The 57,671-nt window shown below is 46.5% G+C and carries 50 protein-coding genes (2 of these 50 cut by a window edge); 25 read left to right on the forward strand and 25 right to left on the reverse strand.

Annotated features, from left to right (window positions below):
* Nucleotides 1-153, forward strand: the 3' portion of a protein-coding gene (locus EHQ17_RS02640) for a DUF1564 domain-containing protein (RefSeq protein WP_135595753.1). The gene continues 387 nt to the left of window position 1, outside the view; the window shows 153 of its 540 coding nt (coding positions 388-540); its start codon lies off the left edge, out of view; it ends in the stop codon at nt 151-153.
* A 607-nt stretch (nt 154-760) separates the two neighbouring features.
* Here EHQ17_RS02640 and EHQ17_RS02645 read toward each other — a convergent pair.
* Together EHQ17_RS02645 and EHQ17_RS02650 are read right to left on the reverse strand one after the other, a co-directional pair.
* On the reverse strand, nt 761-1,507 hold the full coding sequence (locus tag EHQ17_RS02645) for a diacylglycerol/polyprenol kinase family protein (RefSeq protein WP_135595754.1): 747 nt from the start codon (nt 1,505-1,507) through the stop codon (nt 761-763).
* A gap of 8 nt (nt 1,508-1,515) precedes the next feature.
* Nucleotides 1,516-1,869, reverse strand: coding sequence for an STAS domain-containing protein (locus EHQ17_RS02650; RefSeq protein WP_135595774.1), 354 nt, complete (start codon nt 1,867-1,869; stop codon nt 1,516-1,518).
* A gap of 45 nt (nt 1,870-1,914) precedes the next feature.
* Here EHQ17_RS02650 and EHQ17_RS02655 point away from each other — a divergent pair, with 45 nt between their 5' ends.
* The 4 genes from EHQ17_RS02655 to EHQ17_RS02670 all read left to right on the forward strand — a co-directional run bounded on the left by EHQ17_RS02655 (nt 1,915) and on the right by EHQ17_RS02670 (nt 5,220).
* Nucleotides 1,915-2,559 carry a hypothetical protein gene (locus tag EHQ17_RS02655; RefSeq protein ID WP_135595755.1) on the forward strand — a complete coding sequence of 215 codons (645 nt, stop codon included), beginning with the start codon at nt 1,915-1,917 and terminating at the stop codon, nt 2,557-2,559.
* 2 nt (nt 2,560-2,561) lie between these two features.
* Nucleotides 2,562-2,912, forward strand: coding sequence for a hypothetical protein (locus EHQ17_RS02660; RefSeq protein WP_135595756.1), 351 nt, complete (start codon nt 2,562-2,564; stop codon nt 2,910-2,912).
* Between the two features lie 18 nt (nt 2,913-2,930).
* The gene (locus EHQ17_RS02665) at nt 2,931-4,412 is read left to right on the forward strand and encodes an LIC12015 family putative lipoprotein (RefSeq protein ID WP_135595757.1); all 1,482 of its coding nucleotides are present in this window, start codon (nt 2,931-2,933) and stop codon (nt 4,410-4,412) included.
* A gap of 400 nt (nt 4,413-4,812) precedes the next feature.
* Nucleotides 4,813-5,220: a helix-turn-helix domain-containing protein gene (locus EHQ17_RS02670; protein WP_135595775.1), complete on the forward strand. Its 408-nt coding sequence runs from the start codon at nt 4,813-4,815 to the stop codon at nt 5,218-5,220.
* A gap of 205 nt (nt 5,221-5,425) precedes the next feature.
* On the opposite strand, the gene EHQ17_RS02675 is transcribed toward EHQ17_RS02670, so the two are convergent.
* Nucleotides 5,426-5,914: an Lcl C-terminal domain-containing protein gene (locus EHQ17_RS02675; RefSeq protein WP_135595758.1), complete on the reverse strand. Its 489-nt coding sequence runs from the start codon at nt 5,912-5,914 to the stop codon at nt 5,426-5,428.
* A gap of 17 nt (nt 5,915-5,931) precedes the next feature.
* The gene (locus tag EHQ17_RS02680; RefSeq protein WP_135595759.1) at nt 5,932-8,052 is read right to left on the reverse strand and encodes an Lcl domain-containing protein; all 2,121 of its coding nucleotides are present in this window, start codon (nt 8,050-8,052) and stop codon (nt 5,932-5,934) included.
* 681 nt (nt 8,053-8,733) lie between these two features.
* Here EHQ17_RS02680 and EHQ17_RS02685 point away from each other — a divergent pair.
* On the forward strand, nt 8,734-9,864 hold the full coding sequence (locus EHQ17_RS02685) for a helix-turn-helix domain-containing protein (RefSeq protein ID WP_135595760.1): 1,131 nt from the start codon (nt 8,734-8,736) through the stop codon (nt 9,862-9,864).
* Between the two features lie 36 nt (nt 9,865-9,900).
* Here EHQ17_RS02685 and clpB read toward each other — a convergent pair whose 3' ends face one another.
* On the reverse strand, nt 9,901-12,477 hold the full coding sequence (clpB, locus tag EHQ17_RS02690; protein WP_135595761.1) for an ATP-dependent chaperone ClpB: 2,577 nt from the start codon (nt 12,475-12,477) through the stop codon (nt 9,901-9,903).
* Nucleotides 12,478-12,760: 283 nt separating this feature from the next.
* On the opposite strand from clpB, the gene EHQ17_RS02695 reads away from it, so the two are divergent.
* The 4 genes from EHQ17_RS02695 (at nt 12,761) to EHQ17_RS02705 (ending at nt 17,366) form a co-directional block, all read left to right on the forward strand.
* Complete coding sequence (locus EHQ17_RS02695) at nt 12,761-14,368, forward strand: sodium:neurotransmitter symporter family protein (protein ID WP_135595762.1); 1,608 nt, start codon at nt 12,761-12,763, stop codon at nt 14,366-14,368.
* Nucleotides 14,365-14,493, forward strand: coding sequence for a hypothetical protein (locus EHQ17_RS20245; RefSeq protein WP_281276470.1), 129 nt, complete (start codon nt 14,365-14,367; stop codon nt 14,491-14,493). The genes EHQ17_RS02695 and EHQ17_RS20245 overlap by 4 nt, the downstream gene beginning before the upstream one ends.
* The gene (locus EHQ17_RS02700; RefSeq protein WP_135595763.1) at nt 14,490-16,466 is read left to right on the forward strand and encodes an ATP-dependent DNA helicase; all 1,977 of its coding nucleotides are present in this window, start codon (nt 14,490-14,492) and stop codon (nt 16,464-16,466) included. The genes EHQ17_RS20245 and EHQ17_RS02700 overlap by 4 nt, the downstream gene beginning before the upstream one ends.
* Before the next feature lie 63 nt (nt 16,467-16,529).
* A complete protein-coding gene (locus EHQ17_RS02705; RefSeq protein WP_425460671.1) occupies nt 16,530-17,366 on the forward strand; it encodes a hypothetical protein in 837 nt (278 codons plus the stop codon).
* On the opposite strand, the gene EHQ17_RS02710 is transcribed toward EHQ17_RS02705, so the two are convergent.
* On the reverse strand, nt 17,347-18,222 hold the full coding sequence (locus EHQ17_RS02710; protein ID WP_135595765.1) for a DUF1176 domain-containing protein: 876 nt from the start codon (nt 18,220-18,222) through the stop codon (nt 17,347-17,349). The genes EHQ17_RS02705 and EHQ17_RS02710 overlap by 20 nt on opposite strands.
* A gap of 479 nt (nt 18,223-18,701) precedes the next feature.
* On the opposite strand from EHQ17_RS02710, the gene EHQ17_RS02715 reads away from it, so the two are divergent.
* The gene (locus tag EHQ17_RS02715) at nt 18,702-19,595 is read left to right on the forward strand and encodes a hypothetical protein (protein ID WP_425460670.1); all 894 of its coding nucleotides are present in this window, start codon (nt 18,702-18,704) and stop codon (nt 19,593-19,595) included.
* Between the two features lie 1,367 nt (nt 19,596-20,962).
* Here EHQ17_RS02715 and EHQ17_RS02720 read toward each other — a convergent pair.
* Nucleotides 20,963-21,754, reverse strand: coding sequence for a tetratricopeptide repeat protein (locus EHQ17_RS02720; protein ID WP_135595766.1), 792 nt, complete (start codon nt 21,752-21,754; stop codon nt 20,963-20,965).
* Between the two features lie 56 nt (nt 21,755-21,810).
* Nucleotides 21,811-23,118: an asparagine--tRNA ligase gene (asnS, locus tag EHQ17_RS02725; RefSeq protein WP_135595767.1), complete on the reverse strand. Its 1,308-nt coding sequence runs from the start codon at nt 23,116-23,118 to the stop codon at nt 21,811-21,813.
* Nucleotides 23,119-23,199: 81 nt separating this feature from the next.
* Between asnS and folD the strand changes: the two genes are divergently transcribed.
* From folD to EHQ17_RS02755, 6 genes are all read left to right on the forward strand, one after another.
* A complete protein-coding gene (gene folD / locus EHQ17_RS02730) occupies nt 23,200-24,054 on the forward strand; it encodes a bifunctional methylenetetrahydrofolate dehydrogenase/methenyltetrahydrofolate cyclohydrolase FolD (RefSeq protein ID WP_135595768.1) in 855 nt (284 codons plus the stop codon).
* Nucleotides 24,055-24,069: 15 nt separating this feature from the next.
* The gene (locus EHQ17_RS02735; protein WP_135595769.1) at nt 24,070-25,035 is read left to right on the forward strand and encodes an acetylxylan esterase; all 966 of its coding nucleotides are present in this window, start codon (nt 24,070-24,072) and stop codon (nt 25,033-25,035) included.
* On the forward strand, nt 25,032-26,447 hold the full coding sequence (gene cysS / locus EHQ17_RS02740) for a cysteine--tRNA ligase (protein WP_135595770.1): 1,416 nt from the start codon (nt 25,032-25,034) through the stop codon (nt 26,445-26,447). Before EHQ17_RS02735 ends, cysS begins: the two co-directional genes overlap by 4 nt.
* Nucleotides 26,432-27,193 (forward strand): 23S rRNA (guanosine(2251)-2'-O)-methyltransferase RlmB, encoded by a 762-nt coding sequence (gene rlmB, locus EHQ17_RS02745; protein WP_135595771.1) that lies wholly within the window; start codon nt 26,432-26,434, stop codon nt 27,191-27,193. Before cysS ends, rlmB begins: the two co-directional genes overlap by 16 nt.
* A 130-nt stretch (nt 27,194-27,323) precedes the next feature.
* Nucleotides 27,324-28,454 carry an esterase/lipase family protein gene (locus tag EHQ17_RS02750; protein ID WP_135595772.1) on the forward strand — a complete coding sequence of 377 codons (1,131 nt, stop codon included), beginning with the start codon at nt 27,324-27,326 and terminating at the stop codon, nt 28,452-28,454.
* 33 nt (nt 28,455-28,487) lie between these two features.
* Entirely contained in the window at nt 28,488-28,964 is a 477-nt protein-coding gene (locus EHQ17_RS02755; protein WP_135595773.1) for a hypothetical protein, read from the forward strand.
* A gap of 261 nt (nt 28,965-29,225) precedes the next feature.
* Here the strand turns inward: EHQ17_RS02755 and hisF are convergent, their stop codons facing one another.
* Genes hisF through hisD form a run of 10 tightly spaced genes read right to left on the reverse strand, consistent with a single transcriptional unit; the run spans nt 29,226 to nt 43,472 of the window.
* On the reverse strand, nt 29,226-29,996 hold the full coding sequence (hisF, locus tag EHQ17_RS02760) for an imidazole glycerol phosphate synthase subunit HisF (RefSeq protein WP_135595496.1): 771 nt from the start codon (nt 29,994-29,996) through the stop codon (nt 29,226-29,228).
* The gene (gene gatA / locus EHQ17_RS02765; protein ID WP_135595495.1) at nt 29,993-31,456 is read right to left on the reverse strand and encodes an Asp-tRNA(Asn)/Glu-tRNA(Gln) amidotransferase subunit GatA; all 1,464 of its coding nucleotides are present in this window, start codon (nt 31,454-31,456) and stop codon (nt 29,993-29,995) included. Before gatA ends, hisF begins: the two co-directional genes overlap by 4 nt.
* Complete coding sequence (gene gatC / locus EHQ17_RS02770; protein WP_135595494.1) at nt 31,453-31,743, reverse strand: Asp-tRNA(Asn)/Glu-tRNA(Gln) amidotransferase subunit GatC; 291 nt, start codon at nt 31,741-31,743, stop codon at nt 31,453-31,455. The genes gatA and gatC overlap by 4 nt, the downstream gene beginning before the upstream one ends.
* 27 nt (nt 31,744-31,770) lie before the next feature.
* Nucleotides 31,771-33,186 (reverse strand): undecaprenyl-phosphate glucose phosphotransferase, encoded by a 1,416-nt coding sequence (locus tag EHQ17_RS02775; RefSeq protein ID WP_135595493.1) that lies wholly within the window; start codon nt 33,184-33,186, stop codon nt 31,771-31,773.
* Nucleotide 33,187: 1 nt separating this feature from the next.
* A complete protein-coding gene (locus EHQ17_RS02780) occupies nt 33,188-36,172 on the reverse strand; it encodes an LPS-assembly protein LptD (RefSeq protein ID WP_135595492.1) in 2,985 nt (994 codons plus the stop codon).
* A 39-nt stretch (nt 36,173-36,211) separates the two neighbouring features.
* On the reverse strand, nt 36,212-37,060 hold the full coding sequence (locus EHQ17_RS02785; RefSeq protein ID WP_135595491.1) for an undecaprenyl-diphosphate phosphatase: 849 nt from the start codon (nt 37,058-37,060) through the stop codon (nt 36,212-36,214).
* A 5-nt stretch (nt 37,061-37,065) separates the two neighbouring features.
* Nucleotides 37,066-37,791 carry a lipoprotein LipL31 gene (locus tag EHQ17_RS02790; protein WP_135595490.1) on the reverse strand — a complete coding sequence of 242 codons (726 nt, stop codon included), beginning with the start codon at nt 37,789-37,791 and terminating at the stop codon, nt 37,066-37,068.
* A 48-nt stretch (nt 37,792-37,839) separates the two neighbouring features.
* Nucleotides 37,840-41,325, reverse strand: a complete 3,486-nt coding sequence (gene mfd / locus EHQ17_RS02795; protein WP_135595489.1) for a transcription-repair coupling factor — start codon at nt 41,323-41,325, stop codon at nt 37,840-37,842.
* Nucleotides 41,322-42,176 carry a pantoate--beta-alanine ligase gene (gene panC, locus EHQ17_RS02800; protein WP_135595488.1) on the reverse strand — a complete coding sequence of 285 codons (855 nt, stop codon included), beginning with the start codon at nt 42,174-42,176 and terminating at the stop codon, nt 41,322-41,324. Before panC ends, mfd begins: the two co-directional genes overlap by 4 nt.
* Nucleotides 42,177-42,191: 15 nt before the next feature.
* A complete protein-coding gene (hisD, locus tag EHQ17_RS02805) occupies nt 42,192-43,472 on the reverse strand; it encodes a histidinol dehydrogenase (RefSeq protein ID WP_135595507.1) in 1,281 nt (426 codons plus the stop codon).
* 97 nt (nt 43,473-43,569) lie between these two features.
* Between hisD and EHQ17_RS02810 the strand changes: the two genes are divergently transcribed.
* The gene (locus EHQ17_RS02810) at nt 43,570-44,331 is read left to right on the forward strand and encodes an exodeoxyribonuclease III (RefSeq protein WP_135595487.1); all 762 of its coding nucleotides are present in this window, start codon (nt 43,570-43,572) and stop codon (nt 44,329-44,331) included.
* Nucleotides 44,332-44,455: 124 nt separating this feature from the next.
* Here the strand turns inward: EHQ17_RS02810 and EHQ17_RS02815 are convergent, their stop codons facing one another.
* Nucleotides 44,456-44,710 carry a hypothetical protein gene (locus tag EHQ17_RS02815; protein ID WP_135595486.1) on the reverse strand — a complete coding sequence of 85 codons (255 nt, stop codon included), beginning with the start codon at nt 44,708-44,710 and terminating at the stop codon, nt 44,456-44,458.
* Between the two features lie 570 nt (nt 44,711-45,280).
* Complete coding sequence (locus EHQ17_RS02820) at nt 45,281-45,682, reverse strand: hypothetical protein (RefSeq protein ID WP_135595485.1); 402 nt, start codon at nt 45,680-45,682, stop codon at nt 45,281-45,283.
* A 283-nt stretch (nt 45,683-45,965) separates the two neighbouring features.
* Between EHQ17_RS02820 and EHQ17_RS02825 the strand changes: the two genes are divergently transcribed.
* Both EHQ17_RS02825 and EHQ17_RS02830 read left to right on the forward strand, forming a co-directional pair.
* Entirely contained in the window at nt 45,966-47,078 is a 1,113-nt protein-coding gene (locus EHQ17_RS02825; RefSeq protein ID WP_135595484.1) for an AraC family transcriptional regulator, read from the forward strand.
* 97 nt (nt 47,079-47,175) lie between these two features.
* A complete protein-coding gene (locus EHQ17_RS02830; protein WP_135595483.1) occupies nt 47,176-48,036 on the forward strand; it encodes a sterol desaturase family protein in 861 nt (286 codons plus the stop codon).
* A 72-nt stretch (nt 48,037-48,108) separates the two neighbouring features.
* Here EHQ17_RS02830 and EHQ17_RS02835 read toward each other — a convergent pair whose 3' ends face one another.
* Nucleotides 48,109-49,008: an alpha/beta fold hydrolase gene (locus tag EHQ17_RS02835; protein ID WP_135595482.1), complete on the reverse strand. Its 900-nt coding sequence runs from the start codon at nt 49,006-49,008 to the stop codon at nt 48,109-48,111.
* 190 nt (nt 49,009-49,198) lie between these two features.
* Here EHQ17_RS02835 and EHQ17_RS02840 point away from each other — a divergent pair, with 190 nt between their 5' ends.
* On the forward strand, nt 49,199-50,578 hold the full coding sequence (locus EHQ17_RS02840; RefSeq protein ID WP_135595481.1) for a glycerate kinase type-2 family protein: 1,380 nt from the start codon (nt 49,199-49,201) through the stop codon (nt 50,576-50,578).
* 5 nt (nt 50,579-50,583) lie between these two features.
* Here the strand turns inward: EHQ17_RS02840 and EHQ17_RS02845 are convergent, their stop codons facing one another.
* Nucleotides 50,584-51,576 (reverse strand): GGDEF domain-containing response regulator, encoded by a 993-nt coding sequence (locus EHQ17_RS02845; RefSeq protein WP_135595480.1) that lies wholly within the window; start codon nt 51,574-51,576, stop codon nt 50,584-50,586.
* Nucleotides 51,577-51,711: 135 nt separating this feature from the next.
* On the opposite strand from EHQ17_RS02845, the gene EHQ17_RS02850 reads away from it, so the two are divergent.
* The 3 genes from EHQ17_RS02850 to EHQ17_RS02860 are packed head-to-tail and all read left to right on the forward strand — an operon-like array spanning nt 51,712 to nt 53,095.
* Nucleotides 51,712-52,122 (forward strand): hypothetical protein, encoded by a 411-nt coding sequence (locus EHQ17_RS02850; protein ID WP_135595479.1) that lies wholly within the window; start codon nt 51,712-51,714, stop codon nt 52,120-52,122.
* 60 nt (nt 52,123-52,182) lie between these two features.
* On the forward strand, nt 52,183-52,659 hold the full coding sequence (locus EHQ17_RS02855; protein ID WP_135595478.1) for a four-helix bundle copper-binding protein: 477 nt from the start codon (nt 52,183-52,185) through the stop codon (nt 52,657-52,659).
* A gap of 4 nt (nt 52,660-52,663) precedes the next feature.
* Nucleotides 52,664-53,095 (forward strand): LIC13259/LIC11441 family protein, encoded by a 432-nt coding sequence (locus tag EHQ17_RS02860; RefSeq protein ID WP_135595477.1) that lies wholly within the window; start codon nt 52,664-52,666, stop codon nt 53,093-53,095.
* 3 nt (nt 53,096-53,098) lie between these two features.
* Here the strand turns inward: EHQ17_RS02860 and EHQ17_RS02865 are convergent, their stop codons facing one another.
* The 3 genes from EHQ17_RS02865 to EHQ17_RS02875 all read right to left on the reverse strand — a co-directional run bounded on the left by EHQ17_RS02865 (nt 53,099) and on the right by EHQ17_RS02875 (nt 56,479).
* Entirely contained in the window at nt 53,099-54,550 is a 1,452-nt protein-coding gene (locus tag EHQ17_RS02865; RefSeq protein WP_135595476.1) for a sensor histidine kinase, read from the reverse strand.
* A 5-nt stretch (nt 54,551-54,555) separates the two neighbouring features.
* Nucleotides 54,556-55,569: an ATP-binding protein gene (locus EHQ17_RS02870; protein WP_135595475.1), complete on the reverse strand. Its 1,014-nt coding sequence runs from the start codon at nt 55,567-55,569 to the stop codon at nt 54,556-54,558.
* A 451-nt stretch (nt 55,570-56,020) separates the two neighbouring features.
* On the reverse strand, nt 56,021-56,479 hold the full coding sequence (locus EHQ17_RS02875; protein ID WP_135595474.1) for a peptidylprolyl isomerase: 459 nt from the start codon (nt 56,477-56,479) through the stop codon (nt 56,021-56,023).
* Nucleotides 56,480-56,672: 193 nt separating this feature from the next.
* Between EHQ17_RS02875 and EHQ17_RS02880 the strand changes: the two genes are divergently transcribed.
* Nucleotides 56,673-57,671 carry the start of an adenylate/guanylate cyclase domain-containing protein gene (locus EHQ17_RS02880; protein ID WP_135595473.1) on the forward strand. It continues 1,878 nt past the right edge of the window, so the window shows 999 of its 2,877 coding nt (coding positions 1-999); its start codon is at nt 56,673-56,675; its stop codon lies beyond the right edge, outside the window.

Consider the following 57,671-nt stretch of genomic DNA (forward strand, 5'->3'; position numbering starts at 1 on the left):
GAAATGATGAATGTAGGAGGCCCAACGTTTCACAAGAACTACAGTTACATTCTCGACCTCAACCTATCCGATAACCGAATCACTCGATACTTACGATGCGAACCAGAAAACATCTTTTACGTCTATAATCCGCCTCATTGGTTCGATTATTAAAAAATAACGATTTCGCAAGAATCCATCCCAACTCCCGCACACTCCAATGGTTCGTAAAAAAAACGAATCTGAAAAGCCGCACTCCAACGGCACGCTCCGCAACAAAACGTTTGTGCCGATCACGCACACTTCCCGGAGACGGTGGATAGCGGGAAGGAAGCGGGAAGGAGAAGTAAAACTCTACCAAGAAGCGGAAAATCCAAATTAGAAAAAATAAATACAGAGAAGAAATAGATTCACAAACTCCCTCTTAAAAACGCGTCCCGTACAAACAACATAAACGAGAATAAACGAATCGAAGATACGTACAGCTTTCAATCAGGATTCTCCGCCTTGAACTAAACAAGAAAGCGAGGATGAAGTTTGAGCAGCCTGCCCCTCTGTTCCTTACTATGAATTCAACGAAGTCCGAACTCTCCCGTGTTATCTGACTAAGAACGGCTCTCCAACACACGGCTTCTTTCGTAAAAGGGGGCGACTGGCTTTAAAGCGCTTTCAGACCTCCGCCTCGGGCTGCCCCTGTCCTAAGTTGAGTTTCAACCGAGCCTGTGCTGTGCCGGAATAATGGCGCAACGCAAGTCGTATCTACCGGGATCCAAACGAAAACTTAGAGTTTCAAAAACAAATCTGCGGGATTCAAAAAGATGGTGGAAGGTTCCACACCCAAAACGAGCCAAGCGGTAAATCCCATTGTCAGGGCCGCAACCGCAGGGATCAAAAGATTATCGTCGATCAAACCGTTCCAATACGTGCCGCAATACAACTCCGTCAACGCAGAAACGAAAATCGCAGGAACCAACAATATTAGATTATTATAAAATACAAAACCGTCCGCTTTCAAAAAATTCTGTTTTCCGTATGTGTCAGAAAAATACATGAATACAAAACCTACGAGCGCACAGGAAAATAAAAACGCGAAAATCCCTTCCACTGACTTGCCGTTTGAAAACCTACGCTTTCCGTAAAACGTTCCCACCCAAGCGGCGGTCGGATCTCCGATCACAAGAAAAAGCATCGAAAGAATCGAAATTTCCGGAGGGAACAAAAACACGACGAACGCACAGGATAAAAAATAAGGAAGCGTTCCGTTCAAACGAGTTTTTTCCTCTTCCTTGAGCAATATCCCGGCCACAGACAAAAAGAAATTCTGAAACGGGGCAAAACGGAATCGTAAAAATTCGATCACAAGAATGATCGCAAGACAAACCAAAAGGGATGCGGAAACTACGGCGCGCGTCGCGTTCGCCAAACCGAACGCGCCGCGAAAAACATCCATATAATAACAAACGGGAACGATCAGTCCCAAAAGATGCCAAAGTTTACGCGCATAGTTGAATCGAACCGAATTAACCACGAATAGTCCTACCTGTTTTTCATAGTCATTTTCAAAGCCGATTCTTCGTCCGGTGCAATCAGAAAAAGGCCGTTGAGCGCTGCCATCTTAATCGCATTTTTCACGGAATCGGTCGGATGAATGAGAACCAATTTATTTCTGGACGTAAAACTCAGCTGATTCATCTCTTTGAGGGATTGAATTCCCCGGGAAGAAATCAGACTCACTTCCTCCAGATCCAAAATGACCGGACCGGACCGAATCGAAGCGGAAAGTTGATCCCTGAATTTTTTCTCCGTAAAGGAGTTGATGGAACCCTGAAGTTTCATAACCTGAACGTTGTCGATTTTCTCGGAAGAAATGATGATCTCGTTCAGAATCATAAGCGCCCGGAAAGTCAATCTATACGTGTTTCTACTTTACGACAAATGGTTTTTCTACTTCTTTCCTGCGTATTTTTAATTTTAAGATCGTATTCCTTTTTTTCTCCGGGAGCCGTAGTAGTGGCGATTTCCTTGATCCTTTTCCGGGGAAAAAAACAAACGACAAACGGAATGGAACCTCCCGTATTTCCGACCGCGCTGACACTGTTTCTTCTCGTCGTATCAGGATTCGACGGATCCAACGCCGGGGATTTATTGGATTTGATCTGCGTACATTGTTCCGGAATTTTATACCTTCGATCCGCACCCTCCCCGAAATTTCCGTTTCCCGGATCCGATGAAAAACAGGAAAGAAACTTCGAAACGGGAAACGGGCGATCACTTCGTCCATCGGTCCTATTACTTTTCTTCTGTATTCTCCTCTTTCGGATCTGGTATCAAAACGAACCTGGATTTTGGAAGGAACTCGGCTTTCTATATCTGTGTAAGACCGGAATTCTCACGGCACTTCTGGGCTTTTTGTGGTTTCGAAACGGAAACTCGAAAACTACGACGATTCTGTTCGTATCGATCCTTTTTTCCGTGTTTCTCGTTCGCCCGTCTCAGGGGATCCTGAATTTTTCGTATTTTCTTTTATTTTCATTCTTGCAAGCCGACCCCGAATCGAAAAATATCAACGCTGGGATCTGAGTATGAAGGTAAAGGTAGCCCATCTTTTACGAAAGATTGAAGAAGTGGACCGAGACATACTCGAACTGGGAAAAATTCGGGAAAGAATTTCCGCAGACCGGGATTATTCCGAAATTCTAAAGGACTCCATCGCCAAAGAAATGGAGAACTTGGAATCGGCTAAGAAAGAAATTCTTTCCTTGAGGATCCAGGAAGAAGCCGGAAAACCGGGGCTTTCCAAAAAAACGGGAACCTCCCCTGCCGAAATGAAAAATCTCTACAGTTCCCGCGAAAAAAACCTAACTCGGGAAATCTCCGTGGAAATCCCGGATCCAAAACCTCAGACGACCCGAAAAACGATTCACAAATACTAAACTTCAAGAAACAATTTCATGAAAAAAAAGAACCTATCTCTCACCGTACTCTCTTCTCTGCTCGTATTGTTTGCGATGAACTGCAGCAGGGATTCAGACGTCTTAGCATCTTTCAAATCGGGAACAGTAACTCGGGAAGAATTAAGAGCGTATTACAAACTCCGCGGAGTGGAACCCGATTCGAATAACGCGTCGGTCGCCACACAAGCCAAAATCGTGGAGGAACTCGGCATTCAGAAAATCGCCGAAGCGCAGAACGGCAGCTCGAACGTCGTAACAAAGGACGAATACGCGCGGATCATGAGTTTTGTGGAACCGCAGATCCTCTTTAACGATTACAGAAAACAATTTTCCGAAAACGTCATGAAATCGGGAATGTTGGAATTTGCGTTCGGCAGAATTCTTTTTATCAAAGCGGGCCCGGACGCAGCGGCGAAAACGGCGTCCTTGTTGCAAGGAATTCAAACCTTGAAGTCCGAATCGGAAGTCGCGGAATTTATCTCCAAAAACACCGACGAAATCCAAAGAAGATCGGTGGGAGGAAGATTAGAACCGCATTGTATCAATTGCGGAGACGATCCCTTTACTTCCCTGTTGAAGGAAGCCGCCGAAAAAAAAGGAACGTTTCTCCAAAAGGAAGCACAAGGAAATTATTATATCCTTCGTGTGGAGCGGATCGAAAAGATATATCCGAAAAAGATCGATAAGTTTTTCCAAAACGAATTGGAAAAAATGAAAAACCTGGCGCTCAAGTCCGTTTCCAAAGAAGGTGTAACCGAAGACGAAAAAAACGCGGCGAAGTTTTATTCGGAACTTGCGGTGAAAGAAAGAGCGAACCAAACCGCGGAGCACTACGGGAATCGTTTTTTAAAAGAAGCCTGGAAACGGGAAATGGATTCTTTAAAGGAACAAAGCGGACTTAAAATCGTGGATTTGACTCCTGAGTTCGTAAAATCATTAAAACCGGAGACGGTTTTGTTGGAAGACAAAACGGGAGCTAAATTTCTCTTCCAAGATTTATTGACCGAGTTTAACAAGATCGCTCCGATTCTGCAAAAACGCAAATCCACTCCGGAAGAGGAGAAAAACGACCAGATCTCCTTTTATACGCAGATTTATCTACCGATCCGAATTTCTTCCAATTCCAAAAACGTGCAGTCTTTGAAAGAAACGAAAGAATTCCAGAAAACTCTACCGATTTTGGGAAGATCGGTTTTGTTTATGTTGATTCGAAATCGTTCCACGGATTCCAACATTCAAGTAACCGAAAAGGAAATACGGGACACCTACGAAGCGGGGAAACTCTACGCATACGCGAAACCATCTGCGACCAATCCGAATGAAAGAGTTCCGGAGGATTTCGGAAAAGTCAAAGACAGAATCAAACACGAACTGACTGAGTCGAAAAAACAATCCCTCTTCCAAGATTACCTTTCCAAACTAAAATCGGAAAACGAATTCAAAATCGCTTCTGAAAGTTTGAAAGCGGGACAAATCTAAAAAGATCGGGCCGTTTTCCACTTCTCGTATCCTTCGATCCTCCAAGTTTGTCTCGGGGATCGAAGGTTTGGATCGATCCTCAAGACCGCCCTCCTCTGCAATACTGCACGGACGAATTTTCAAAAAAAGAGCGAAACACCTTGTCTCCGGACCAGCTTTAGTAAATTCGAAAAAACTAATATACTTTCAAAACTATTCGGAAATGATCCCGGCCGTTGCCGAACGATTTTTTTCTAATTTAGAATACCAGCATTTTACATAGTTCTCATAATCCTTTTGGCTTATTTAAGAAAATCATTGAATTTCCAAGAAGAGCACGTTGGAAATTTTTTCTTGAATTCTTGTCCGATAAAAATAGCTTGGTGGACTAGAGGGGAATTGAATGAAAAACCACATCTATATGCTTCGTAAAAAGCGGGGTATTAAACAATACGATATGGCAAGAGCGCTAGGAGTTTCTCCCAGTTATCTGTCCAAAATCGAAACTGGAAGCCAGGATCCCACGGAAAAATTCAAACAATCCTGTGCAAAATATTTGAAAACCACTCTTGATAAACTGTTTAACGAGATGCCCGTAGAGGACGTATATCCCGAATTTACGGAAGGTCTCACCAATAAACTCTGGGCGAAACGCAGGGAATTGGGCATTAAACAATACGATATGGCGAAAAAACTGAAAGTATCCACGCCCTTCCTTTCTAAGGTGGAACTCGGCCTTTTGGAACCGCCTGAAGATTTTAAAAACATGGCTTCCAAAGCTCTCAAAATGAAAAAAGAAGAACTATTCCTTCAAAAAGTTGAATATTAGAAAAACATTAAATTCCTAATAAAAAAGGGAAGCGTAGCTTCCCTTTTTTATTATTCCGAAAGATCGCGCTCGTTTCCTCGGAACTCCGAAAATTTCTTGGCGAATTCCGGCACAACCGCGGGCAAATGCTAAATCGAAAAAACGGAATCCCATCTTCCTCCATCCCTCCCGCTTTTCCCCGATCGAAAATCTACGCGAACGCTCGTCAACGCACACAACGAACGCGATACGCCGTGGTCTTGACCACCGTATCGTAGGTACCCGCGTTAAACGCGATGAAATACGCGTGATTCCTGTAGGAGCCGGATGGGTGATTCGTAGAAGTCCAGTAGCTTCCCGTCGTCGCCGGGAAAAAGGTCGTATCGATCGCAGGAGCCGCGGCTCTGGAGTAATCCGCCAGAGAAACTAACTCCTTCACGGAAGGCAACCGCCAACCGGTAATTCCGTTCAAGTTTAGACCATTACAATACGCTAATGCGTCGGCCCAGGTATACGTCGTTGCGGTTCCTGTTCCACACGCCGTATACGAATCCCCGGCGGTTCCTTGTCCGGATGCGCACTTTTGCCAAACCAAACCGCTTTTTTGGTCCAAAATCGTTCCGTTTCCCGGATCCGAAAACGGACCCGTATATGCCTGTAGATCGAAAATACCGCAGATAGAAAATACGATGATCGATAAAATCTTTGTCTTCATAAAATTCCCCTTATATATTACGGATTTCCACTTACACAGAGCGCGAAATAACCGTATCCGTCGTTCGAATTGTTTTTGTTATACGTAAACACTCTCGCACCGAAATTCCGGATCACGAACGCGACCGTATTGTTCTGTCGATAGGTCGTGGCGCTCCAAAATCTCTGATTACCGGCACCGTTACTCGGGAATCCCGGAAAACTCGCCGTTGGATAAAAGATATAACCGGAATTCGCGTCCGGAAACGTAATCAAGGAATGAAGGTCGTCCATCGTGGTCAATCTCCAGTTTTTGATTCCAGCATAACCCTGTTTCGAATTTCTTTCGTTCAAAGCGCTGCAACTCGCAAGCGCCTGCGTCCAGTTCACTTCCGTCGGAGTTCCTCCGCAGGTTGCGCCGGTCCATTCCATCCCTTGCACGCAGGTTCTCCAAGTCAGTCCGCTGGTGGAATCGATCGTCACTGGATCGGAGGTAAATCCGCTCAAGAACGTGGGAACTCCGATCACCTGCGCGTTCGGAGTGGCCGTAAACGCCGCGTCTTGTCCCGAACCGGTGCATGCGACCCCGTTCCCGCTCGCGTCGAAACAACCTGGTTGATTGGAATCGATGATATTGCGTAGAGCCACCATCCCTCCCGTAGTATAAACTACGTTCACGAAACCGGCTGCGTCTCCCGCAATCGTATTCCCTGCAACGTCCTTGAGATCGGAAGCGAGAATTCGTATTTTAATCGCGGTAAATTCCGGAAGAATCGTATCCAAATCCAACGCAAGAACTGTTTCCGAAATCCAAGTAGCGCTCAAACTCGTAGGAAGAATCAATTCGGTCGTCGTCGCGCCTCCTCCGACTCCGTAGGTCAAGAACGCGTGTACTTCCACACTCGTATCCGGTTGCATGTTTTCATTGAACGTAAGGATGAGGTTACGATTGAAAACGTCCACATCCACCGCCGAATTCGCGGGAGAAGAGGAAACCAAAGTAGGAGCCGTCGTATCATTGACCAAAGTGAAATCAACGGAATCGGTTTGACCGGAGGCATCGGCAAAACATAACGTTAAAGAATTGCTGCCTCCGGATAAACTCGAATAAGGCACCGTAGTATCGACGGAACCGGGTGTGCTCAACGTTCCGGAAACGAGGACGTCCCCGGGAGGAATGTTCGTGCAATCCGTTCCACTGGGAACCACCGAATAGGTTCCGATCGTGTCGGAATCCCAGTGAAGTACACTTTGATTGGTTCCGTTGGTGATGGAATTATCCACTGAGTCTAGGGAAATTGTGGGCGGTGTCGAACCCCCTCCTCCGGAAGGCGGCGTAGTGATTACGTAGGTCGCCGTAAGAGGTCCGGTGATATTCCCGGCTCGGTCGGAACCGGAAACTTTAATGGTCGTTGTTCCGACAGGAATGTTCAAAGAAGAGGGAAATACGGAGCCTAAGGAAATCTGAAGAGGATCAAAATCGTTCCCGAGCGCCAAGGACGGGTTTTGACCGTCCGCAGTATAAATCACGTTCTGACATCCGGAAACGGAATCCGTGCAGGTAATCGAAAGGGTTTGTGCGGAAGAGTAAGATCCGCCGGAAGCGGAAAACGTCAGGGTCGGGCCGTTTACATCGTAGATCGTTGAAACAGATCGTTGTACTACGATTTGAGAATCCTTGACTACGGCGAAATTCAAGGTATTCCCGCCGGGAACCACGGGATATTCGTCCGGAATCTTAAGGTTGAGATCCAAATTGCCGATCCCCGGGCCGATGCTTCCGTTAAAGAGAAGGGACTGATTCACACAGCCGGTTTCATTCATACAAATCTTTAGGATCGATCCTTCGCTCACGTTTGCTAAGGAAACTCCCACATTCAATCCAAAACCTCCGTCCGCTACGCGGGACGCATAATACACTCCATTGTACAAACTTTTTCCTCCCCCGACGGAAAGATTCGCTTGATTGGGAGTTACGGTTGGGGGAGAAACCGGGGAATTGGTGAAATTTTGTAACGAAGTCGGAAAAAAGAAGAACTTAAAACCGGGCTCTTTCTCCGATCCCAAACAAGAAAAAAGGAATATTGTGCACCAGAGGAATCCATTTCCCAGGATTTTTTTTCGAGTGAAAAGCGGGCTTTGTATCTCTTTTTCTTTCATGGAAAACCTCCGTTTTCACAAAAGAATACACCCGATTTTTAAACGCTTCTTGTTGCTTTATAATTGGAGGAAAAAAATCAGCAAATTCAGAAGAATCAATTGTTAACGATCCTTCGCTTCCAAATGAAATCTTACACGAAAAAAAGAGCACACTTTTGCAATCGTTTCACAGAATCATTACCACATCTTCCACAGTTGCGGTAGAAAGAGTTTTTTTTCACCAATCTTTTCTATCTGACGAATTCCCGTTGGATAAAGGAAATTTATTATTTCTTCATTCAAATTGGCAGATATTGATTTATAATTACACATAACGTCAAAAAGTTATCGAATTAAAACTATAATCCACGGACTCTTTTATAAATAAGTGTTCCTAGCTTATATCAAGTTCATTGCCAAAGAAACTCCGCTTTCTAGAAGTTGCTTAGAATCAAAGATCAAAAGGGTTAGGTTTTTGGCATATCTTCGGAGGGAAAAATTTTTTCTTTTCGATTCGTTTTCTGAAACGGATCGATCCGGGATGATTTTGCACCTACGTCCGTGCGGGACTTCCCCGCTGGGCTTCGAAGAAAAGCGAATTCCCCGAAGATCTTTGATAATTACTTTGTTCGGACCCGGTTCGTTTTTGGCTTTTGACGAAATGCGTAAATCAAAAAGGCGATTCGGGTTTTAGGTGAAAATATGACATTTACGTTCGAAAGCATCGTTCAACATCTCCAACTGATCGGAGCCTATTTGGGATTTTCCATTGGGGTTCTGCGGTTGGTTCGGTATAAAAAAAATCGGGTCAATCTCATCTACGGAATAACGTTTCTTGCGATCGGTCTCTTTTTGGCCTTGGGTTTCGAGGCAAGCGGCTCCTTACCCGAACCCGGTATGGAAATGGGATCCGAATACAACCTCTCCTTACTCTACTTCGGTTTGGTGATTTTCTCCTGCGCCATCGTACGTTATCTGATGCGTCGATCCATCGGCTTAAACGAAGTAAAGAGTAAAGAAATCGGTTTGTGTCTTACGGGAACGTTCGGCGCCTTATTTTTTCTGAGTTTGTTTTTTAGAAACGAGACCGCAATGAACGTCGCGGGGAACGCAATCTGCGCTTTGATTACTAGTTACACTCTGGTGGAAATCACCAGTTCGATCCGAACACGAAAACTTCCCCGAGTTTATTTCAACCTCGCTTTGATTTCCTTTTTTATGTGCCTCTCGGTACTTTTGGATCTGATCGGAATTTTACGCGGAGACATCCGTTTCAGACAGGTTTCCAATTTTATACCTGGATTACTGCTCGTGTATTTCCATCTTTTGGAAATTTATTATCCGATGATCACGGATAAAAAAACGATTCGTTCTCTTTCCCTAACCTATAAAATCAACCGTCATCAGGAAAACGTTTCGGCCCAACTTACACAACCCAAAACCCCGCGCAAAAAACTGGACGTCTCCGAAAACAAGAATCTGCTCAAAGAAAGCGATCTGAATCGAATCGAGGAACGTCTGAAATTTTTTCTGGAGGAAAAAAGATACCTGGACGAGGAATTGAGACTTCCCGATCTTGCGGCTTATCTAGGCGTTTCCGTTCATCAGGCCTCGTTATATCTGAACCAGTATAAGAATATGAGTTTCACGGATTTCATCAATCAGAATCGGATCGAGGAAGCCAAACGTCTGATCCTCGAGGAAACCAACCGAAACCTGATCGACATCGGTTTGGAATGCGGGTTCAATTCATATTCTCCGTTTCATAGAGCCTGTATCCGTTTCACTGGATTTTCGCCGAAAGAACTCAGGAATATGGTATTACAAAAATGATTCCGGGGCGTCCCGTCCCCGCCCCGGAAAACTATATTAAAGAATTTGAATTCTTCCGTCCTTATAATCGACCTTTACGTTTCGGCCTTCGGAGAATTCTCCCTGAAGAATGAACTTACTCAGCGCGTTTCCTACTTCCCTTTGGATCAGACGTTTGAGAGGTCTGGCCCCGTATTCGGGGTCAAAACCAGCCCTGGCCACGTAGTCCTTCAGCGCATCGGTGTAGGCCACGTTTAAGCCGCTTTCTTTGGCCTTTTGCACCAACAGATCCAGCTGAATCTCGGCGATTCTATGAATGACCGCGTTCGTAATCGGATGAAACAGAATCGTTTCGTCGATACGATTCAGAAACTCCGGCTTGAACTGTTTTTTCAATCGTTGTTCCACCAACCGTTCCTTTTCTTCCGCGGAATATTCGGAGGATCCCAAGATCTCCGAACCTAGGTTCGAGGTTAGGATGATCACCGTGTTTTTAAAATCCACGTTACGCCCCTTTCCATCGGTCAATCTCCCCTCGTCCAAAATCTGAAGAAAGATATTGAACACGTCCGGGTTGGCCTTTTCCACCTCGTCGAAAAGGATCAAAGAATACGGTCTTCTGCGTACCGCTTCCGTGAGTTGCCCTCCTTCGTCGTAACCCACGTAACCGGGAGGGGCTCCGATCAACCGCGCGACCGAATGGGCTTCCATATATTCACTCATATCGATCCGGTGCATCGCGTTCGGATCGTCGAACAGGAATTCGGCGAGCGCCTTAGCGGTTTCGGTTTTCCCCACACCGGTAGGTCCTAAAAATAGGAAGGTACCGATGGGACGATTGTGATCGGAAATTCCGGCCCTGGATCGTTGTACCGCCTCTGAAACCAAACGAACCGCGTGATCCTGTCCGATTACTTTTTTCTTAAGCGCGTCCTCCATCAAAAGAAGTTTTGCCTTTTCTCCTTGTAACATTTTGGAAACTGGAATTCCGGTCCAACGGGATACGATATTGGCGATATCCTCTTCGGAAACTTCTTCCTTCAACAAACGGGAGGTCGCCGATTGTTGTTTGAGCTCCTCGTTTGCCGCCGCGAGCTCCTTTTGAAGATCCACGAGTTTTCCGTAACGGATTTCGGCTACCCGATTGATCTCCCCTCTTCGTTCCGCCTCCGCTTCGAGATTCTTGTATTTTTCGATCTCTTCCTGGATCTGTTTTAATTTGGAAATTTTTTCTTTCTCCAGATCCCATTTGGCTTTGAGAGCCTGGAAATCGTTTTCCTGTTCCGCCAGTTCCTTTTCCAGGTTTTTGAGGCGTTCTTTGGATGCGGTGTCCTGCTCCTTTTTTAACGCCTCGCGTTCGATCCGCAACGATTGAATCCGTTTACTCGCCCGATCCAATTCCTCCGGCATGGAATCGATTTCGATCCTCATCTTGGAAGAGGCTTCGTCGATCAGATCCACCGCCTTATCCGGCAGAAAACGATCCGTGATATAACGGTTCGAAAGAGTGGCCGCCGCGATCAACGCCGCGTCTTGGATTCGGATTCCGTGGTGCAGTTCGTATCTTCCCTTCAAACCGCGAAGGATCGTCACCGTTTCCTCCACCGAAGGTTCTTTTACCAAAACGGGCTGGAATCTCCTTTCCAGGGCCGCGTCCTTTTCGATGTATTTCTGATATTCTTTGAGAGTGGTGGCACCGATACAACGCAACTCTCCCCGCGCCAACATCGGTTTGAGCATGTTCGAAGCGTCTAACGCGCCTTCCGTAGCGCCCGCTCCCACGAGTGTATGAATTTCGTCGATAAAAAGGATCACTTCCCCGTCGGAGGTTTTGACCTCGTCGAGAAGTGCTTTCAAACGATCCTCGAATTCCCCCCTATATTTGGCGCCTGCGATCATGGAACCGAGATCGAGCGTATATAAGGTTTTGTCTTTGATTCCTTCGGGAACCTCTCCTTGAACGATTTTATTGGCGAGGCCTTCCACGATCGCGGTTTTACCGACGCCGGGTTCTCCTATGAGAACCGGATTGTTTTTTGTCCTTCTGGAAAGGACTTGGATCGTTCTGCGGATCTCCTCGTCTCTTCCGATGACAGGATCGAGTTTTCCCTGTTTGGCGAGTTCGTTCAGATTTTTCGCATACTTGCCCAATGCGTCCGTTTTACTTTCCGGTGAGTCGTCCATAATGGTTTTTCCTTTTCGATTTTCCAAAACAGTTTTTAGTAATTTAGAATATTCTAATCCAAGACGGGCAAAACGTTCCTTTAAAGAACCGTTCCCGTTTTTTACCGATCCCAAAAGGATATGATCCGTGGAAAGGTATTCGTCCTTGAGATCCTTACGGATTTCGTCCGAGGATTTCAGAAGCGATACGGCCGAACGGGAAAATCCTAGATCGGCGTTGGAACCCTCTAGTTTCGGAAGTTTTTGGATCGATTCTTCCGTGGCCCTCAAAAACGCACCCGGTGACAAACCGAGTTTAGAAAGAAGGAGCGGCGCCAGTCCGTCGGTCTGCGCCAAAACTTCCCGGAGAATATGCTCTTCCCCGATTTCGGGATTTTTTAAATTCTCCGCCAGGGTTTGTGCGTCCCGAAGCGCTTCGTTCAACTTCGTCGTCAATTTTTCCAGTTTCATCGATCGTTCTCCGTTCCACTTGGTTCTTTCGTTTCCTTTTAGACGGAACCTCATTTAGAAAAAATCATTTTTTCTGCCATATTGACATTTATCAAACGAAAGAGGGCCTCCCGGCAAAAGAGGAAGTCTTTCTCGACCGTGTTTTCGCCTTTCCCGACACAAAAGAACGCTTCTTTCGAGCTTCCGTTTGCCTTTCCCCTATTTATGTCCCATTTTTTGAAAGCCCTTTTGCTTTTCTTTTGACAACGAGAAGATTGGCGTACGTTTTGCAAGAAGTGTACGTATGAGCCAGGAACCCCCCAAAGAAAGCTGGAAATCCAGGACCGGATTGATTCTCACCGTTGCCAGCGGAGCCATCGGGCTCGGCAACTTTATCCGATTTCCGGGACAAGCGGTCGCAAACGGCGGCGGTGCCTTTATGGTTCCCTATATCATCAGTTTCATTTTGGTCGGAATTCCCGTCTGTATCACAGAATGGATTATGGGGAGAATGGGAGGCCGCACCGGTCACAGCGCTCCCTTTTTGTTCAAAAGTTTTCTTTCCGGCTTTCCCCTTCGGATCGTCGGAGCCATCGGAGTCACGGTTCCCATTCTCATCTACGTATATTACGTTTTTATTGAGGCTTGGTGTCTAGCCTATTCCTTCGAATTTTTAACGGGACAAATCCGATTCAACGCGAACGGAAACGTTCCGCAGTCTGAAATCATACAAGCCGCCGGAAATTATTATTTGGATATCACGGGAGCGCGCGCCAACGGAGACGCGATTTCGGGGAAAATTTTTTACGCGACCCTAACCTGTTTCGTATTAAATTTTGCGCTCGTTTATCGCGGAATTTCCAAAGGTATCGAAACCTTCGCCAAAATCGCGGTTCCCCTGATGCTCGTCTGTTCCGCGGTAATATTAGTGCGAGTCCTTACGTTAGACGACATTGATCTGGGACTAGGTAGGATGTGGAACCCGGATTGGTCCGCGCTTTTGAAATCGGAGGTTTGGATCGCCGCCGCCGGTCAGATTTTTTTCACTCTTTCCGCCGGTTTCGGAATCGCACTCGTTTTTTCGAGTTATTTAAAACGAGACAACGACGTGGTTCTTTCCTCCTTGTCCGCCGCATCGTTGAACGAATTCATCGAGGTCGCCATCGGGGGAATGGTGACGATCCCGGTCGCCTATCTGTTCTTAGGCGGTTCGATCACTCAGTTCGGTATGTTCGGAATGGGTTTTATCGCGCTTCCTTCCGTCTTCTCTCTCATGCCGGGCGGAGAGTTTTTCGGTGCCATCTGGTTTTTCGTATTATTCCTCGCGGCGCTCACTTCTTCGGTCACGATGTTACAACCAGGAATCATCTTTTTGGAGGAATCCTTCGGGATCCGCAGACGTACTTCCGTTTTCGTCCTTTTTTTATTCACGGCCGGTCTTTGTTTTCCTATCTTGTATTTCAACGAAAACTTCCAAGCGTTGGAACTCGCGGATTTCTGGATCGGCACGATTTTAATCTTTATTTTGGCGAGCATTCAGATCATTCTCTTCGGCTGGAAAGTCGGAGCAAAAAAAGGGCTCGAAGACGGAAACGAAGGATCCCATCTCGAACTTCCGAAGTTTTTCTGGTTCGTGATACAATACGTAACACCGGCGTTTTTGCTCGTGATTTTCGTGGCGTTTCTTTTCCAAAACCTACCCGGTCATTTTGACCGGATGAACGCGGATACGATGATCGCCCAGGGAATCGCAAAAGGACAAAATTTTACTTCGGAAATGGTGGAAGTCGCAAAGCAGCAGGCCTTGGTAGCCAAGTCCGTGTTTTTCGGAATTTTGGTCGTGTTTAGTCTGATCGTCCTTCTCGTACACTACGCGTTGGTATATAAGGAAAAAAGAGGACAAACACAATGATCGTCTTGGCGCAAACGGAAGGTCTGAATTGGCAGGGAACTTCGATCATGTTTCTTTCCCTGTTTTTAGTGACTGCGCTTTCCATTTTTTGCATATTCAAACTTTTTAAAACTAGAAACCATTGAGCCGTTCGCAGCCCTATTTCGAAAAACTTTCCTCACTCTGGGACGACTTCGAACCCAGAACGGGTCAGATACAACTTTCCCAAAGGATAGAAGAATCCCTGTTCCAAGGAAAACATCTCATCGCGGAAGCCGGAACAGGAGTGGGAAAATCCCTCGCGTATCTCATTCCCGCGGCTTTGGTTTCGATCGAACGAGAGGAACCGGTAATCGTTTCCACCGAAACCAAATCTTTGCAACAACAGCTTTTGTTAAAAGACATTCCCATGGTTTCCAAACTTTTGGGGACGGAACTGCGCGCCGAAGTGGCGATGGGCGCCTCCAATTACGTTTGCAAACGTAAGATGAATCACGTATTGCGGGAAGGAACCTTCGGACCGGAGATGATTCCGCATATCGATTCCTTCAACCGATGGATCAAAACAACGGAGTCGGGACGAAAACAGGAATTTCCGGGAACCGCGTCCTATGATTTTTGGAATAAGATCACACGCGAGGCCGACAATTGTCTCGGGAGGAATTGTCCCAACTTTTCCCATTCGTATTATTTTTTGGAGCGGGAAAAATGGAAACGAAGTCACATCCTGATCGTCAATCATCATCTGCTCGCGGCGCATATCGCAAGCGACTTCAATATCCTCCCCGAATTCAGTCGAGTGATTCTGGACGAAGCGCATAACTTTCCGGATATCATCGGTTCTTCGTTTCGACAGGAAATACGTTCCCAGGAAATTCAAAAACTGCTTCAGCAGATCTGGCTTCCCAATAAAAACACCGGAATCGCCGGAACGATCTCTTCGAGCGAACTCAAGGAACTCACCGCGAAGGCGGGGGAATCTCTGACCGCGTTTTTTAACGCGCTTTCCGGGGAAGTTCCATTGAACTTTTACAGTCCGCAGCGGATCAAAAAACCTCTGCGTTTGGACAAAGGAGCTTTCGCGGAGATTTTGGTCCGGATCGTGGATATCCTGCAAAAACATCTGGCCAGATTGACCAAGGACAGCGAGGACGTGAGCGAACGGGAAACGTCCCTCACCTTAGAGATGTTAGTCGGTCGATTGGAGGAGATCGCCGTCGGGTTAGAGTCTTTCCGCCGTTTGGAGGACCCCAACCTCGTCTACTGGATAGAGCCTCCCGATCAGAATTCCAAGGAAATATATTATAAAATCTGCATGGAGCCTATGAGCCCCGACGCGATCATTCGGGATCTATTCGCCCCCAAGATGCAGTCGATCGTGTTCACCTCGGCGACGTTGTCCACTTCGGGAAACGACTTTAAGTATTTCAAAAAAAAGATCGGCGATATTCCTTCGGGAAATCTCACCGTTGTTTCGCCTTTTCTGTATCAGAAAAACGCGCTTTTGTATGTGCCGAAAGAAATCAGGGACCCGGTCGCGGATCCGGACGGATACCACGCGGACCTCGCGAAACAGATTCTTTGGCTGATCGAGTTGACGCAGGGAAATACGTTCGTATTATTCACTTCTTTCAAATCCTTAAAGGCGGTTTACGAAGCGATCCGACCTCATACGGAATTGCCTCTTTTTTCCCAATCCGAATTAGGAGCGGACGGCGCCAAACAGATGTATTTGGAAACGCCGAACAGCGTGCTTTTCGGTGTTTCCACGTTTTGGCAGGGAATCGATATCCGCGGAGATAAACTCCGATCGGTCGTAATCGCCAAACTTCCGTTTCAAGTTCCGAACGATCCAGTGTTGGAAACGAAAAGCGAAAAACTCAAGGAATCCGGAGGTAATCCGTTTTCCGAACTGCAACTTCCGTATGCGTGTACCGTTTTGAAACAGGGATTCGGAAGGCTGATCCGATCGGGAACGGATACAGGAATCGTTTCGATTTTGGATCCGAGGATGTTTACGAAAAACTACGGAAAGGATCTTTTGAAATCCCTTCCACCCGCAAAACTTGTCCAGAACCGGGAAGATTTAAGAAGGGAATTCGCGGATCTGCCGAAATAAATAAGTAGAGATTATTTATTTCCGTGCGGACTTATGAATTCTAAACTGCGACTCCTCGTTTCGATGCTAATCTGTTTATTTACGACCCGTTCGTATTTTCCGTTTGAAACCAGGGATTTTACGGATACGATCATCCACTGGAAAAAAGGCGAAATTCAAAAAACGCTCGAATTCAAACTACCGAAACTTACCTACTCGGTCCAGGATCCGGATTGGGGAGCGGAAAACACCGCGAGAAATCTAACGGAGGCGCGGAAAAAAGCGGCCTTATACGCGGAAGAAGAATTGAAAAAATTTCTTTTCCGTAAAATTGATACGCTCAAACTCGATTCCGATTTTACGCTTCGCGAGAAGATCAAAGAAGATTCGATGTTTCGGGAGATTTTCAATCAGATCTACGAGATCGAACCCGTTCTGACTTCGGTCAGCTTCGTCGAAAATCGTTCCATCGCCAAAGGCACGATTCAGTTCAAAGGGAAACGGGGAATTTTAAACTACGTCTTTCTGCCCTACGATACGGAACCGTTTCCCGAATACCCGGCCCCAACGATCGCCGCGGAATTCACTTCTTTGATCGTGGACGCGAGACATCTGAAGTTGGAAGCGGCTTTGTTTCCCGAAATCCTTTCGGAAGAAGGGAACAGCATATATTCCCCTTTTTTCATTCCCAAAGAAAACGCCGTCAAAAACGGGTATGTGACTTATATGAAAACACCGGAAGAGGCTTTCCGTTCTCCGACCGCAGGAACCAAACCGTATTTCGTGACCGCGTTAGGCGTCACAGGTCATTATCCGGTGAATCCGGTCGTGGCCGCTGAGGACGCGAGAAAACTTCTCGCGTCTCCTAAAACCAAACTTGCATTAAAGAATTGTAAAGTGATCATTCTAAAGGATAAGTGAGATCCGTTTCGGAGACTTTCCGAGATAGGAAGAGACACGATTGTGGAAACTTTTTTTCCATCAACTTTCGGATTTTCGTTTTAAACGCGAATAAAGGATCGAACGGTTCTTCGTATTTTTGCCATAATAGAGGAATTTCCTCGGATGAATAAGGATTTCTTCCGTCGCATTCCAGCTTTGCCCGCATTTCGGAAAGGATAGGTTCGTTTTGGTTCGTTAAGCGATAACGGAAGTAACGACCGCAATCACCCATTCCCCTCCCCTTTAAAAAAGCGATGAACTCCTTGTGCTCTGGATCGTAAAATCGGATCCAGTTCACGCTTTCGAAAGGCGTTCTTTGAATCGAACCGTCCTTCGCGAGTCGAAACTCGTATGCCGTAAACGTCAATAATTTCGTAGTCGCCGGGATGAAACGTTCATCGTAAATAAAGTATATTCTATTTTGATTATATGCGCTTCGTTGGCAAAGCAGTTCTCCGAGAAATATTCCGTTCCCTAAAGAAAAAAATCGGAGCGGTGTTTCATTTAAAAAATCCGCGTATCGGTGCAGATCGACAAAGCCGTTTTTATCCTTTTCGATCGAGGTGAAATCGCAATCGTTTGGAATTTTTTTTCTTATCGTTTCGACGGCGTCTGCGCAGACCTCGGAAGGAAGTTCGGATTTTTCGTTTGATCCGGAGGATCGAGCTCCGTATTCACAATCCAAGGGCCAGAGGATGGAATTTCTACGAAACTCCGAAGGTCGAAGACGAACTTCTACCGAATCGGAACGGCTATGCAAGAAAAGGACAAGTCCTTCGTAAACACAAAGAAAAATCGAACCTAAGAAAAGATACGTAAAAAAACGGGCATTCATCGTTTGAAAATCTTCCCCGATTCCGCTATTGGTTTCCGCAAGACAAATCCGTCGAGGATAAACGTTGGAATTACTACAACAAATACGAAATCCTCCTTGCCTGTATTATATAACCGTGGCTCCCCGCGAAAACTCGGAGCGCATTTATACGAAGTTCGTAGAAACGCCCTCGAGCGACACTGCAACGCAAGATTCACGACGCATTTATACGAAGTTCGTAGAAACGCCCTCGAGCGACACTGCAACGCAGATTCACGACGCATTTATACGAAGTTCGTAGAAACGCGTACGAATCCGAGCTTAGACCTATTTTTCACGAAACAATCGGTGGAACTCAGATTAAATTCGAGATGCTTTTTCCTTGCCATTAGGGCCGAATATGCTCCTTTTTATCGATGAAGTTACGATCGATTTTCCTTCCTGCAGTTATTCCCGCATTGTATTCCTTAGGAATTCAATGGATCCTACGGATCGAGTCCTTGAAATCATTAGGAATGACGATGGCTTACGGAGGGGTATTCGTGCTTCCGTTCGTGATCGGAATCCTTGCGGTGTACGGGGCGGAAAAGGAAACACGTCGCTCTATCTTCTTTCAAATATTTTTTCCTTGGATTCCGACGGTTCTCGCGATGTTTTTCGCCCTAGTTGTGAATTTCGAAGGTATGATTTGTCTTATCATGGGACTTCCGATCTACCTCGCCTTATCGAGCTTAGGTGGAATAGCGATCGGAATTTGGTTTTACGTTTTTCCCGGAGGCAGAATGAATCTGCTCGCAGGGTTCGCACTTCTTTCTCTGCCTCTCGTATCCGGTTACTTTGAATCATACTGGGAACTGCCGAACGAAATCCGCTCCGTGGAAACTAAAATTTCGATCGAATCCACTCCCGAAACGATTTGGAAGAATATCATTCGTATTCCAGAACTTGAAAAAACGGAAGAAGGATTTTTTTATCGTATGGGATTTCCGAGGCCGCTGGAAGCCACTCTCTCTTACGAAGGTTTAGGCGGCGTGCGCGAAGCGAGATTCGAAAGAGGGCTGATTTTTTACGAGACAATCACAGAATGGAATCGAAATCGAAAGTTGCGATTCGAGATCAAAGCCGATCCGAATCTGACTCCGATTACTACGCTCGATCCGCACGTAGTCCCTGGCGGCGCTTTTTTCGACGCTCTGCAGGGTGAATACGAATTAGAACATCATGAAATTCTCAATAACAAGAAGAAAACAAAAATCATCCTTCACCTCAGAAGCAAATATCGTTTATCAACGCGTTTTAATTTTTACGCGTCACTTTGGGGGGATTTTTTGATGAGAGACATCCAGAATTCTATATTAAGGATTTTGAAACGAAGAATCGAAGCCGCACGTTAAAAAAAGATACTTCACTTTTTTTACGAATCAGAACGAATCGAGAATTTCGAGCGTAAAATTCACCGCAAAAGGAAACCCTACAGAGCCGAAGAAACCTATACTCCACATATAAAATCAAAAAGTGATTTGTGAAAACATCGATTACGCACGTAACCGGATCAATAAAAAATACGAGCCGTGTTCGATCGCGCTCCAAGATAACGAGGCCTTTCGACATGGGCCGCATTTTACGTAGACAATAAAAGAGCTTGTTTGTTTGCGTGATGATTAGAATAATCGAATCGCATGATTTTCGCATGAAGATCGGGAATAAAATTTATCTGCGATGATACCGAAATAAGTCGGAGAGATTTCGGGATTTCCGAAAAAGAAAACGATCTACAATCCGATCCTTTGGAACAGTCGAATTCCGATGACATACAAACGTTTCTCTACACGGCACAATCGGCATCCGGAACGCTTTCGCGGCTCAAACAATACAATGACAAAAATTTATTGTTTGAATCCACAAAACGCAACTTATGATCGAAACAGTTTTTTTAGGCCTCCAGGCTTTTCGAATTTTCGAAATTCTTTTCCTTAGCTAATATCTGCGATAGAGGACGGACGATCTTTTATGAGAGGGCTCCGGCCAGGACAGATTAAGGATCGCAGCTCCTTTATCGTTAAGGAATAGAGTATTTTCCGCGAATTCGACGCACGTAAGAACGCAGGAAGTTTTCCTTTTTTAGTTCTCATTTTTTAGCAAAGCCTAAAAATTGATCCGTATCAGCATGTTCCCTTTTTCGAGACCTTTCAATTTTCATTTTTAATTTCGGAGATACATAAATCTACATATCATTTAAATTATTCATAACATAATAAAATACTAATGTAAATTTAAAAATCGGAAGAATAAAATATCTTACAGGCCGGCCGCCCGCATGCACAAAGAGAACTATTATTTTGTTTTTCCCGCAGCCTCATCGTAAAGCAGCTTACGAAACAAAAACGAGGCGGTAAAAAATTTCAATTCGTTGATTGGGGAACATCTATCTCCGCGATCCTTTTCGTTTTGAAATCGAAAAAAAAGTCCAAATCGATTTTTTATCAGCAAAAAAACGAATCCATACGAACATTGAAAATAAAGCAAAAAATGGCGACCTGATGGCGCTGGTCAATTTATAAAGAGACGCCTTTGGGGATTAGGTTCGGAATATGATTGCGAGAAGCAGTTTGCAGTTTTGATGTGGCCGCGCTTGGACGGTAAAACTTTCGTGGGAACTCACACACATCGCACGCTTTCACGATAAATGTTACAACCACACCCGTTCCCGACGGAACAAACTTCCCTCCAAGAAAAAACGCGAAAACTAGGTCCGATTTTTTTAAGCCTGAGCGGCGATCAGCTCTCCAAAGACTTCCTCGGCTTTTTTGAAATTTTCCGAAAAAAGATACGCGAATCCCAAATCGATCAGCTCGGAAACGGAAAGATTTTTTCTCTTCGCCTCCATCTTGGGAATACTTGCGATCTTTTCAGAAAATTCCTTTTTCTTTTCTTCGAAGGTAGGAAGTTCCTCGTAACCCGGGATTTTTTCGAGAATCGATTTTGCCTCGTCGAATTTTCCGAGGTGCACGAGCGCCAATCCGAGCGCACCCATCACATCCCGCTCTTCGGAAAGACGTTTCGCGTTCTCACCGAAAACCTGAATGGCTTCCTTATAATTTCTAAGATGATAGTTGGAAAAAAATTCCGTCTTACAAAAATAATCGTTCGCAAAACGAGCCTTGTAGATCGCCAGCAAATCCAACACGGTCTTAAAATCTACCGCGTCTTCGCTTACCAAAATAGCGGTTCTCAAAATGGAATACGCGACAGGGACAGAGGAAGCACGGAAATATTCTCGAAACTTCTTCGCGGATTCGCGAAATTTACCTGCCTCTTTCAAAAGGTAGGCTTCCACGAGCGGGGTCAGCACCGAAGAACCTTTCAGAAAATAATTGATTCCCCTTTCGGAACCGGATTCGAATTCTGCAATTCCGCTTAAATGATTCAAGAACACGTGATTCGGATTTTTTTTTGCGATCCCTATCACACCTTCGTAAGAACCCGTCTCGAATAATTCCCAAGCGGTTTCCTCCACGGAAGTTTGGTTGGATACTGCTAAACTCTGACCCATAGGATACCTCTCCTTTTTGTATCGGAAAGAGAGCCGATTTTCTTCCGAAAAAAAAATCAGGGATACAATCGTTCCATCATCCTAGGAAACGGAATACATTCTCGAACGTGCGCCAATCCGCAGATCCAAGCGATCAGACGCTCCGAACCGAGGCCGAATCCGGAATGGGGCACAGATCCGTATTTTCGCAGATCCAAATACCAATCATAGGACTCCACAGGAAGTTTTTCCTCCCGAAGACGTTCCACGATGGTTTCGTAATTTTCCTCCCTTTCCGACCCTCCGATGATCTCTCCCACACCGTCCGGAGCGATCAAATCCGCATTCAAAACGGTTTTCGGATTTTCCGGGTTCACCTTCATATAAAACGCCTTTGCTTCTCTCGGATATTTCTGGATAAAAATCGGACCTCCGTATTCCGTCGTCAGCATCTGTTCCCGTTCGGAATTGATATCGTCTCCCCATACGATATCCTCACCTTTCTTCTGAAGAATTTCGAGTGCTTCGGAATAATCGATCACCGGAAATTTTTTATCGAGATAGGCGAGCAAAGGAGTCGGATCGCGTTCCAGAACTTTCAGATCCTGCAATGAACGTTGAACCGTTTCCCGAATCACCGTTTTTACGAAATCTTCCTGAAGTTCCAAATTTTCCTTGTGACCGGAAAACGCCACTTCCGCTTCCACCATCCAAAACTCGGTAAGATGTCTTCTGGTTTTGCTTTTTTCCGCACGAAACGTGGGCCCGTAACAGAATACCTTCGTGTGTGCAAAGATCGCCGTTTCCAAATACAACTGTCCCGTTTGCGCGAGATACGCGTTTCCCAAATCGAAATACGGCGTGGAAAAAAGCGTCCCCGCGCTTTCACCCACGGAACCTGTCAAAATAGGAGTATCGATCAGAAGGAAATTTCTTTCATGAAAGTATTTGCGAATGGCGAAGGAGAGATGATCGCGCACGCGTAAAATCGCGAGTTGTTTCGAAGACCGGAGCCAAAGATGTCTTTGCGAAATTAAAAAGTCGATCCCGTGTTCCTTCGGAGTGATCGGATAATTCTCGGATTCACCCACGACCCGAATCGATTCCAAAACGAGTTCGAATCCGATCGGAGATTTTTCGTTTCGTACGAGTTTGCCCGTAACCGCGACGGAGGTTTCCTGACGGAGATGTTTTACGGTTTGAAAAACTTCTTCGCCTAAAATCTCCTTTTCGGCGAGAACCTGCAGGATCCTTCCCCCGGTGCGAAGCGAGACGAACTGTCTTGCGTTACTTCCTCGGATTCCGTGAACCCAACCTTGGATCGTTACGTTTTGATCCACGTGTTTCTCTACTTCATGAATGCTGACCACTGGTGTTTCGGACATGGACCCATTTTATCGTTTCGGTCGGATCGGAAAGGATATTTTTTACCTGACAGAGAAGAGCGCCCATAAATCCTGAGAAGTATGAATCCGGTTTTGTTAGATGGAAAAAAACTCTCCGAAAAAATCAGAGAAACGATCCGAACGGAAATCGAAGAACGGAAATCGAAGAACCTCCGGATTCCGAAACTCGCAACGATCTTGGTGGGAAACAACCCCGCTTCCGAAACCTACGTTTCGATGAAGATCAAAGCCTGTCATTCCGTGGGAATGGGTTCGGAGATGATCCGTCTTCCGGAAGAAACCAGCACCGAACAACTTCTCGCAGTCATAGACAAACTCAACGCGGATCCGAACACGGACGGAATTCTATTACAACATCCTTCTCCACCTCAAATCGACGAACGGGCGGCCTTTGATCGTATCGCGCTTCGTAAGGACGTGGACGGAGTGACGACCCTGTCTTTCGGAAAACTTTCCATGGGAGTGGAAACATACCTTCCTTGTACTCCCTACGGAATGGTTCTCCTCTTAAAGGAATACGGAATCGACCCGGCGGGAAAAAATGCGGTCGTAGTCGGGCGTTCTCCGATTTTGGGAAAACCGATGGCGATGCTCCTTACGGAAATGAACGCGACCGTCACTCTCTGTCACTCCAAAACACGGAATCTTCCGGAAATCGTTCGCAAAGCGGACATCGTGGTCGGTGCAGTGGGAAAACCGGAATTCATACAAGCCGATTGGATCGCCCCCGGAGCGGTGCTTCTCGACGCAGGATACAATCCCGGGAACGTGGGCGATATAGAAATTTCCAAAGCCAAGGATCGGTCCTCCTATTATACGCCGGTTCCCGGAGGCGTCGGTCCGATGACGATCTCCGTACTTCTTTTGCAGACGCTCTATTCGGCAAAAGAACACTTTACACCACCGGTACGGTGAAAACGATGTTTCCTGATGGCGATCAGTTTTGACGAATGCTTTCAAACCTATCCGGAACTCAACCTTCCGAACGACCTGGATGAATTTTGGTCCGAGGCGATCCGGGATCTAAAAAATTTCCCGATCAAAAAACAATCCAAGGCCCTTCTCAAGGGATCGATTATCAAGGAAACCATCTACGACATTTCCTTTCAGTCCTGGCAGAATGCGACCCTGAACGGCACACTGGTCATTCCCCGAAAACGGGGAGATCTCCCGGTCCTGGTTCACTTTCACGACTATTGCAAGGAAAGACCCGCAATCATCAAAGGACTCACCGAACTCGGTGTCGCGCAACTCATCATCGATCTCAGAGGACACGGTTCCCAACTCGTTCGCCCCCAACTCAAAGAAGGAGAAGTGATGGATCCGGACTGGACTCCCGGATATTTTTCCAAGGGTCTCGATGGAAAGGATTCCTTTTATATGAAAGGTTTGTATCTCGACGTCATCCGAGCGATCGAATTCCTCCGACTGACCGACGGTATCGACGGGGAAAGGATCATACTTTCCGGGAAATCGATGGGGGCATCTCTTGCTCTTTTCGGAGCGGCGTTCACCAATCGGATCAAAGGTCTCATTCTCGAAACCCCGAACTTCTGTAATATCGACGAAATCCAACTCAAACTCGGGAAAAGTTGGACCAAGGAAATAGCGGAACAGTTAAACGCTTCAAAAAACAAAAAAACCGCGATGAAAAAAAGTTTAGCATATTATGATAGTATAAACTTCTCCAAGAAGATCAAGATTCCCGCCCTGGTTTCAGTGGGACTCGACGACAAGGTCTCCCATCCTAAATCCGTGTTCGCGTTGTTCAATCACCTCAACTGCGACAAACGAATGCAGGTATATCCAACGGAAGGCAATGAGGCGGGAATCAAAGGCGACAAACAAAACGCGGCTAATTTAGAATTCGTGAGGGAAATCTTTTTTCCTGAATGATCGAAGTCCACTTCCACAATTCACTTACGGGAAAGAAGGAGAAATTTTCCCCCGCCGATCCTAAACACGTTACCGTTTATTCCTGCGGACCGACCGTTTATAACTACGCCCATATCGGAAATCTAAGAGCTTTCCTTTTCGTGGACTTACTGCGTCGCTCCCTAAAACTGCTCGGTTACGGAGTCGATATGACGATGAACATCACGGACATAGACGACAAGATCATCCGCGATTCGATCGCGAGCAAAAAAAGCGTTCAGGAGTTCACCTCTCCTTGGACCGCCGCGTTTTTCGAGGATTTAAAAACCCTATCCGCCGAAACTCTGGAACACTATCCGAGAGCGACCGATTCCATAGAGGAAATGGTCGATATCGTTCACAAACTCAAAGAGAAGGGATTCGTCTACGAAAAGGACGATAGTCTTTATTTTTCGATCCAGAAATTTCGCGACTACGGAAAACTCAGTAAGATAGACGTATCCGGAATGCAAACGGGAACCCGTTACGACACGGACGAATACGAAAAGGAAGACGTGCGTGATTTCGTACTTTGGAAAGCTCCCAAGTTGGAAGGCGAAACGTCTTGGGAAACCTCTCTCGGAACCGGGCGGCCCGGTTGGCACTTGGAATGTTCCGCGATGATACGCAAGGTGTACAAAGCCGGAGTGGACATTCATACCGGAGGAGTGGATCTTCTGTTTCCCCATCACGAAAACGAAATCGCACAATCGGAAGGCGCTTTTCCCGAAGAAACCTTCGTAGGAATTTGGCTTCATTCGGAACATCTACTTGTGGACGGACAAAAGATGTCCAAAAGCAAAGGAAATTTTTATACGTTACGCGACCTTATCGGACAAGGATTGGATCCGAAAGCGGTCCGTTTTCTACTTCTTTCTTCGCACTATAGGACCAAACTCAATTTTTCCACGGATCGAATCGGAGAAGCCTCTTCGAATATCCGTAAACTACAGAATTGCCTGGATCGTCTATTGGAAGCGTCTCCGACGCTAAAACCGGATCCGGAGTTTTTATTTCAAGACGCTTCCGTTCTTACCTGGAAAAAGGAATTCGAAGAAGCATTGGCGGACGACCTCAACGTGGCCAAAGCCTTGGCGACCGTATTCGAATCCGTCAAAGCGGCGAATTCCTTTCTGGAGGCGGGAGCTTCCGATTCGTCACAAAGGACAGAGTTCATACATCTATTCTCGTTTTACGATAGAATATTCGGAATTTTGAATTTCGAATATTCAAAAAATTTAATTGATTCCGAAATCGAATCCTTGATCGCGGAAAGACAGGATGCGCGGAAAAACAGAAACTTCGCCCGGTCGGATGAAATTCGCGATCTTCTATCTGCACAAGGTATTCTCATCGAAGACACGAAGGACGGAATCCGTTGGAGGCGAAAATAGCCAGACAGGAATACATCTTCGGCAAACGCACTTTGATCGAATTGACCGAAGCGTTTCAAGGTAAGGAACATGCGTTTCCGTTCGCCGAATTATACGTAAAGGAAAATCCTGGATCCGAAATCGTCGAAAAAATATTAAACCGACTTCCCTCCTTCGTCAAAGTCCACAAGGTAACCGTTGCAAAACTGGATTCTCTCGTACCGGGAAGAAATCACCAGGGTCTCGTCGCACTCAAAACCCCCTCTTCGCGTAACGTCGTGGATAAGAAAAATCTAGAGGAATATCTTTCCGGAAAGCCGGGATCTTTTTTGATTTTGGATCGGATCCAAGATCCCGGAAATTTGGGAAATATACTCAGGACCGCGGAATGTTTCGGTTTCAAGAACGTAATTCTCCCCGAACGCGAATCCGCCGGAATCACCCCCGTGGTGGAAAAGGTATCGTCGGGCGCGTTATCTTTTTTGAAGATTTTCACCGTAAAAAATCTCGCCAATACTTTGGAATTATTAAAAGAAAACGGTTACTGGATCGTATCCACAAGCGATCGAGGAACCGAGGATTGGTCTAAACTTCCCTCGCCGAACGAACTCGCCGTACTCATGGGTAATGAAGGAGAAGGAGTCAAACGAATCCTTTTGGAAAAATCGGATTTTATACTTCGGATTCCGATGCACGGGAATTTGTCCTCTCTCAACGTTACCGTCGCAACGGGAGTAGTACTGGATCGTATCGTCAATCGCAGCTAACGTTCTTCTTTCGGATATGGACGGGCTTAGAGAAATATCCTTTTTTTATATTCCGATTTTCGAATTTTCCTTTCCCTACCTGTAATTAATCTTCTTGCATTTTTTGTTTTTTACTGCCGAATAGGAAACGATGAAGACCGTAAACAGACCCGTATTGATTCTTTTGTTTTTGTTTTTCTTTTCCTGTAATCTTTCGTTGGATAAGGTCCGCGAAAGACTAAATCTTAAAAAGGAAAAAAGTATCGTGGAAGAGTTTCTCTCCGGATTGACCTTTGCCTTTTGGTCGGAAACCAATCACGAACTTTACAAATTCGTCCCCGTTCCCTTTGTATTGTTAAAATCCCAGTTCAACGCGGACCAATTCGCGGTCGCTTCCGTGGAACTCAAGGAAAATAAACCGAAACTAGTCCTGATACACGGATGGGATTTTAAGGAAAAAAACGTGGATCCGCCGACGGATAAGTTTACGAAGGTCTCCAATTTGAGAGGGACCTGGGACGATGTTTTGGAGATGTATTCGCAGGATCTTTTCCAAGTACAGACGAATTACGAACTCTATACGTTTACGTATAGAACCTCCGATTATGTGGAGAACAACGGAAGAAGATTGATCGATAAGTTAAACTCGGTTTTTTCTCCGGAGGACAAGGTGATTCTTTTAGCGCATTCCATGGGCGGACTCGTTTCCCGTTCCGCTTTGTATCATTCGAATAACACGTATGAGGTGATCGATTTCGTCGTCAGCCTGGGAACGCCGTATCTCGGATCTCCGTTTGCATCCACCGGTTATCAGGGAAACTTCGGAACCCTCGGCGATCTGATCGCATTTATGACCGGCACCGAAGGAGGAAAGGACCTAGCTTATACGAATGCGCTCGGAACGTCTTATCAAGTTCCGATTCCGGCGGAATTCATCGATGGTGCCTTTAATCCCTATCTCGAACGGCTTCTTGCGGAATCTTCCAAAGACGACAGGGTGTCCGTTTTTTTCGGTGAAATGAGCGTATGTTCGGGTCATCCAGGTTCGGAGGCGATCTACGTGATCGGTTGCAGTTTTCTTTCCAACGGAAATCCGAGTTTCACGAACAAAAGCGACGGAATCGTATCTTCAACGAGCGGGAAAATGTCCTCTAAACTTCCGGGAGCAAGACAGGTTGTGAAGGACTTGGATCACGCCCAACTTTCATTCCGTAGTCACGTCAACAATACGTCCCGCAACAATTACTTCAACGAAGTGATCACATGGATCGACGGACTATAGCCTAAAACCCTTCGTCTTTGGGGAATCCGTAGTATGTTTAACTCCTCATTTTTGAAGGGAGGGATTCGGTTTTTCATCCTGCTTTTCTCTTCCGCTCTTCTTTCGTTTTTTTGTATTCGCGGAGAATTCGAAGTCGTTTATCTGCACCCTGAGGACGGCGGTTGGATTTTGAACAATAGGATCTACGGCTTTCCGTTTCCGTATATTTACGACAACGTCGTCAGTTCTTTAGAACATTCTATAATTCTAATTTACTTTTTCGTCGATTTTACTTTTTATCTTTTGCTTGTTTCGGCGTTTTTTTTCTCCTTCAAAAATGAAATCGAGAACTTTCTTTCTTCGAAACGGGGAAATTTCTTTTTCTTCGGATGGGTGATCGCTGCGTTTTTTGTAACTTCGATTCGTCTTCTTTTTTACTTTTTTTTCGTGACCATGATCGACTGGGATCTCGGATTTCGTGGCGATTCGGTTCGTTGGATTGGTTTCGGTTTTTCGTTTTTATATCCGTAGCACGGTTCGTTTTGTTTCGGCCGCGTTTGCTCCTCCTATTCCATGGATCCTCATCTTCTGGAACCTGCGATTTTGTGCGGGAACTACCGCACAACAACGAGCGCACAAGAAAACTTCTGACTACAAACCGTGCGGGAACTACCACACAACCACGCTCACACGAAAAAACTTCTGACTACAAACCGTGCGGGAACTACCACACAACCACGAGCGCACAAAAAAAACTTCTGACTACAAACCGTGCGGGAACTACCACACAACTCAATCCAAACGGACTGAAATTCCCATTTCTTGCATGGCCCGTTTCGTTTCCCGAATCGAATATTCCCCGAAATGAAAAATCGACGCAGCTAAAACCGCATCCGCTTTTCCCCGGAGAATCGCTTCCACCATATGTTCCGGATTCCCGGCACCACCTGACGCGATGATCGGAATCTGCAAAGCCGAGGAAAAATTTTTGAGAAGAGCAATATCAAATCCGTTCCTCGTTCCGTCGCGATCCATCGAAGTCAAAAGAATTTCGCCCGCACCTTTCGCCGCAGCCTCCTGCGCCCAATCCAAGGCTTCCCGACCGGTTTCCGTCCTTCCGCCGTGTAAAAAAATTTCGTAACGATCCCTTTCCTTGTGGAATTTGACATCGATCGCACAAACGATACACTGCGATCCGTAAATTTCGGAAGACTGCAAAAGCAACTCGGGATTTTGAAAAGCCGCCGTGTTGATCGAAACCTTATCCGCACCTTTTTCCAAAACGGATTTTACGTCTGCAACCGTACGAATTCCACCCCCGACCGTAAAAGGAATGAAGATTTTTTCGGCGATACGTTCCACAAGATGAAGCAAAATCTCCCTGCGATCCGAAGAAGCGGTGATGTCTAAAAAACAAAGTTCGTCCGCGAGATTTTCCTCATAGATCGCCGCGGATTCGACCGGGTCCCCGGCGTCCACGAGATTTACGAAATTCACCCCCTTGACCACCCTTCCATCTTTGATGTCCAGGCAGGGAATGACTCTCGCGGTAAGATTGCTCATCCGATAGATTCCGGAAGTTGAATATTCAAACTTTCTAATTTAGAAAGTTCTTGTGCGAATCCGAATAGTTTTCCCTCTTCGAAGGAAGGAGCGGTAATCTGCAATCCGATCGGCAAACCGGCGGAATCGGTTCCCATCGGAACGCTGATCGCCGGGAGCCCCGCGAGATTTACGCTCGTAGTCCAAATATCCGCTTTGTACATCTGAATCGGATCCTTCGTTTTTTCTCCGACCCGAAACGCGGTCGTGGGAGAGGTCGGTTGCAAAATCAAATCGACCTTCGAGAAGAACGTTTCATATTCGTTCCGAATCAATACCCTGGCCTTTTGCGCGGTTCCGTAATAGGCGTCGTAGTAACCTGCCGACAAGGAAAAAGTCCCCAGTAAAATTCTACGTTTCACTTCCGGACCGAAACCTTCCGTTCTCGAATCCACAAACAGATCCTCGAGTTTTCCGGTTTTGTCCTTTCTGGCTCCGAAACGGATTCCGTCAAAGCGCGATAGGTTGGAGGAACATTCCGCCGTTGCGATGATATAATAGATCGGGATTGCGTATCCGAATTTGGAGAAGTCCAATTCGACCAAAGTCGCTCCCTTCGCCTTCAACAAATCCAACGTTTTTTCGTATGCTTTGGCGACATCGGTTTGAATTTCCGGAGTCATTCGGATCACTCCGACTTTGATTCCTTTCCAATCGGAAGAAGAAACCTGCGAAGGAGAAAACGCGGAACGATGGACCGAAGTGGAATCGCGTTCGTCTTTACCGGAAATCACGGAAAACAAATCGATACAACCCTGCACATCCTTCGAAAACGGACCGATCTGATCCAAACTGGAAGCATACGCGACAAGACCGTATCTCGAAACGGTTCCGTACGTCGGTTTTAATCCGTAAATTCCGCAAAGGGACGCGGGCTGACGAATGGAACCGCCCGTATCCGAACCGAGCGCCAACGGAACCATCGAAGCTGCGACGGCCGCCGCGGAACCTCCGCTGGAACCTCCGGGAATTCTTTCGAGATCGAACGGATTTTTCGTAACCTGGAACGCGGAATTTTCGGTGGAGGAACCCATCGCAAATTCGTCCATATTCGTTCTCGGAAATAAGACGAATCCCTTCTCTAAAAGCCGTTCCACCACGGTCGCATGAAACGGAGATTTATAATTTTCTAATATTCTAGAAGCGCAGGAAGTCACCGAACCGCGGATACAGATATTGTCCTTGATGGCCACGGGCATTCCGTCGAATTCCGACAAAACCTTTCCCGATTTTCTTCTTTCGTCGCTTTCAGTCGCCGCCTTTAGGATCGTGTTTTCGTCCAAGGACAAGAACGCCTTTACGGAACCGTCCACCTCTTTGATTCGATCGATACAGGCTTGTGCGAGAGCGACGGCGGAGATTTCGCCGGAGTTCAGCGATTTTTTGAGATCAACATAAGATTTTTTTAATATTTCGTTCATGTTTCGATCACCTTAGGGACGACGAAATATCCGTTTTGAAAGGAAGGTGCGAAGGTTTCGATTTCTTCTCGGGAAAGATGTTTTCCCATGAGATCCGGACGGATCGCGTTCTGGTGGTTCAGATAAATTTCATCTTCTCCGATCGAACTGACGTCCAATGTTTTGACCTGATCGACGTATTCGAGAATCTTATTGAAGTCGTTCAGGGCGGATTCCTTTTCCTCGGGGCGGATTTTCAGACGTGCGAGCTCCGCTATTTTCTGCAAAGAATCTTCGTTCAGGTTCATGATTCTCTCCCTTGCTGTCAGACTGTTTTAGTAGGCATTTTTGTCCATGATTCCTTTAAACGGAGTCAGTAGAATAATCTTTATATCCAGCCATAAGGACCAGTTTTCGATATAATAGATATCGGCCGCGATTCGATCCTCGATCGAAGTGTCTCCGCGCAGGCCTTTCACTTGGGCGAGTCCGGTGATTCCCGCCTTCACCGCGTGTCTACGCATATAGTGTTTGTGATCGTTCTTAAACTTCTCAACGAAATGCGGACGTTCGGGCCTCGGCCCAACGACGGACATATCCCCGAAGAGCACGTTGAAAAACTGGGGAGTTTCATCCAGGGAAAGTTTCCGTAAAATCCGTCCTACCGCGGTCACCCGAGGATCGTTTTGAACGGTCCAAGTCGTCTCCGATTGATTTCTGGTCTGAACCACCATCGTTCTAAATTTGATCATCTTGAATTTTTTATGATCCAAACCGACACGTTCCTGATAATAAAACACCGGTCCCGAGGAAGTAAGTTTTACGAGCAAGGCCATCAAAAGATAAAAGGGGGAAAAAAGCAGAATGAATAGGATCGAGAAAAAAAGATCGAAACTACGCTTTATAAATTTATTATATCCTAATCGAATCGGAATGTTACGGATCGAAATCACGGGAAGACCTTCCATTTCCTCGACACGTCCGCGGGCTTTGATGAATTCCTGAAAACCCGGAACGATTTTGAGATCAATACCTTCGTGATCGCAGGCGTCCAATACTTCCTTGAGGTGATCCCCTTCCGAAGGCTCCAAAGTATAAACGACCAGATCGGGACGTTCGGTCTCTAAAATTTTTCCTATCTTCGCGATTTTGCCTAAAACCTTCATGTCCTTACGCACCGGTTTCGTTGCACCGCTTTGGACGAATCCCAAAATCTTATAACCGTAAATTCCGTGTTTGATGACGGCGTCGTTGAATCGTTTCGAAGTTTCCGCAACGCCGACCACAAGCACGCTCCTTAGGTTATAACCTTTTTTACGGAGAATCCTAAGGATGATCCTTGCGGAAAAATGAAGAAGACTCGTCGTGAAAGTATTGATGAACGCAAAAGCCAAAATCACAGAACGGGAAAAACGTTCACTTCCCAAATCCCCGCGGAAAAAAAACAGGATCGCAAGGACCAGGATCAGGTTGATAAAAACCCCGCCCGCGATCGTCAGAAATTCGTCGATAAAGGAAAGTCCGCGCCTCGGATGATAAAGATCGATCGCGATAAAAACGATCACCTGAAAAAAGGACAACAAAACGAAAAGAAATACGTAACTCTGAACGTCCACGTATCGTCTGTCCAAACCGGTGTCGTCCAAAAGATAAAAGCGGAACGAAAACGCGAGAATACAACCTAACAGCGCGTTTGCGAAATCCAAAAACGTAAATACGAGTTTGAACGTTTGACTTCTTTCTTTCAACATATCAAGGATTCTCCGAATTGATTTCGGCCCTGTCCCCGGCTTGAAACGGTCGTTTTCGGAAACGAAACAAACGGACCCTCGTCAACTCGGAGGAATCCTGTTGTCCCAGGCTGAAGTCCGTGATCGAAATGGAAAAGAAAATCGACTGATCGTAAAAGGAAACTAACCCGTCCGTTCGTCCGCCGGGAACCGCACGCAGATCCATACTGTAACCGAGTCTAAAGTTGGCGGTATGAAGATTGTATTTGATCGTTCCCATAAAACGATTTATGTTTAGCGCAGTGTTTTGTCTCGCACCGTTTCCGTTTACTCCCGTCCCGTCTATCAAATCCCTTTGTAAGGTCGTTCGTTCCAGATTGATCGTGGACGCCGTCATCGTAGGATCGTTTCCGAAATAGTAGGAGTCGTATGTGTTCCCGACCTGATTGGTATATCTCCACGGTTGACTCACCCTGGAATCCAACTCCGCCTCTATGCCTAGATGTCTCGTAAAATCTATATTCGCTTTTACGAATATACGATATCCGTCCAAAATGGGGCTGTTATACACGTGATACCAGGTTCCTCCGAGCTCCAATTCCCGGATCAAACGTACGAAAGGAAGGGTAAATCCTCCCATCTTGTAGGACATGGTCAAGCTGTTGGACAACGGTTTCGCTTTGGGAGTATGATGAACGTAATCGTTGTTCAAAAAAAGTCCCGAATAAAAGCTGCGTTTCTTTTCGAGCAAAGAGGCGCGTTTCGGACGGAAGCCGTCCAAAAAATCGAAATAACCGGAAAAACGAGCCACGGTAAAATACCAACGCTCCGAGTCGGTCGGTTGCGGTTTGTATTCCGGAGAAAACGTGCGAAGGTCTCGGATCGTACGAATGGAAATTTCGAAATTCTCCAACGCGTAACTTTCCAAGGAAACTTCCAACTCGTGTTGTCTCGTTTTGGCGAGAACCGGATCCTGCAATTCGGGTTTGTACGCTTCCAACTTCCGGTAAGTCGCGTTAAAAAACAACAAAGGAACTCCGATCCTAAGATTGGAGGATGTGCGGAGATATTCGTAGGATTCCCTCGCCAACAAACGTTCCAACGAAGTGAACGAACTGTCCGTAACTCCGGTAACTGCCGCGGTATTCCTACTCGTAGCGGATTGTTTTTTAGCCCCAAAATACACGTTAGGCGTCACCGTAATATAACTTCCAAGATTCAGAGCGGTACGCAGACCCGATTCCCCCTGGGTGAAATACTGGGTTCTCAAAACGTTGTCCTTGTAGTTTCCGTACGGATCCTGATAATTTCCGTCGAGCGTGGGAACCGCCAGATTCTCGCGGGTAGGAACCCCGTAATAACGCAAAATCGTATTCGTCAAAAACACGTCCCAATAAACGGCCGAATTAAAATACGGAAGCCTTCCCACTTCGGAGGAATTACGTATGGTGGTCGTAGGTAAAACGTCCACGATGGGAAAATAGCCGGACTTGCCCGCGGGAGAAAGGATATAATACAGGAGATTCCGTTTCATCCCTACGTTGATGGATAAGTCTCCTCGATTTTCCGTATAATCGAATTTCCATTCCAAAGTGTTTCGGATGAAACCCAGACGTACGTTCCTCGCGGTGTATAAGGATTGAAGAGTGTTAGCGGGTTCGTATCGGTTTCCGTACTCGTATTCGTAAAGACGGTTCGTATAATTTTCGTATTGAAAGCTGATATTTCGGGTAACGTCTTTCTCGGTGTTGTTCGTTTTGGAATTCAAAAGAATCCTACCCTTCCACCAAGGTTCCGTGTCGGTTCCGATATTACGATACGGACTGTTCGGATCCGAAGAAAACAGAGGTCCCTTATCGACTTGGTTGGACACGGCCGTGGTTCCGATGCCGAAACTTTTAAACCTATCCTCGTAAGCAGCGGAAATCTCGTAGTTCCTGTGGTTGGCGTATCCGATATCGATCAGATAATTCAAAGCGGGGCTTTGTTTCCACATCTCGAGAGAGAAGGCTTGACCCGTTTTTTCGTAAAAATCAGCGCGAAATTTATATCCCATCGGCGCGAAAGAATACGTAGGCATGACGGACCACTGATACGAGTTCTGCATAAACAGACCTTGCGTATTGTTCTTACCCGCTTGTGTGATCCATCCGTTACCTAAATTGCTGTTGTACAAAAAAGGAAGCCACAAAACAGTAGTACCACCGACCTGATAACGCACGTTAGTTGCCATTACGGTCTTATCTTCGTATATGTAGAGTTTGTTTACCTTAAAGGAATAATGCGGTTTTTCGGCGTTGCAGATCGTAAAGTAACCCATCTCGAGCGCATAACGTTTGTCGTCCAATTTTTTGAGTTTTTCGCCGATAAAGTGTGCGGGGGCAAACGTACCTTTGGTTTTGTACACAACCCCTTTTTCCAAACGAAAATCGTAGATGAATTTATCCCCCTCCACGACCGCTCGCCCGTCCTTATAGACGATGCCGCCTTCCGCGTAGATTTCCTGCCGTTCGCTGTCCACGGTGATCGTCTCCGCTTCGATCGAACCCGAACGAAGTTTCAAACGAACCCTTCCCCGCAAAACGAGAACACCCGATTTATTCTTATCCACCTGCAGAAGTTCCCCTTCCGAAGCGTTTTCAATGGAGATCGGCAATGCCTTTTTTTGTTGCGGCAACTGAGCGAGAGGATTTTCGGAAACCGGGACCTGATCTTCCAAGGCGGCGCGGAGACGTTTTCTTCTACTAAAAAGGGAACCGTCCCGGGAAAGACCTAAGGATTGTAAAAGATCGTCCACTTCCCGATCCGGAAGAGTGTCGATGGATTTTCCCAAAAGACGATTTTTGGCGCGCAACAAAGCGAGTTTTTTATCCTCTCCCGGGGAAGAAGACAAGCTCTGATCCGCGGCTCCGCCCGTAATCATACGAAGCATCTGTTCCTCTGTTTGCGCGAACGCGGGAAACCCGAAAAACAAAAAGGCTAAAATCAGAATTAAACGGAGATACATTCCGGTACCGGTGTCAGATTATTCCCGCGAATTGGATTTTCATCTAATAAATTTAGTGAAAACGAGAACCCCGACCCCCAATAAGATTCTATAAATTCCGAATATGGAAAAGGAATGCCTCTGCACGTATTTCAAAAACCAGCGTATGACCAAAATACAAAGAAGAAAAGAAATCAAAAAACCGAACAACAAAACCGGAATTGTATCTCCGTTCAAAATGGATCTGTATTTATAAAGTTTGTAGAATCCGGCGGCCAACAAAACGGGAACCGCAAGAAAAAAGGAAAACTCCGCGCTACTCTTTGCGTCCTTTCCCAAAAACCGCGCGGTGATGATCGTCGCCGCGGATCGGGAAACGCCCGGAATCAAAGCGACACACTGAAAGATTCCGATCCAAACCGCGTCCGAAAAAGCGATCGGCTCTCGAGGAGCCGCGCCTCCTTTCTTTCGAAAAAAACGTTCTGCGAGAAGAATCAAAACTCCCCCGAAAATCCAAGCTCCCGCCAAAATATCCAAAAGGTCCGGTCTGGCTTTGATCGTGTCCAGAAAACGTTTCGCGAGAAAACCCGCCGCCAAAATCGGCAAAGCTCCGATCCCGATTTTGAGAACGAAATGAAATCCGACCGATTCCTTCTGCTGTCCGACCAAATATCGATACGAGGAGACTAGATGGGAACGAAAGGTTTCACGATACAAAAATAATACGGAAAGAATCGCGCCGCTTTGGATGAAAATATCAAAAAGATCGTCGAACTCGATTCCGAAATTCTCTCCGGAAAACGGAAAAAACGAACTGAACAGAAACAGGTGCCCCGTCGAGGACACCGGAAGAAATTCGGTGATCGCCTCAATGATACTTCTCAGAAAGGCGTTCAGGTAATGGTTCAAGGAAGTTACTGTCCGGGAGTTTTTGGGGCTTCCGTTTTAGGAGCTTCGGGAGAAGCCGGAGCTTCTTTGGTATCGGAAGAAGACGTTCCGGATTTTTTCTTTAAGAATGCGTCCAGATCGAACTTGTCGTTGTGTTTAATGGAAACCTGTTCTTTGATTCTTTCCAAAACCTTCGGAAGAATTTCCTGAGACTTGTCCTTTTTCAACTTCGCCCTTGCGAAAAGAATACAACGGTCGATCGGAAGAGAACCGATCTGCGGTTCTTTGGAACGGAGTTTCTGACATTCCTCCATCGCCTCTTCTTCCGAAATTTTGATCTTACTTTCCACGAGATGCATCACGTAGAGTTGGGAAACGATCTGCATTTCCTGAAACTTCAGAATTTTTTTGATATCGTCGCGTTTGGTGAATCCGTCTTTTTCCGCCGCGATCGTAGTGATCATCATATCTCTGTATTGGTCGTAAAAATTCTTTTTTTGAAACTGATAGTTGAGAGCTCTCATCTGTTCCGGAACTTCCGCGATGTCCTTCGAGATGAATTCGAGAAGATTTTCCTTTTCGATATTCTGAACCCGACTCATGGCGTCGATCGCCACGTTATAAGTATCTTCAAAACTATTCACTGTGATTTTATTGCCGTCGAGTGTTTCGATGACTTCGGAGTTGTCTCCGCAACCCGCCAAAAACGCGGCGATGAGTGTTACAAAAATGAGAATACTGTTTTTTTTCATCGGACTTAAGGTTCCTGGTGCATAGGATAGGATTCGGCGTTTGGTCGTCTATACTTTTTTGGAAGGAAGCATTTCGGAAAGAAGGAAGATGAGAGTGTCCAACGTTTCCTTTTCCGATTTTTTTCCTGTTTGAAAAATAAGCACGTTCGGTTCCCTCGGATTGATCGTAAGACCGAGCCTAGCGGAAATAAGATGAATGATTTTTTCGTTGTCTCCTCGGAAATAAGAGCCTGACTTCAATTTGATTTCGTCCTTCATCGCGGCGACGGATTCGAAACCTAAATTGGATGCGAGGGTTCTGATTTTTTCCAGAAGAACGAACGTCTTCGCGTCTGCGGGAGGTTCGCCGAAACGATCTCTCATCTCCGTAAGAACCTCCTCGATCTCTTCGAGATCCCGAGCGCCTTCGAACTTTTTGTAAAATTCTATCTTTTGTCTCGTATCTGGAATGTATGTTTCCGGAATAAAGAAGTTCGTATTCAGCGTTACGGAAGTTCTCACCTCCACGGCGACTTCTTCACCTTTGATCCTGGAAATCGCGTCTTCGAGCATACGCACATACAGATCGAATCCGACTTCCATGATATCTCCGGATTGTTCCTTACCGAGCAGATTTCCAGCGCCCCGTATCTCCAAATCCCGCATCGCAACCTTAAACCCCGAACCTAATTCCTGATATTCGTAGATCGTGTTCAGACGTTTTTCAGCTTGTTCCGTAACGACTCTGTCCTTGGGAAGAAGCAGATAGGCGAACGCCTTACGATCGCTTCTACCCACCCTTCCCCGAATCTGATAGAGTTGCGAAAGACCGAAAAGATCGGCGCGTTTTACGAACAGAGTATTGACATTGGGCATATCGATTCCGGATTCGATGATCGTCGTTGTGACGAGAATATCGTATTTGCGGTTGTAAAAATCGAGGAGAGTTTCCTCGATTTCATCCTCGGTCATCTGGCCGTGTAAGACGCCGATCGACGCCTCGGGCACTATATCTCCGAGATACTTGGTTTCCTGTTCGATCGTTTCGACTCGGTTATAAAGATAAAAAACCTGACCGTCTCGTTTGATTTCGTTACGGATCGCGTCCGCGATCAAGTCCTCATCCTCCTCCAAAACGTAGGTTTCCACCGACTGACGGTTCTTAGGCGGAGTGGCGATGATGGAAAGCTCCCGGATTCCAGTGAGCGCCATGTGAAGTGTTCTGGGAATCGGCGTGGCGGTTAACGTAAGCACGTCCACGAGGTTCTTGAACTTTTTGATCGCCTCCTTGTGGTTCACGCCGAACCTCTGTTCCTCGTCGATGACGAGAAGGCCCAGATTTTTCGGTTTGAGTTTGGAGGAAAGAATCGCGTGAGTTCCCACCACCATATCTATTTTACCGAAGGAAAAATCCTCGAGTATCTTTCTGGTTTCGGCCGCGGTTTTAAAACGGGAAACCAACTCAACGCGGAGCGGATAATTTTCGAAACGGCTTTTAAACGTATTATAATGTTGTAATGCTAAAATCGTCGTAGGCGCGAGCATCATGATCTGACGACCTGCCATCGCCACTTTAAACGCCGCGCGGATGGCTACTTCGGTTTTTCCGTAACCTACGTCCCCGCATACGAGTCGGTCCATGGGACGCGGGGATTCCAGATCCCGTTTTACCGCTTCGATGGCCTCGATCTGGTCCGGTGTTTCCTCGAACTCGAATTCGGCTTCGAATTCCTCTTGATACACTGTATCCGGAGGAAAAGCGTATCCTTGTAGTTTCATACGATTGGAATACATCTGCACGAGATCCTCGGCAAGAGCCTCCACCGCTTTTTGAACCCGGTCCTTCGTCTTTTTCCAGGTGCTTTTTCCTAAACTATCGAGACGAGGAGATTCGGTGCCGCCTATGTATCTCTGAACCAAAGAGATCTGATCCAAAGGAACGAAAAGCGAATCGCCTCCCGCATATTCCAATTTCAGAAAGTCCCGCTCTTTCCCCCCCGCATTGGTACGCTCTATCTTGAGAAACTTACCGACCCCGTGGTGTATATGCACCACGTAATCCCCTTCCTTGAGATCGATAAAACTCTGGAGCGCTTTGCTGTTCTGTTTTTTAAAACGGGTTTTCCGTTTGTATTCCCTTCCGAAGATGTCGTTTTCGGAAAGAACGAGGATTTTTTCGTCTTCGTGTATGAAGCCGTTTCTGAGTTCGGAAAGTACTAAAAACGCGTCCTTTTTCTGATCCGTTATGCGAAACGGCTGAGGTTCGGCGGCTTCTTCGTTTAACAAAACGATGCCTTCCTTTTCGAAAAGGCTCTGCAGACGTTTGGTCTGCGCTTCGAAGGAGGAGGTCAATACGATCTTCCAACCTCCCTCCGCGCGCAGTTCCGCGATTTTTTCACGGACCTCTCGGATTTTTCCCTTAAACCCTGGCGCCTCTTTGAGCGAGGAAACCGGATCGTTTCCGTTTCGGGGCGGTAGACCGAAAAACGAAATTCCTGCGAGATCCGAAACCGCCGAATATTCCGATCCGAACGAAAGCAGCTTCTCCGGAGGAGCACAAAGGATTTCCCGGGACCGTTTTTCATACAAGGAAGCGTATTCCCTCTCCAGGTGGACCAAACGTTCCCGGACCGCGTTGGGAGAAGGAAACAGAAGTGTCGGAGGTTTCGGAAAGTAGGAAAGAATCCCTGCGTTTTCCCGCACAAGAGGGATCAGCTCCTCGTAATAAACCCCGTAGTTAAAATCGGGAATTTCGGGAAGATGAAGACCGGAATCCGCAGACTTTAGAATATTCTGATATTCTTTTTTTTGTTCGTCCGAAAGAACGTATTCGTCCGCGGGAAGTATAAGTGCGTTTTCCAGATCCTGGATCGATCGTTGTGTGTCCGAATCGAAGGTGCGGATGGATTCGATCTCCTCTCCGAAAAGATCGATTCGGATCGGCTCGGGTGAATTGGAGGAATATACGTCCAAAATTCCACCTTTTAAGCTGAACTCTCCGAAGGTCTCGCATACGTCCGTACGTTTGTATCCCAGATCGATCAAACGAATGAGTAGGGATTCGAGATCGATTTCCGTTCCCTTTTCCAGAACGATCCCTGTACCTTGCAGGGTTTTTGCGGGAGGAAGCGTTTTTAAAAAACCGGAAACGCTCGTAAAGATCAAGGCGGGTTCTCCGCTTAAAATCCTTGCGATCGCCTTGATTCGTTCGCGTTTCATTTCTGCGGGATAACGCATGTATTCGTAGGGTAAAACTTCCTGCCCCGGAAAAAAAACCAGATCGGCGCCCGGGAGAAAACTGAGCGCCTCTCGATACAAAAACTCTGCGGCGGTATTGTTCTCCGAAATCACAAGGACCGGCCCGTTCCATTTTTGGAAGAAAGAGGAGGCTAAAACGGCATGACTTCCCGGTACGACGGAATAAATCTCCGCGGTCAAAGACGGATCGATCTTCGTTTTGGTGGAAGTTTCCGAACGCGAAGTCGTTTTGGTTCCGCGCGATCGTTGCAGAGACGAAAATAGTTCGTCGCCCAAAACGCGGATCAACTCTTTCATTCGGAAACTCTCATCGTAAGGTTGTCGATCAAACGGACCGAACCCAAAAACGCGGCCACCGCGAGCAGAAGGTTTCCGCTCAAGGACTCGGGAGCTTCCAAAGTATCCGCATTCAAAACTTCTAAATAATCCAGACGGAGTTTCGAAGAGGAATCCAGAACGTCCTTCATGATTTCACGCACCAGGATCGGATCCCGATTGCCGGAACGGATCTGCGATTCTCCCAGACGAAGCGCCCTGGAAATCAAAAGCGCTTCCTCCTTTTCGGACTCGCTCAAACGCGCGTTCCTGGAACTGAGCGCCAAACCTTCCGGAGAACGTACGGTCTCGCAGCCGATCACTTCCACCGGAAATCCGAGCGACTTACAAAATTCCCGAATCAAAAGATATTGTTGATAATCCTTCTTTCCGAAAAAGGCGAGGTCGGGCTCGACGAAATGAAAAAGCCTGGAAATAACGAGCAACACTCCCTCGAAGTGCCCCGGACGCGAGGTCGCGCACAGATTCCGCATAAGATGAGGAATTTGTAATACTACTTCCGGAATCCCGCCCGGATACATCGTTTCGCGATCGGGCAAAAACACAAGATCCACTTCCTTCGAACGACATACTTCCAGATCCGATTCCGTATCGACCGGATATTTGGCGTAGTCTTCCGGATCGTTGAACTGGGCGGGATTGACGAAAATCGAAACGACCGTTTTATCCGACTCCGAGACGGAACGTCGAAAAAGATCCGCGTGTCCTTCGTGCAGAAATCCCATCGTCGGAACAAATCCGATCCGTTTACCTTCGGACTTCCAGTTTCGGATCCGGGAATTCGTTTCTTCGGGTGTTCTACAAATAATCATAAAGTTTGAATATTCTTACGTTCTAATTTTTACGGAAGTGCCGTGTTCTTCGTCCAAACCTTCGAACTCGGAAAGGGCCTTCACGTGAGGATACAATTCGGAAAGGGAATTTTGCGAAACCTCCTGCCAAGTTATACGTTTTAAAAACGTTCCTACCCCGAGCGAGGAATAAATCCGGGCGGCTCCCGCGGTGGGAAGTATATGATTGGTTCCGCTGATATAATCCCCCATGGCCACCGGCGAATAATTCCCCAAAAACACCGAGCCGGCGTGTCGGATTTTTTTCAGATCCTCGCGAAAGTTTTTGGTCTGAATTTCCAGGTGTTCGGGGGCGAAACGGTTCGAAAACGTAAAACAATCTTCTAAATTAGGAAATACGAATATTCTTCCGTGATCCTCGATCGATTTTCGTTTCATCTCGCCTCGTTTGGGCCGTTCCGAAAGTGCCTTTTCCACTTCGGCCGCGACCGACTCCGCAAAGGAAAAGGAATCGGTACAAAGAATGGCCACGGAGTCCTCGCCGTGTTCCGCCTGGGAAAGCAGATCCGCCGCGACCCAAACCGGATTTGCGGAATCGTCAGCGATCACGAGAACTTCGCTCGGACCGGCCGGGCTGTCGATTCCGATCACACCCAAACCGCTGAGATACACCTTGGCCGCGGTCACGAATTTATTTCCGGGGCCGATCACGAATTCGGAAGCGGGAATCGTTTCGGTTCCGTAAGAAACCGCAGCGATACCTTGTGCGCCTCCTGCGAGAATGATCCGATCCGCTCCGGCGATTTGTGCCGCCGCGATAAGACCGTCGGGCAAACCTCCTTTTTGCGGAGGAGTGACGATTTGAACGTTTTCGACTCCCGCCAAACGCGCAGGAATCACACCCATCAAAATCGTGGAAGGATACAACGCCTTGCCGCCCGGAGCGTAAACGGAAACCGATTCGACGGGAGTGTGGCGAATCCCCAGACGGTTACCGTGGATAAGAATTTCCCGATCTTCGGGAATTTGAATTTGATGAAACGTTCGGATATTGTCCGCCGCTTTCCGCAGCGCGGCTTCGAGATCGGAATCGATTTTAGGACGCAGGTCTTTCAAATCCACCACGAACGAATCGGGAGTTTCCCCGTCGAACCTGCGAGTGTATTCCCGCAAAGCGGAATCCCCTTTTTTTTCCACGTCCTCGATGATCGGACGAACCAGACTCGATGTAGAACTTAAATCCTCTCTGGCTCGTTGGAGAACGGGATCGAGAACGTCCCGATCCTTGAGATCGACTTTTAAAATACGGATCGTCATCAAAAACCAGAATTTAAGAAAGAACTCTTCCTGCATCTGAAATTTACGGGAAAAAAACAATTGCTTCCTTCGGAAATCGAAACAATCTACCACAGACATGAAACTGATTTCCTTAAATTGTAACGGAATCCGGTCTTCCTTGGAAAAAGGTTTGGCGGAATACATACGCGAAAACGAACCCGACTTCGTATGCTTTCAGGAAACCAAGGCGACGATGGATCAGGTTTCTCCGTTTTGGGAAGAATCGGGTTACACCGCGGTCTTTCACAGCGCCGAAAAAAAAGGGTACAGCGGAGTGGCGATCCTTTATAAAAAACCGCCTCAGAGGACCACATTGGGAATCGGCGATCCCTTGTTCGATCGGGAAGGGAGAAGTATCTTTCTGGAATACCCGGACTTTGCACTTTGGAATTTATACTTTCCCTCGGGAACCACGGGGGACGTACGGCAAGCGGCGAAGATGAAATTTCTGGATTTGTTTTTGAAGGAATCCGAAAAAAGGAGAAAAAAACATCCCAACCTAATCGTATGCGGGGACGTAAACATAGCGCACACTCCGCAGGACATCCACGATCCGAAGGGCAACGCCAAAAGTAGCGGATTTCTACCCGAAGAGCGGGAATGGCTGAGCGGATTTTTGGAAAAAGGATGGGTGGATACGTTCCGTTATCTACATCCTGAAAAACAGGAATATTCCTGGTGGACCTTTCGTGCGGGCGCGCGCGCCAAAAACAAGGGTTGGAGAATCGATTACTTCTTCGTAACCGAAGCGCTTCGTAAAAACGTAAAGGCCCATTCCATCTATCGCGACAAACCCTTTTCCGATCACGCTCCTCTTCTTTTGGAACTAAAACTCTAATTCCCCGGGAGCCGAAACGCAGAAACGGCGAATGGCTCGGAACCGAACGAAAGAAAACCAGGAACCGGAGTTTCGTAGGAAACGAACGAAACGTTCCGATCGGAAGAATTTAGAAAGATACGAATTATCTACGACGACCCGGGCGGTCCTTCGTTCGATCCAAATGTGTCTTACATTCCGGAGAAAGTTGTGCTTCATTCTTCAAAAGACAATCTCTCATCGCTCCTCTGCTTCGATCCACGTCTTTGCAGAATTTTTCCCGATCTGCAAAACAGGGTTTTCCTTTTTGATTCCAAGAAGGAGTTCCTCTCCCATTTCCTTGGGCGGAAATTCCCCCAACGAAAAAAAAGAAAAACCCGAATACAAACAATCGTTTCATACAATTCTCCTGAATTAAATCTCGCGCACCGACCGAAGTCCTCTCTTCTCCTAAAGTCGCCTTTCTCGGAAACGATTTCGAATCGAGAAGATAGATTCAGGAAGCAGGTTCGTCAGAAAAGAAATCGAAAGGAAACTTGAGGACAACTTCTCGCTCATAGAATGGAGGAAAAAATGAAGAATGTCAAATGGGAATCCAAAGCGGAAACGGAAATCGAACTTGAGAATTATCAAAGAAAAAATTCGACTCGTAGGAGTTCCTTCGTAGGAGTTACTTTGTAGGAATTACTTCGTAGGAGTTACTTTGTAGGAATTACTTCGTAGGAGTTACTTTGTAGGAATTACTTCGTAGGAGTTACTTTGTAGGAATTACTTCGTAGGAGTTACTTTGTAGGAATTACTTCGTAGGAGTTACTTTGTAGGAATTACTTCGTAGGAGTTACTTTGTAGGAATTACTTCGTAGGAGTTACTACGAATCAAAAATTCGCAAATGCAACAAGCATGTTTGAAAAACAAAAAGGGACGCTTTGTGTTGCGTCCCTTGGTACAGAATGATTTTCGTCCGTTTCGTTATCCGGCTTTTTTCGGAAATTCGGGAAGTTTCCAATCCTTGAGATCGAGCGGAAGTTTCGGTAGGAATTTTTTGATCAGAGTGATCGCATCCGATTCGAACAAAAGAACGTTGTCCGTAATTCTTTCTTGTGATTTGGAACGGACGATCTTTTTTTCGGTGATCGTTCCGTGAAGCAGAATCGGTTCCTTCCAAAACGGAATTTTAATTTCCAAAGTGGCGGCTTCCCCGACCGAATCGGAATTGAACCGTTCCAGATTCAAACTCATCGAAGTCCCTTCCCAGCCTCCGATTTCGGCGGAGTAATTTCCGGTCTTACTATGAACTTCTAAAGGTACGCGTACCGATTTTACGGATTCCTTAACAGAATCTTTCCAATCTTCGATCATTTTTTCGAGCATTTCGCGCCTCCCCAGTAAGGAGAAAAGAACAGTATTTTGTCCCATAGGTATCTTCTAATTCGACGTAGTGCAATGCAACAACAAAACAAATTCTGTTCGTTTTGTTACTTGTCGGTTTGCCTCTTGGATCAAAAAACATTCGAATTCGTTCCTTTTTTCAATATTAGCGCCTTTTTCTCGATTTTGCCGCTTTCCGACGACCGGGAGCTTTGGGATCAAACCGGAGAAAGATTTTGCGTTTCGAAAAAAGGGGCCCGTTTTACAGTCGATTCCCAAGACACGTATGGAAAACGTTTCTCTTCATTCCTTTCTGACCGGATTCATCGGATTTTCAAGCGCTCTTTCCTTGTTGTTCGTTTTGGGGGAAGTTCCGTTGGCGTTTCAAAATCGAAGAAACAGAACCCTTTTGTTTCTATTCCTGGGAGTTTTTCTGTTCCAGGGGCACGCGTATCTGCTTCTTTCCCAGGAAATCCGTCGTTTTCCCCACGTTTATATCATCCATCTTCCCGTAGCGATTTTGTTCGGTCCTTTGTTACGCTCATACATTTCCTTTCTTTGGGAAGAGGAAGACTCGATTCCGTTCATCCGATGGTATGACTGGATTCCTTTTTGCGGAATTTTATTGTTACTCGGTCCGTTTTATCTTTCCTCCGCGGAGGAAAAGTTGCGCTGTTTGGATACGGCACAACAGGGAAATTTTCCCTGGGATCTGCGACTAGGAATCGCGGGAATGTCCCTCACCCTTCTCCTCTATCTCGCGCACATTCTCTGGAATCTCGTCCATCGGGTCCGTTGGACTACGATCCGGGACAAACCGGAATTGCGTATGATCCTTTCGATTTTGTTCGTAACGGGCGCTTCTTCTTTTTTAGGTCTGTCCGGAAGTATCCAGCAGATCAGTTTGAGCCGGTTGGAACTTTCTTCCGCGTTGATCGCTGTTTTACTCTGCGCTTTGTATGTGATTCGTCAAAGCCATCCCGAAATTTTCAGCGCGGTCAAACGAATCGTAGAAGAGGAAAAAAAATACAAAAACACCCAGCTCAAATCGGTGGATCTCGATCGTTTGGAGAATAAGCTAAATAACCTTTTCGAAGAGAAAAAAATTTACAAAGAGGAGAATTTGGGGCTGGCTCGACTTTCGGAGGAATTGGGAATTTCCCCGCACCAACTTTCCGAATATCTCAACCTTCATCTCAAAAAGAATTTTTTTCAATTGGTCAACGGATATCGAATTCGTGAAGCGAAACGACTTCTCCTTCATTCCCCGGAAACGACGGTGTTATCCATAGCCTACGAAGTCGGTTTTCAATCCAAATCCTCCTTTAACGATTCCTTCCGCAAAGAAGCGGGTTTGAGTCCTACGGAGTTCAGAAAAAAAACACGATCCAAGACCTGATTGATAAGTCCGGACTTTTTTTTACGACCGTTTCGAACCATTCGGACGATCGAAGCCGTAAATAGGATACACTCGAATCGTATTCGAAAGGAGTGATATGAATCCAATTCAATGCGAGTTAGTTCTAGACTGCGTCCAAAAAATCGGACTCTTTCAATTTACGATGAATATCGTGCGGTATTACCCGATCGCGGGTCTTGCTTTTTTATTTTTTTACGTTTGGAAAAAGGAAACGTTTCACCGTTTTCGGATCCAATCGATATATCCGAAAATCGAAAAGGTTAAAAACGAATTCAAACAATCCGCGGTAACTCTATTCGTATTCACGATCATCGCGACCACCAACATAGTTTCCGGGAAGATGGGACTGATTCCCAACAACGTCTATTTCGGGGACTACTCCTCCCACGGTGGAATTCCGTATATGATCCTCTCCTTTTTGTTGATCACAGTCTGGCACGAAACCTGGTTCTATTGGGCGCATCGTTGGATGCATCATAAGAAAGTTTATTCGCGCGTACATTCGGTCCATCATCAATCCGTAAACCCGTCTCCGATCGCAGCGTATCACTTTCATTTTTTTGAGGCCATTTTGGAGGGCGTCTACATCGTGTTTTTCGTGTTGGTCGTTCCGATCCACTTTCACGTCCTTTTATTACACACGGTCTACGCTATGGTGATGAACATTTGGTGGCATCTCGGCTACGAATTTTTACCCAAGTCCTGGGTGCGTCATCCGATTCTCAAATGGGTGAACACTTCCACACATCACAACCTACATCACCAAAAATTCCACGGAAACTACAGCCTCTATTTCAATTTTTGGGATCGGATCATGGGAACCAATTTTCCGTATTACGAGGATTATTTCGAATCCTTGGCGGATAAACGAAACGCGACGGCCGCTATAAAACCGGAAGCCTCGCCGAGCTGGTCCGCGACCGAAGCAGAAGGTTGAAATTTCCTTTTACTCAGCTTACGAACACACTCTACCGCGTTTTTGGGATCAAAAACGCGGCTTTTTGATATATTATCTTTCCTTTATTTTCAAAAATTCTAATATTTCTCCGGCCACGAATTCGGGCGCTTCCAACGGAAGAAAATGCCCCGCTTTAGGAACGACCTTAAACGAAACTCTGGAATAAAATTCGGATTCGAGTCCTTTGTAAACGGCGGGAGAGATACACTGGTCGGTTTCTCCGGCCAAAACCAGGGAAGGAACCGAGATTTTTTTGAAGACGAGTTCCCTACTCGAATTCCAAAGAGCCAAGTTTCCGGGGGTCAAAAGTCCTCTGTAATATCCGAGTGCGGTCGCCAGATGTTCCGTGATCTTAAGATTTTCGGAAACTTCCCTAAACCGATCCTCCGGGATTTTCCAATCCGGGCTCCAGTCCTCCCACAACCTACGCAAAAGGTCGTTTCGTAAAAGCGCAGATTCCGGAATTCCGCTCCTCAACTGAAAGAAAAGTATATACCAGCTACGAACGATCTGCGAAGGATACAACATTAGATTTTTTAGATATGTGGGCAAGGGAGGTACGGACAAGGCGACTAACGTATCAAGACTTCCCGGAGCCAAATTGGCGAACGCGTAAGAGGCGATCGCTCCCCAATCGTGTCCAACTACCGTGGTCGTTTCGGCGTCGTATTTTTGTTTCAGGGAATCCACGACGAATTTCGAATCCCCGGCCAATTCCGCGATGCTCACCGTGGTCGAAAACGGAACGCTCGATCCCGGAGAATAGCCGCGCATATACGGAGCAAAACAGTGAAATCCTTTTTCGGCGAAAAGTTCCATCAGAGATTTCATGGAACCCGCGTCGTCAGGAAAACCGTGAAAGAAAAAGATCAGCCTGTTTCCCTTGCCGCAACTCAGATATCGATGTTCTCTTTCTCCGTTTTTGATGGAATTCGTTTTGATTTCGGACATGAAATTTCCCCTTGAATACCGATTCCGCTCCCGAAACGGAGACGTTTCCTTGGAAAAACGCGAGCGATCCCGGCGGCTTCCCACTTTTCGAATTCGGAATAAATTGTCAAAGTCGAAATGAAACGTAAGAACCTGGATCGACAAAATAGAAAACGCTTCTTTTTTGTCCGAGTCGTTTTTAGATCGCCTCATGCCCCGACTCGAACCGCGGAACGTTCCACAGCCCGATCTCGATTCTCCCGAATCCGTTTTGTATTACGCCGCATCGGTCGCGTTATGCGCTTCTTCCCCCGGTGAATTGGTCCGAAAATTTTTACGCGAACACGATCTCATCGGGAATATCCGACTTCTATCGATCGGAAAAGCGGCGTACTCGATGGCGATCTCCGCATCCGAAATATTAGGAGAACGGATCGAACGCGCTCTGATCGTAACGAAGTACGGACACTGCGGACCTTTGCCGCGAGGTTGGGAGAACGTAGAAGCGGGACATCCGATCCCGGACGAACGAAGTCTGCTCGCCGGAAAAAGGACGGAGGAATTCTGTTCCGATCTGAAATCGGAGGATCTCGTTTTGGTATTGTTGTCCGGAGGAGGTTCTTCCCTTTTGGAAATTCCCGAAGACGGATTGGAACTGGAAGATCTGGTCCGCTGGAATCGGACTTTGTTGGAATGCGGCGCGGACATTTCCGAAATCAATTCCGTACGGATCCTACTTTCTAAGATCAAAGGAGGAGGACTGCTCGAAAAAATCCTTCCCGCAAATTCGGTCACCTTGGTCCTCTCGGACGTATTGGGAGACGACCTTTCCAAGGTGGCATCGGGTCCGATGACTCCCGCAAAACCGGATCGGGATTCCATCTATAGAATATTCAAAAAATATAATTTAATCGCCGACCCTAAAATCGAAAGTTTAATATCGATTCGCGGAAGATCCGAATCCGGAGCGGATCCGAAAGCGGAAAAAAACTCGTCGGAAAATACCGACCAAGGATCCGAACGGATTTTTTCCGAAACGGAAGCCGCGCCGATCTCCGAAAGGAACACGATCCATTGTATCGGAAATCTTTCCCTAGCGTTAGACGCCGTCGTCAAAGACTGGAAATCAAAAAATCTTACCGTATCCGTGTTGACTTCTTCCTTAAACTGCGAAGCCAAGGAAGCCGGCTCGTTTTTAGGATCGATCGCTTTGGAATATTCCCGAAACGCAAAAAAGCCTTCGTTATTTCTTTGCGGAGGAGAAACGATCGTAACACACGACGGCAAAGGAAAGGGAGGAAGAAATCAGGAATTGGCCCTCGCCTTCGCCAAACGGATTCGAGGAGAAACGGGGATTTTTCTTTTGTCCTTGGCCACGGACGGAACCGACGGCCCGACCGACGCGGCGGGAGCGTATGTGGACGGAGAAACCTGGGACAAAATCGGGAGTTCCGCGGATCCGGAAGAATTACTCCGCAAACACGAATCCTACTCCGCTTTAGAAATATCCGATTCGCTTTTGTTCACGGGTCCCACCGGAACCAACGTAAACGACATTCAATTTTTATGGATTACTCCCGGAGAAGGATAAAAATCTCAATCGCCTTGCGGATAAAACCGAAGACAATTCCTTCCTTCTTCTTTGGCGAGATACAACGCCTTATCCGCGCGTTCTATCAATTCGGAAATGGAATTTTCCGGATTAGGACTGAGCGTAGCCATTCCTATACTAACCGTTACGATCGAATCCGTTTTGGAGGCGGAATGGGGAATGGCCAGCTTTTCCACCTTATCCAAAATATTTCTGCTGACGATCACCGCGTTGGATTCGCTCGTTTCCGGAAGAATCACCGCGAATTCCTCCCCACCGTATCTCGCGGCTATATCTCCCGCCCTGCGCGCGCATTCACGAATGGAGGTGGCCACCCGTTTTAGACACTGATCTCCGGCTTGATGACCGTATGTGTCGTTGTAGAGTTTGAAATGATCGATATCTAACATCAATAAGGCGACGCTGTTCCCGGTTCTCCAGCAACGTTTCCATTCAGTCGCCAAAACCTCGTCGAAATATCTACGGTTGTAAAGTCCGGTCAAACCGTCCGTTCTCGCGATCGCGAGCAGATAGGCGTTCACTTCCTGCAGCTGATCGGTGAGTTTTTCCAATTCCTTTTCTCGTTCCTTCCTTCTGTTCATCTCTTCGTTAAGCCGAAGCGCGGAGCGGACTCGAGCCAGAAGTTCGGTCGAATCGAAGGGTTTGACCACGTAGTCGATCGCGCCGGCGTCGAAGGCTTCCTGCAAAACGTTGGATTCCTTAAGCGCGGTGATCATGATCACGGGAATGTCCTTGAGTTCCTCTTTTTCCCGGATCAACTTGAGGATGTCGATCCCCGTGATTCCCGGAAGAAGAATATCCAACAGAATCAGGGAAATTTCTTTCTCTGGAGGTTCCGGAGATTTTAAACTCAACCAGGAAATCACTTCCTCCGGAGATTGACTGACGAACGTTTCCTTATATCCGGACTTACGCAAAATACCCTGCATCAACAAACAATTCTCCTGCGCGTCGTCCAAAATTAAAATGGAATTCATCGATGATCGTTCCTCGTATAATCCGTTGTCGAGTCTGAAAAGGATACAAACCTCTCTTGAAACAGGAAGGAAAGCAAACGAATTTTTTAAAAACTTCTTGCCCGATCCCTTCCGCCGAAAAGTCTAAGAGGAAGAATGAACCGGCAGAGAAAAAGCGTATCGGCTCTTTTGGGAATTTTCGGTCTCGGCACGGCCCTGTTTTGTTTCACGGTTATGCTCTCCGGAGAATCCTGTCCCGCCGTTTCCCGATCGATCTCTTACGCAAACTCAGAGGAACCGCTTCCCCCTTGTCATTCTACGCAAACCTCCTCCGAGACCGACTCAGGTTGCACCGGATGCGACTTAGTATTCTCCGGAGAATCCGTCCAGTTGCAAAACCCGGAATTAAAACCGAGACCCCATTGGATCTTGGGAAGAATCGCGGACGTCTTTTCCGTCACGTTTCCTTTTTCGGACCGGATCGACCTCGGAGAATCCCCGCCTACGGACCGCCTTTTTCAACACCCATCCCTCCTGTTTTTATCCAGTATTCGACTACTGATCTGAGAGAAACGCGCATCCCGCGCTACTTTAAAATCGTCGAATATTATAATTAAGGAATTTATTATGTTAACTAGAAAAGAACTACTTGCAAAATCGGCGGCCGCGTTCGCGCTCGCTTCCGCGGGAAACCTTTTGGCGAAGGAATCCGGTCACAAAAACCACGAAACCGCGAAAAAAAGCGGATCGAACAACGCCCTTTCCGCAGGAAAGAAAGCGGACAGAAAGGTTTTGGAGGCCGCGGCGAAATGTATCGTCAGCGCCGAAATCTGTCTCGCTCATTGCGAAGAAACGCTCGCTTCCGGGGATACGATGCTCGCGGATTGTCTGAAAACGGTAAAGGATACGCTCGCGCTTTGTAAGGCCTTCGTGAGTCTGGGAGCGTCCAATTCTCCGTTCACCAAGGAACTGGCGGCACTTTGTATCAAAGCCTGCGAAGCCTGTGAAAAGGAATGTAGGGTACACGAATCCCATCACGAAATCTGCAAAAACTGCGCGGACGGTTGCAAGGAATGTATCGCAGAACTAAAAAAGGTGGCGTAAACGTATGAGACGGAATCTGATTTTTGCGGGTTTGACTTTGATCCTTTGGACCGGCTTTGCGGAAGCGAAATCCATACTGCCGACGAGACCGGACGTATTGAAGGCTCTGGACCGGATCCATCTTTCCTTTTTCGAGGGAACGAAAGTGGACGCGGAACCTTTGGTAGCCTCCTTACAACAGGAAGTAACAAGGGATAAAACCCTCCTTCCCGCATTTCAGGCGGCGCAAAAACTAACGATCGCTAAAAACGAAACGGATCGTCTAAACGCCTATTCCGAATTGGCAGAATCGCTGAAGGAGTATATTCAAAAAGATGAATCTACCGGAATTCACGTCTTCTACTGCCCGATGGTAAAGAAGAAATGGATCGCGTCGGGGGACAAAATACGAAATCCCTACGATCCCTCCATGAAAGGTTGCGGTAAAAAGATTTAAGATCTAACTCGAACTTCCTGTCTCTTTCTCCTGTTCCGGGAACCGAATCGTAAACTTGGTTCCCGGACGGAGATTTTCCAATTCGAAATCCCCTCCGATCTGTTTACTCAAAATCTTTACGAGCTGAAGCCCCAGCGTGTCGGGATGTTGTGCCAACCAATCCTCCTGAATTCCCTTGCCGTCGTCTTCGATAACGACGCGGATCCCGTCTTCCTTACGAAAAACCCGGATCGAAATCCTACCGCCTCCCGATTCACCGAACGCGTGTTTTACGGCATTGGTCACGAGTTCGCACGCGATCAGCCCCAGAGGAATCGCCGTATTCATGTCTAGTTGCAAAACCTCCGCTTGAATTTCGTGTTTTACGTTCTCGCCGACTCCGTATAAGTTCCAGAGATTCTGCAAAAGCATATTCAGATAACTTCCGAACTCGACGTGGGAAAGATCCCGTGACTTATAGAGTTCGTTGTGTACGAGAGCCATAGAAAAAACCCTGCTTTCCGTATCTTTTAGCAAACCGTAAAGTTCCTTCGAGGTAAGTTCCCGAGTCATCGCGTTATCCGCTTGCAGATTCAAAAGCGAAACCATGATCTGCATATTGTTCTTAACCCGATGATGAATTTCCTGAATGAGAGTGTCCTTTTCAAGTAAGGAAGCCAAAATCGATTCGCGGTTACGGACGGCTTCCGTAACGTCGGTCACCACCGCCAAACCGAGGGTCTGATTGCGGAATCGGAACTTATATACCGTGTTTTCCGTCAGAAGAATCGAACCGTCTTTTTTCTCATGACGGCTCGAAGAAGTTTTATTCACTCCGAACGCGAAGGAACGGATCTCCTCCTCTGCGGAGTTCCTGTCCTCCGGATGAAAAAGATTGAGTATGTTTTTTCCGAGAAGTTCCGATTCCGAAAATCCGTATTTTTCAAGAACCGCCTGATTGACTTCCAAAATATTCAAGTCGGAGTGATCGAACAAAAACGCAGGATGTGGATTGTATTGGAAAAACAATCTGTATCGTTCCTCGCTTTCCTGTTCGAATACGTTCCGTTTTTCCAATTCAAGAGCGAGACGATTGCGTTCGTACGCGAACATAAGGGAACGACTCAGCGAAAAGGAATCGAACTTTCCTTTAAAGACGTAATCCTGCGCTCCGATCTGAAGCGCGTTCACCGTGATCTCCTTATCCTCGGCGCCGCTGCAGATGATCACCGGAATTTGGGGAAACCGACTTTTGATCTCCGTCAGCGCTTCCAAACCCGCACAATCGGGCAGAGAAAGATCCAACAGGACGAGATCCGGTCTGTCCGCGGAAAGTAACAGAAGTCCGTTGTAAAAATTATCGCTTCTGCTGATGCGGAACGTGGGACTATGCGATTCACCCAGAAATTCCTGTATCAAACGGAAGTCGGCGTTGGAGTCCTCGATCAAAAGGACGGAGAAGGAATCTTTAAACATGCCAATCACTCACTATCACTCGAAGTTCTAACCGTTCCTGAAATTTTAGGAAAAAAAAGTCCGACCGTAAATCCCTCGTCGGGCTCGGAATCGATTTCCAATCTTCCTCCGTGAAGATCCACGATGCTTTCGCAGAAGAACAGCCCCGTACCGGGACGATCGTCCCCTTCCAATTCATGATATTTTTTGAATATGATAACGGAACGGTTTCCTTTCAGATCGGCGCCGATGCCGTTGTCCCTCACGGAAATTTTATGAAACGAACCCTGTTCTTCGCAAACGAGTTTCAGTTCCGATCCGGTCGAAGTTTTTCTAAAACGAATCGAATTGTGGACCAGTTGCAGAAACAATTCCTCGAGAAGATCGAAATCCCCGTTCACCTCGGGAAGTTTGCCTTCGACCAAAACTACAAACCCGTTCTGCTCGAGTTTTTCTCTCGTCTGCCGTACGGTTTCCTTCCACACGTTCTCCAAAGAAACCCTACGAAAGACGTCCGTTCTTTTTTCGAGACGCAAAAAACGCAACAGTCCGGAAATACGCATCCAGAGACGTTCGGCGCTTTGTAGGGAAATACCGAGAAATTCCGCGGCCTTCGGTTCCATCGAAGAGGAATAACGGTCGGACAACAGCTTTAAAAAGGAAGAAAGATTGCGGATCGGCTCCTGCAAATCGTGATACAAACGCGATATGACCGCGGCAATCCGTTTCGTTTTTTCCGGATCCGTTTCCCTCTCGAGTTCCAAAAGGACCTCTTGTCCGTCCTCTAAAAGAATCAACCTTCCGGAAACGGCTTTAAGGGAACCGAAAGAATCCGGTACACCGGTTACTTTATATTTTTCTAATTTATTTTTTTTGAATTCGTTCCAGGAAAAGACGGAACCCGGAAGTAAAAGTTCCTCCAGTTTTTTGCCGAAAACCGCATCTTGTGTTTGTCCGAACCGAATCAGGAAAGAGGAATTACAAAAACGCAGATATCCGTCCCCGTCCAACAACGCGATCGGCGCCTCCAAATGGGACAAAATCCGATACTCCTCCCGAATCACGAACGAAAATTCCTTATAAGCATATTATAAAACGAAATCATTAGAAGAATGTAAATTCTGACGTAAAAAAGTAACGATTCCGGCCGAATTGTCAATCCTGGTTTTTTACAACCTATAAATTTTAGAATATTCTTTTATATGAATTCGATTTTACGGAATCGATTCCGTAATCCGAAAGGGTTAGAATTTTACCGGATTGGTCCCCACCCGGTTTTGGAAAGAAAAGACTCCGATTTATAGTTTCCTACTCTCGATTTTGAAAAAGACAAATGTAAGGAAGCAGCGGAGCGGTTGTATCGGAAGAACTTTATAGAAAGAGAAACTTTTGGAAGAAATAGAAAGAAAGAAACAGGTTTCCTCGAGAAAGGAAACAATTTTGAGCCGCTTTGTAAACCGGGATCCCGAAAACGGCTCAAAAGAAAAAAATCTATTCGGAAACGACGATCGTTTCGATGGTAACGGTTTGTACCGGTTTGTCTTGAAATCCGGTTTCGGTTTCTGCAATTTTCTCCACGATCTCCGTTCCTTCCGTCACTTTTCCGAACACTGCGTGTCGATTGTCCAAATAAAAATTATCGCGAACGTTGATGAAAAATTGGGATCCGCCCGTATTCGGTCCTGCGTTCGCCATCGACAAGGTATATTTTTCGTTTCGTAGGTCTTTGTGAAACTCGTCTTGGATCTTGTATCCGGGCCCGCCGGTCCCGTTTCCGATCGGACAACCTCCTTGAATCATAAAATTTTTGATCACCCTATGAAAGGTCAGACCGTTGTAAAAACCGTCTTTAGCGAGTTTGATAAAATTCCCCGCCGTAATAGGAGCCTTCTCCTCGTCAAGATAGACCGAAAAATTTCCGAAATTTGTCTTAAATACCGCAGTTGCCATAGCAGGTTTTTCCTCTATTTTAAGAATTCGATTCCACTTTCCGAAAGTATATAATAGCAGAAAGCGATTTCCTAAGAAAATCGAACAAAATCGAGGAATTCGAAACTTATATTTATAATAGGGAGAGATCCGGTTCAAATTAGAATATTCCTAAAATCAAATTCTTTTTTCTTGGATCATAGAGCAATCTTACATGTTAGAAACCAATCCTCGTTATCTTCCGTTCGGAGCTTCCGGAGCTCTGATTTTTATTTCGGAAGCGCATAAAAACGGTAAAACCGACGTCTCGATTCTATTGGACGAAATCAATAAAAAAGACATCGGCACCGTGTGCGTCATCGCCGGAACCCCCGGATTCGAGCGGGATACGTTAGACGCCGTTAATCCTTTGGTTTCCATACTTTCCATCGTAATTCCTTCAGGTCCGGAAACCAACGACTCCATCTATTCCGCCTACCAGAAAATTCAGAGATTTTTAAAACGGGGAAATCTTCTTTTTCTGGTGGAACCCAACGTAGAATCCAGATTTCCTTCGATCCTCGGGAAATTACTTCTTTCCTCCGATCCACATTTGGAGGAACGGGAACTTTCGGATCGGATTTCCCGTTTCGGCTATTCCGTTCCCGAAACCGATCCTTCGATTTTCCGGAAATTTCTTTCCAGGAAAGGGGAAGGTTTTCCGGAAAACGAATCCACGGGAGGCGAGTTTTCGGTTTCTACACAACTGATCCGGGAAGGCAAACGACCGGTTCAAAAATACAAAATCCAATACGAACCGGGGTTTGACAGTCTTACCAAGATCAACGCGGTTCCGATCGATTCGCAAACAAAGGATTCCCCGCTTTCGTTTCGTTCCTCCGCGATCGACGCGGTGGAAATCGACCATTTGGAAGATCACGAAAAGCCGAAAGAAATTTCCGTTTCCCCGGCTTCTTCCGTTTCTTCGCCGGAAACGAAATCCTCGGAGCCGATTGTTTCTACGACAAACCCGAGCCCGGAAAACAAACTACCGGCTTCTACGGAAAACGCTTCCGTTTCCGTAAATCCGTCCTCCAACGACTCCATCCAATCGATTGCTCCCGTAGAATCCGAATCCGTTCCGGTCGCCTCTTCTCCCGACAAAACGCAGACTTCCGTTTCTGCTCCCGCGAAACCGAAACAGGAAACGAGAAAACCAGCCGACTCGGAAAAC

The organism is Leptospira gomenensis (assembly GCF_004770155.1).
Taxonomy (GTDB): Bacteria; Spirochaetota; Leptospiria; order Leptospirales; family Leptospiraceae; genus Leptospira; species Leptospira gomenensis.

Coding starts and splice junctions, on each gene's coding strand:
- EHQ17_RS02650 (WP_135595774.1), bottom strand. CDS start 1,869: ATGATTCTGAACGAGATCATCATTTCTTCCGAGAAAATCGACAACGTT.
- EHQ17_RS02655 (WP_135595755.1), top strand. CDS start 1,915: ATGGTTTTTCTACTTCTTTCCTGCGTATTTTTAATTTTAAGATCGTAT.
- EHQ17_RS02660 (WP_135595756.1), top strand. CDS start 2,562: ATGAAGGTAAAGGTAGCCCATCTTTTACGAAAGATTGAAGAAGTGGAC.
- EHQ17_RS02665 (WP_135595757.1), top strand. CDS start 2,931: ATGAAAAAAAAGAACCTATCTCTCACCGTACTCTCTTCTCTGCTCGTA.
- EHQ17_RS02670 (WP_135595775.1), top strand. CDS start 4,813: ATGCTTCGTAAAAAGCGGGGTATTAAACAATACGATATGGCAAGAGCG.
- EHQ17_RS02675 (WP_135595758.1), bottom strand. CDS start 5,914: ATGAAGACAAAGATTTTATCGATCATCGTATTTTCTATCTGCGGTATT.
- EHQ17_RS02680 (WP_135595759.1), bottom strand. CDS start 8,052: ATGAAAGAAAAAGAGATACAAAGCCCGCTTTTCACTCGAAAAAAAATC.
- EHQ17_RS02685 (WP_135595760.1), top strand. CDS start 8,734: ATGACATTTACGTTCGAAAGCATCGTTCAACATCTCCAACTGATCGGA.
- clpB (WP_135595761.1), bottom strand. CDS start 12,477: ATGAAACTGGAAAAATTGACGACGAAGTTGAACGAAGCGCTTCGGGAC.
- EHQ17_RS02695 (WP_135595762.1), top strand. CDS start 12,761: ATGAGCCAGGAACCCCCCAAAGAAAGCTGGAAATCCAGGACCGGATTG.
- EHQ17_RS20245 (WP_281276470.1), top strand. CDS start 14,365: ATGATCGTCTTGGCGCAAACGGAAGGTCTGAATTGGCAGGGAACTTCG.
- EHQ17_RS02705 (WP_425460671.1), top strand. CDS start 16,530: ATGCTAATCTGTTTATTTACGACCCGTTCGTATTTTCCGTTTGAAACC.
- EHQ17_RS02710 (WP_135595765.1), bottom strand. CDS start 18,222: ATGAATGCCCGTTTTTTTACGTATCTTTTCTTAGGTTCGATTTTTCTT.
- EHQ17_RS02720 (WP_135595766.1), bottom strand. CDS start 21,754: ATGGGTCAGAGTTTAGCAGTATCCAACCAAACTTCCGTGGAGGAAACC.
- asnS (WP_135595767.1), bottom strand. CDS start 23,118: ATGTCCGAAACACCAGTGGTCAGCATTCATGAAGTAGAGAAACACGTG.
- folD (WP_135595768.1), top strand. CDS start 23,200: ATGAATCCGGTTTTGTTAGATGGAAAAAAACTCTCCGAAAAAATCAGA.
- EHQ17_RS02735 (WP_135595769.1), top strand. CDS start 24,070: ATGGCGATCAGTTTTGACGAATGCTTTCAAACCTATCCGGAACTCAAC.
- cysS (WP_135595770.1), top strand. CDS start 25,032: ATGATCGAAGTCCACTTCCACAATTCACTTACGGGAAAGAAGGAGAAA.
- EHQ17_RS02750 (WP_135595772.1), top strand. CDS start 27,324: ATGAAGACCGTAAACAGACCCGTATTGATTCTTTTGTTTTTGTTTTTC.
- EHQ17_RS02755 (WP_135595773.1), top strand. CDS start 28,488: ATGTTTAACTCCTCATTTTTGAAGGGAGGGATTCGGTTTTTCATCCTG.
- hisF (WP_135595496.1), bottom strand. CDS start 29,996: ATGAGCAATCTTACCGCGAGAGTCATTCCCTGCCTGGACATCAAAGAT.
- gatA (WP_135595495.1), bottom strand. CDS start 31,456: ATGAACGAAATATTAAAAAAATCTTATGTTGATCTCAAAAAATCGCTG.
- gatC (WP_135595494.1), bottom strand. CDS start 31,743: ATGAACCTGAACGAAGATTCTTTGCAGAAAATAGCGGAGCTCGCACGT.
- EHQ17_RS02775 (WP_135595493.1), bottom strand. CDS start 33,186: ATGTTGAAAGAAAGAAGTCAAACGTTCAAACTCGTATTTACGTTTTTG.
- EHQ17_RS02780 (WP_135595492.1), bottom strand. CDS start 36,172: ATGTATCTCCGTTTAATTCTGATTTTAGCCTTTTTGTTTTTCGGGTTT.
- EHQ17_RS02790 (WP_135595490.1), bottom strand. CDS start 37,791: ATGAAAAAAAACAGTATTCTCATTTTTGTAACACTCATCGCCGCGTTT.
- mfd (WP_135595489.1), bottom strand. CDS start 41,325: ATGAAAGAGTTGATCCGCGTTTTGGGCGACGAACTATTTTCGTCTCTG.
- panC (WP_135595488.1), bottom strand. CDS start 42,176: ATGATTATTTGTAGAACACCCGAAGAAACGAATTCCCGGATCCGAAAC.
- hisD (WP_135595507.1), bottom strand. CDS start 43,472: ATGACGATCCGTATTTTAAAAGTCGATCTCAAGGATCGGGACGTTCTC.
- EHQ17_RS02810 (WP_135595487.1), top strand. CDS start 43,570: ATGAAACTGATTTCCTTAAATTGTAACGGAATCCGGTCTTCCTTGGAA.
- EHQ17_RS02815 (WP_135595486.1), bottom strand. CDS start 44,710: ATGAAACGATTGTTTGTATTCGGGTTTTTCTTTTTTTTCGTTGGGGGA.
- EHQ17_RS02820 (WP_135595485.1), bottom strand. CDS start 45,682: ATGCTCGAAAAAATGATCGAAGATTGGAAAGATTCTGTTAAGGAATCC.
- EHQ17_RS02825 (WP_135595484.1), top strand. CDS start 45,966: ATGGAAAACGTTTCTCTTCATTCCTTTCTGACCGGATTCATCGGATTT.
- EHQ17_RS02830 (WP_135595483.1), top strand. CDS start 47,176: ATGAATCCAATTCAATGCGAGTTAGTTCTAGACTGCGTCCAAAAAATC.
- EHQ17_RS02835 (WP_135595482.1), bottom strand. CDS start 49,008: ATGTCCGAAATCAAAACGAATTCCATCAAAAACGGAGAAAGAGAACAT.
- EHQ17_RS02840 (WP_135595481.1), top strand. CDS start 49,199: ATGCCCCGACTCGAACCGCGGAACGTTCCACAGCCCGATCTCGATTCT.
- EHQ17_RS02845 (WP_135595480.1), bottom strand. CDS start 51,576: ATGAATTCCATTTTAATTTTGGACGACGCGCAGGAGAATTGTTTGTTG.
- EHQ17_RS02850 (WP_135595479.1), top strand. CDS start 51,712: ATGAACCGGCAGAGAAAAAGCGTATCGGCTCTTTTGGGAATTTTCGGT.
- EHQ17_RS02855 (WP_135595478.1), top strand. CDS start 52,183: ATGTTAACTAGAAAAGAACTACTTGCAAAATCGGCGGCCGCGTTCGCG.
- EHQ17_RS02860 (WP_135595477.1), top strand. CDS start 52,664: ATGAGACGGAATCTGATTTTTGCGGGTTTGACTTTGATCCTTTGGACC.
- EHQ17_RS02865 (WP_135595476.1), bottom strand. CDS start 54,550: ATGTTTAAAGATTCCTTCTCCGTCCTTTTGATCGAGGACTCCAACGCC.
- EHQ17_RS02875 (WP_135595474.1), bottom strand. CDS start 56,479: ATGGCAACTGCGGTATTTAAGACAAATTTCGGAAATTTTTCGGTCTAT.